The 56,162-nt window shown below is 32.3% G+C and carries 53 protein-coding genes and 4 tRNA genes (1 of these 57 running past the window's edge); 37 read left to right on the forward strand and 20 right to left on the reverse strand.

Annotation, left to right across the window (positions count from 1 at the left end; genetic code table 11):
* Nucleotides 1-552, forward strand: the 3' portion of a protein-coding gene (gene rpe, locus LW133_RS05385; protein ID WP_233077409.1) for a ribulose-phosphate 3-epimerase. Its footprint begins 87 nt before the window's first position; only the last 552 of its 639 coding nucleotides appear in the window; the start codon falls outside the window, past its left edge; the stop codon is at nucleotides 550-552.
* Complete coding sequence (locus LW133_RS05390; protein WP_233077410.1) at nucleotides 549-1,295, forward strand: 3'-5' exonuclease; 747 nt, start codon at nucleotides 549-551, stop codon at nucleotides 1,293-1,295. Before rpe ends, LW133_RS05390 begins: the two co-directional genes overlap by 4 nt.
* 82 nt (nucleotides 1,296-1,377) lie before the next feature.
* Here LW133_RS05390 and LW133_RS05395 read toward each other — a convergent pair whose 3' ends face one another.
* Entirely contained in the window at nucleotides 1,378-1,635 is a 258-nt protein-coding gene (locus tag LW133_RS05395; RefSeq protein ID WP_233077411.1) for a hypothetical protein, read from the reverse strand.
* A gap of 48 nt (nucleotides 1,636-1,683) precedes the next feature.
* Nucleotides 1,684-2,508 (reverse strand): DUF5718 family protein, encoded by an 825-nt coding sequence (locus LW133_RS05400; RefSeq protein ID WP_233077412.1) that lies wholly within the window; start codon nucleotides 2,506-2,508, stop codon nucleotides 1,684-1,686.
* A 196-nt stretch (nucleotides 2,509-2,704) separates the two neighbouring features.
* Between LW133_RS05400 and LW133_RS05405 the strand changes: the two genes are divergently transcribed.
* Nucleotides 2,705-3,628, forward strand: a complete 924-nt coding sequence (locus tag LW133_RS05405) for a bifunctional enoyl-CoA hydratase/phosphate acetyltransferase (protein ID WP_233077413.1) — start codon at nucleotides 2,705-2,707, stop codon at nucleotides 3,626-3,628.
* Nucleotides 3,629-3,643: 15 nt separating this feature from the next.
* Entirely contained in the window at nucleotides 3,644-4,819 is a 1,176-nt protein-coding gene (locus LW133_RS05410) for an acetate/propionate family kinase (protein WP_233077414.1), read from the forward strand.
* Nucleotides 4,820-4,841: 22 nt separating this feature from the next.
* Here the strand turns inward: LW133_RS05410 and LW133_RS05415 are convergent, their stop codons facing one another.
* On the reverse strand, nucleotides 4,842-6,062 hold the full coding sequence (locus tag LW133_RS05415) for a dicarboxylate/amino acid:cation symporter (protein WP_233077415.1): 1,221 nt from the start codon (nucleotides 6,060-6,062) through the stop codon (nucleotides 4,842-4,844).
* A 160-nt stretch (nucleotides 6,063-6,222) separates the two neighbouring features.
* Between LW133_RS05415 and LW133_RS05420 the strand changes: the two genes are divergently transcribed.
* Complete coding sequence (locus LW133_RS05420) at nucleotides 6,223-6,378, forward strand: hypothetical protein (RefSeq protein ID WP_233077416.1); 156 nt, start codon at nucleotides 6,223-6,225, stop codon at nucleotides 6,376-6,378.
* 191 nt (nucleotides 6,379-6,569) lie between these two features.
* Here LW133_RS05420 and LW133_RS05425 read toward each other — a convergent pair whose 3' ends face one another.
* Genes LW133_RS05425 through rsmA form a run of 3 tightly spaced genes read right to left on the reverse strand, consistent with a single transcriptional unit; the run spans nucleotide 6,570 to nucleotide 10,338 of the window.
* On the reverse strand, nucleotides 6,570-7,532 hold the full coding sequence (locus LW133_RS05425) for a KpsF/GutQ family sugar-phosphate isomerase (RefSeq protein WP_233077417.1): 963 nt from the start codon (nucleotides 7,530-7,532) through the stop codon (nucleotides 6,570-6,572).
* Nucleotides 7,533-7,540: 8 nt separating this feature from the next.
* Nucleotides 7,541-9,520 (reverse strand): ribonuclease J, encoded by a 1,980-nt coding sequence (locus tag LW133_RS05430; protein ID WP_233077418.1) that lies wholly within the window; start codon nucleotides 9,518-9,520, stop codon nucleotides 7,541-7,543.
* A gap of 2 nt (nucleotides 9,521-9,522) precedes the next feature.
* On the reverse strand, nucleotides 9,523-10,338 hold the full coding sequence (gene rsmA / locus LW133_RS05435) for a 16S rRNA (adenine(1518)-N(6)/adenine(1519)-N(6))-dimethyltransferase RsmA (protein WP_233077419.1): 816 nt from the start codon (nucleotides 10,336-10,338) through the stop codon (nucleotides 9,523-9,525).
* 62 nt (nucleotides 10,339-10,400) lie between these two features.
* Here rsmA and hisF point away from each other — a divergent pair, with 62 nt between their 5' ends.
* The 11 genes from hisF to LW133_RS05490 all read left to right on the forward strand — a co-directional run bounded on the left by hisF (nucleotide 10,401) and on the right by LW133_RS05490 (nucleotide 22,298).
* Nucleotides 10,401-11,186 (forward strand): imidazole glycerol phosphate synthase subunit HisF, encoded by a 786-nt coding sequence (gene hisF, locus LW133_RS05440; protein WP_233077420.1) that lies wholly within the window; start codon nucleotides 10,401-10,403, stop codon nucleotides 11,184-11,186.
* A gap of 17 nt (nucleotides 11,187-11,203) precedes the next feature.
* Nucleotides 11,204-11,773 carry a phosphorylase family protein gene (locus LW133_RS05445; protein ID WP_233077421.1) on the forward strand — a complete coding sequence of 190 codons (570 nt, stop codon included), beginning with the start codon at nucleotides 11,204-11,206 and terminating at the stop codon, nucleotides 11,771-11,773.
* Between the two features lie 600 nt (nucleotides 11,774-12,373).
* Nucleotides 12,374-13,450, forward strand: a complete 1,077-nt coding sequence (rlmN, locus tag LW133_RS05450; protein WP_233077422.1) for a 23S rRNA (adenine(2503)-C(2))-methyltransferase RlmN — start codon at nucleotides 12,374-12,376, stop codon at nucleotides 13,448-13,450.
* 118 nt (nucleotides 13,451-13,568) lie between these two features.
* The gene (locus LW133_RS05455; RefSeq protein ID WP_233077423.1) at nucleotides 13,569-14,702 is read left to right on the forward strand and encodes an epoxyqueuosine reductase QueH; all 1,134 of its coding nucleotides are present in this window, start codon (nucleotides 13,569-13,571) and stop codon (nucleotides 14,700-14,702) included.
* A 65-nt stretch (nucleotides 14,703-14,767) separates the two neighbouring features.
* Entirely contained in the window at nucleotides 14,768-15,220 is a 453-nt protein-coding gene (gene fabZ, locus LW133_RS05460; RefSeq protein ID WP_233037692.1) for a 3-hydroxyacyl-ACP dehydratase FabZ, read from the forward strand.
* Nucleotides 15,221-15,231: 11 nt separating this feature from the next.
* Entirely contained in the window at nucleotides 15,232-16,035 is an 804-nt protein-coding gene (lpxA, locus tag LW133_RS05465; protein WP_233077424.1) for an acyl-ACP--UDP-N-acetylglucosamine O-acyltransferase, read from the forward strand.
* On the forward strand, nucleotides 16,028-17,305 hold the full coding sequence (gene clpX / locus LW133_RS05470) for an ATP-dependent protease ATP-binding subunit ClpX (protein WP_233077425.1): 1,278 nt from the start codon (nucleotides 16,028-16,030) through the stop codon (nucleotides 17,303-17,305). Before lpxA ends, clpX begins: the two co-directional genes overlap by 8 nt.
* Nucleotides 17,292-18,329, forward strand: a complete 1,038-nt coding sequence (locus LW133_RS05475; RefSeq protein ID WP_233037690.1) for a rod shape-determining protein — start codon at nucleotides 17,292-17,294, stop codon at nucleotides 18,327-18,329. The genes clpX and LW133_RS05475 overlap by 14 nt, the downstream gene beginning before the upstream one ends.
* On the forward strand, nucleotides 18,329-19,123 hold the full coding sequence (mreC, locus tag LW133_RS05480; protein WP_233077426.1) for a rod shape-determining protein MreC: 795 nt from the start codon (nucleotides 18,329-18,331) through the stop codon (nucleotides 19,121-19,123). The genes LW133_RS05475 and mreC overlap by 1 nt, the downstream gene beginning before the upstream one ends.
* Nucleotides 19,104-21,158 carry a hypothetical protein gene (locus LW133_RS05485; protein ID WP_233077427.1) on the forward strand — a complete coding sequence of 685 codons (2,055 nt, stop codon included), beginning with the start codon at nucleotides 19,104-19,106 and terminating at the stop codon, nucleotides 21,156-21,158. The genes mreC and LW133_RS05485 overlap by 20 nt, the downstream gene beginning before the upstream one ends.
* The gene (locus tag LW133_RS05490; protein ID WP_233077428.1) at nucleotides 21,159-22,298 is read left to right on the forward strand and encodes a glycosyltransferase; all 1,140 of its coding nucleotides are present in this window, start codon (nucleotides 21,159-21,161) and stop codon (nucleotides 22,296-22,298) included.
* Between the two features lie 221 nt (nucleotides 22,299-22,519).
* Here LW133_RS05490 and LW133_RS05495 read toward each other — a convergent pair.
* The 8 genes from LW133_RS05495 to LW133_RS05530 form a co-directional block, all read right to left on the reverse strand.
* A tRNA-Arg gene (locus LW133_RS05495) sits at nucleotides 22,520-22,596 on the reverse strand.
* 27 nt (nucleotides 22,597-22,623) lie between these two features.
* Nucleotides 22,624-22,700, reverse strand: a tRNA-Arg gene (locus LW133_RS05500).
* A gap of 35 nt (nucleotides 22,701-22,735) precedes the next feature.
* A tRNA-His gene (locus tag LW133_RS05505) sits at nucleotides 22,736-22,812 on the reverse strand.
* Nucleotides 22,813-22,835: 23 nt separating this feature from the next.
* Nucleotides 22,836-22,913 (reverse strand) — tRNA-Pro (locus LW133_RS05510).
* 57 nt (nucleotides 22,914-22,970) lie between these two features.
* Nucleotides 22,971-23,519, reverse strand: a complete 549-nt coding sequence (locus LW133_RS05515) for a hypothetical protein (RefSeq protein ID WP_233077429.1) — start codon at nucleotides 23,517-23,519, stop codon at nucleotides 22,971-22,973.
* Complete coding sequence (locus LW133_RS05520) at nucleotides 23,516-24,307, reverse strand: MlaD family protein (RefSeq protein WP_233077430.1); 792 nt, start codon at nucleotides 24,305-24,307, stop codon at nucleotides 23,516-23,518. The genes LW133_RS05515 and LW133_RS05520 overlap by 4 nt, the downstream gene beginning before the upstream one ends.
* Nucleotides 24,292-25,065: an ABC transporter ATP-binding protein gene (locus LW133_RS05525; RefSeq protein WP_233077431.1), complete on the reverse strand. Its 774-nt coding sequence runs from the start codon at nucleotides 25,063-25,065 to the stop codon at nucleotides 24,292-24,294. The genes LW133_RS05520 and LW133_RS05525 overlap by 16 nt, the downstream gene beginning before the upstream one ends.
* The gene (locus LW133_RS05530; protein WP_233077432.1) at nucleotides 25,062-26,159 is read right to left on the reverse strand and encodes an MlaE family lipid ABC transporter permease subunit; all 1,098 of its coding nucleotides are present in this window, start codon (nucleotides 26,157-26,159) and stop codon (nucleotides 25,062-25,064) included. Before LW133_RS05530 ends, LW133_RS05525 begins: the two co-directional genes overlap by 4 nt.
* A gap of 59 nt (nucleotides 26,160-26,218) precedes the next feature.
* On the opposite strand from LW133_RS05530, the gene LW133_RS05535 reads away from it, so the two are divergent.
* Nucleotides 26,219-26,896 carry an outer membrane beta-barrel protein gene (locus LW133_RS05535; protein WP_233077433.1) on the forward strand — a complete coding sequence of 226 codons (678 nt, stop codon included), beginning with the start codon at nucleotides 26,219-26,221 and terminating at the stop codon, nucleotides 26,894-26,896.
* Between the two features lie 365 nt (nucleotides 26,897-27,261).
* Nucleotides 27,262-27,765, forward strand: a complete 504-nt coding sequence (locus LW133_RS05540) for a hypothetical protein (RefSeq protein ID WP_233077434.1) — start codon at nucleotides 27,262-27,264, stop codon at nucleotides 27,763-27,765.
* Here LW133_RS05540 and LW133_RS05545 read toward each other — a convergent pair.
* Nucleotides 27,762-27,911: a hypothetical protein gene (locus LW133_RS05545; protein WP_233077435.1), complete on the reverse strand. Its 150-nt coding sequence runs from the start codon at nucleotides 27,909-27,911 to the stop codon at nucleotides 27,762-27,764. The two genes, LW133_RS05540 and LW133_RS05545, sit on opposite strands and share 4 nt — an antisense overlap.
* A 412-nt stretch (nucleotides 27,912-28,323) precedes the next feature.
* Here LW133_RS05545 and uvrB point away from each other — a divergent pair, with 412 nt between their 5' ends.
* From uvrB to LW133_RS05575, 6 genes are all read left to right on the forward strand, one after another.
* On the forward strand, nucleotides 28,324-30,300 hold the full coding sequence (uvrB, locus tag LW133_RS05550; protein WP_233077436.1) for an excinuclease ABC subunit UvrB: 1,977 nt from the start codon (nucleotides 28,324-28,326) through the stop codon (nucleotides 30,298-30,300).
* Nucleotides 30,301-30,553: 253 nt separating this feature from the next.
* Complete coding sequence (locus tag LW133_RS05555) at nucleotides 30,554-30,985, forward strand: DUF1104 domain-containing protein (protein ID WP_233077437.1); 432 nt, start codon at nucleotides 30,554-30,556, stop codon at nucleotides 30,983-30,985.
* 109 nt (nucleotides 30,986-31,094) lie between these two features.
* The gene (gene thyX, locus LW133_RS05560) at nucleotides 31,095-31,718 is read left to right on the forward strand and encodes an FAD-dependent thymidylate synthase (protein ID WP_233077438.1); all 624 of its coding nucleotides are present in this window, start codon (nucleotides 31,095-31,097) and stop codon (nucleotides 31,716-31,718) included.
* Entirely contained in the window at nucleotides 31,718-34,414 is a 2,697-nt protein-coding gene (gene polA / locus LW133_RS05565; RefSeq protein ID WP_233077439.1) for a DNA polymerase I, read from the forward strand. Before thyX ends, polA begins: the two co-directional genes overlap by 1 nt.
* 54 nt (nucleotides 34,415-34,468) lie before the next feature.
* Nucleotides 34,469-38,026, forward strand: a complete 3,558-nt coding sequence (gene dnaE / locus LW133_RS05570; RefSeq protein ID WP_233077440.1) for a DNA polymerase III subunit alpha — start codon at nucleotides 34,469-34,471, stop codon at nucleotides 38,024-38,026.
* On the forward strand, nucleotides 38,026-38,865 hold the full coding sequence (locus LW133_RS05575; RefSeq protein WP_233077441.1) for a pseudouridine synthase: 840 nt from the start codon (nucleotides 38,026-38,028) through the stop codon (nucleotides 38,863-38,865). Before dnaE ends, LW133_RS05575 begins: the two co-directional genes overlap by 1 nt.
* 91 nt (nucleotides 38,866-38,956) lie before the next feature.
* Here LW133_RS05575 and LW133_RS05580 read toward each other — a convergent pair whose 3' ends face one another.
* The gene (locus LW133_RS05580; RefSeq protein WP_233037665.1) at nucleotides 38,957-39,286 is read right to left on the reverse strand and encodes a cupin domain-containing protein; all 330 of its coding nucleotides are present in this window, start codon (nucleotides 39,284-39,286) and stop codon (nucleotides 38,957-38,959) included.
* Nucleotides 39,287-39,427: 141 nt separating this feature from the next.
* Between LW133_RS05580 and thiF the strand changes: the two genes are divergently transcribed.
* The 3 genes from thiF to LW133_RS05595 all read left to right on the forward strand — a co-directional run bounded on the left by thiF (nucleotide 39,428) and on the right by LW133_RS05595 (nucleotide 43,039).
* Nucleotides 39,428-40,234 carry a thiamine biosynthesis protein ThiF gene (gene thiF, locus LW133_RS05585; protein WP_233077442.1) on the forward strand — a complete coding sequence of 269 codons (807 nt, stop codon included), beginning with the start codon at nucleotides 39,428-39,430 and terminating at the stop codon, nucleotides 40,232-40,234.
* 219 nt (nucleotides 40,235-40,453) lie between these two features.
* On the forward strand, nucleotides 40,454-41,662 hold the full coding sequence (locus tag LW133_RS05590; protein ID WP_233077462.1) for an SLC5/6 family protein: 1,209 nt from the start codon (nucleotides 40,454-40,456) through the stop codon (nucleotides 41,660-41,662).
* A gap of 9 nt (nucleotides 41,663-41,671) precedes the next feature.
* Nucleotides 41,672-43,039, forward strand: coding sequence for an L-serine ammonia-lyase (locus LW133_RS05595; protein WP_233077443.1), 1,368 nt, complete (start codon nucleotides 41,672-41,674; stop codon nucleotides 43,037-43,039).
* Between the two features lie 96 nt (nucleotides 43,040-43,135).
* Here LW133_RS05595 and LW133_RS05600 read toward each other — a convergent pair whose 3' ends face one another.
* Nucleotides 43,136-45,760 carry a valine--tRNA ligase gene (locus LW133_RS05600; protein WP_233077444.1) on the reverse strand — a complete coding sequence of 875 codons (2,625 nt, stop codon included), beginning with the start codon at nucleotides 45,758-45,760 and terminating at the stop codon, nucleotides 43,136-43,138.
* An 80-nt stretch (nucleotides 45,761-45,840) separates the two neighbouring features.
* Between LW133_RS05600 and fliW the strand changes: the two genes are divergently transcribed.
* Nucleotides 45,841-46,230 (forward strand): flagellar assembly protein FliW, encoded by a 390-nt coding sequence (fliW, locus tag LW133_RS05605; RefSeq protein WP_233077445.1) that lies wholly within the window; start codon nucleotides 45,841-45,843, stop codon nucleotides 46,228-46,230.
* 26 nt (nucleotides 46,231-46,256) lie between these two features.
* Here fliW and prfA read toward each other — a convergent pair whose 3' ends face one another.
* Together prfA and rpsT are read right to left on the reverse strand one after the other, a co-directional pair.
* Entirely contained in the window at nucleotides 46,257-47,321 is a 1,065-nt protein-coding gene (gene prfA / locus LW133_RS05610) for a peptide chain release factor 1 (protein WP_233077446.1), read from the reverse strand.
* Between the two features lie 3 nt (nucleotides 47,322-47,324).
* Nucleotides 47,325-47,597 (reverse strand): 30S ribosomal protein S20, encoded by a 273-nt coding sequence (gene rpsT / locus LW133_RS05615; RefSeq protein ID WP_233037658.1) that lies wholly within the window; start codon nucleotides 47,595-47,597, stop codon nucleotides 47,325-47,327.
* 90 nt (nucleotides 47,598-47,687) lie between these two features.
* On the opposite strand from rpsT, the gene glmM reads away from it, so the two are divergent.
* On the forward strand, nucleotides 47,688-49,025 hold the full coding sequence (glmM, locus tag LW133_RS05620; protein WP_233077447.1) for a phosphoglucosamine mutase: 1,338 nt from the start codon (nucleotides 47,688-47,690) through the stop codon (nucleotides 49,023-49,025).
* Complete coding sequence (gene lspA, locus LW133_RS05625; protein ID WP_408610462.1) at nucleotides 49,022-49,501, forward strand: signal peptidase II; 480 nt, start codon at nucleotides 49,022-49,024, stop codon at nucleotides 49,499-49,501. The genes glmM and lspA overlap by 4 nt, the downstream gene beginning before the upstream one ends.
* On the opposite strand, the gene hemW is transcribed toward lspA, so the two are convergent.
* The gene (gene hemW, locus LW133_RS05630) at nucleotides 49,462-50,496 is read right to left on the reverse strand and encodes a radical SAM family heme chaperone HemW (protein WP_233077448.1); all 1,035 of its coding nucleotides are present in this window, start codon (nucleotides 50,494-50,496) and stop codon (nucleotides 49,462-49,464) included. The two genes, lspA and hemW, sit on opposite strands and share 40 nt — an antisense overlap.
* A 91-nt stretch (nucleotides 50,497-50,587) precedes the next feature.
* Here hemW and LW133_RS05635 point away from each other — a divergent pair, with 91 nt between their 5' ends.
* From LW133_RS05635 to LW133_RS05665, 7 genes are all read left to right on the forward strand, one after another.
* The gene (locus LW133_RS05635; RefSeq protein WP_233077449.1) at nucleotides 50,588-50,896 is read left to right on the forward strand and encodes a c-type cytochrome; all 309 of its coding nucleotides are present in this window, start codon (nucleotides 50,588-50,590) and stop codon (nucleotides 50,894-50,896) included.
* An 81-nt stretch (nucleotides 50,897-50,977) separates the two neighbouring features.
* Nucleotides 50,978-51,469, forward strand: coding sequence for an RNA pyrophosphohydrolase (locus LW133_RS05640; protein WP_233077450.1), 492 nt, complete (start codon nucleotides 50,978-50,980; stop codon nucleotides 51,467-51,469).
* Nucleotides 51,469-52,674: an aspartate kinase gene (locus LW133_RS05645; RefSeq protein WP_233077451.1), complete on the forward strand. Its 1,206-nt coding sequence runs from the start codon at nucleotides 51,469-51,471 to the stop codon at nucleotides 52,672-52,674. The genes LW133_RS05640 and LW133_RS05645 overlap by 1 nt, the downstream gene beginning before the upstream one ends.
* Complete coding sequence (locus tag LW133_RS05650; RefSeq protein ID WP_233077452.1) at nucleotides 52,674-53,213, forward strand: HobA family DNA replication regulator; 540 nt, start codon at nucleotides 52,674-52,676, stop codon at nucleotides 53,211-53,213. Before LW133_RS05645 ends, LW133_RS05650 begins: the two co-directional genes overlap by 1 nt.
* Complete coding sequence (locus LW133_RS05655; RefSeq protein WP_233077453.1) at nucleotides 53,210-53,812, forward strand: DNA polymerase III subunit delta'; 603 nt, start codon at nucleotides 53,210-53,212, stop codon at nucleotides 53,810-53,812. The genes LW133_RS05650 and LW133_RS05655 overlap by 4 nt, the downstream gene beginning before the upstream one ends.
* Nucleotides 53,812-54,948, forward strand: coding sequence for a dihydropteroate synthase (folP, locus tag LW133_RS05660; RefSeq protein WP_233077464.1), 1,137 nt, complete (start codon nucleotides 53,812-53,814; stop codon nucleotides 54,946-54,948). The genes LW133_RS05655 and folP overlap by 1 nt, the downstream gene beginning before the upstream one ends.
* Nucleotides 54,941-55,945, forward strand: coding sequence for a hypothetical protein (locus LW133_RS05665; RefSeq protein WP_233077454.1), 1,005 nt, complete (start codon nucleotides 54,941-54,943; stop codon nucleotides 55,943-55,945). Before folP ends, LW133_RS05665 begins: the two co-directional genes overlap by 8 nt.
* Nucleotides 55,946-56,162: the final 217 nt, after the last annotated feature.

Genomic DNA, 56,162 nt, shown 5'->3' on the forward strand with positions numbered 1-56,162 from the left:
TTGCATATTGATGTGATGGATGGGCATTTTGTACCAAATCTTACTTTTGGTCCTGTGGTTTTGCAAGGAATCATGCATTATGCAACTAAACCATTAGATATACATTTGATGGTAGAAAATGTGGAGTTTTTTGTAGATTTATTTGCGCCACTTCAGCCAAAATATATAAGTGTGCATTTTGAAGAAGTTAAGCATCTTCATCGTGTGATTTCTCAAATTAGAAAATATGGGATTTCTCCAGCAGTTGTACTTAATCCTCATACAAGCGAAGAAGGGTTAAAATATATTTTAGAAGATATTGATATGGTTTTATTAATGAGTGTTAACCCAGGTTTTGGTGGGCAGAGTTTTATTCCTAGTGTGTGTGAAAAGGTTAAAAATCTTAAGAAACTTATTTTAGATAAAAATCCAAATTGTTTGATTGAAGTTGATGGTGGAGTGAATGATAAGACAATTGATAAGTTAAAAGATTCTGGGGTAGATATCGTAGTTGCAGGGAGCTATATTTTTCAGCAAGATAATTATAAAAAGGCCATTCTTTCTTTGCGATGAGTTACAATAAAATTTATGCAAAATTCCAAAAACCTCATTTAAAAAATGAAAAGTTTTTGCCTTTTATTCGAGATATTTTTGAGGTTGATGATTCAAATTTAGCGTTAGAATTATTGCAAGGTTGTGGATTTTGGTTGATGCAAAAAGATGAATTTTTTGAACTCGGCACACTGTATAAAGAAATTAATGATAGTGTGTTTTGTTTTGTGGATATTGAGACGATAGGTTCTAAGCCACAAGATTCTAAAATTATAGAAATTGGTGCAATAAAATATTATAAGGGCAAGATTATTGATCGTTTTGAAACATTGGTATATGCAGAATTTGTTCCTGAGCATATTGTAGAACTTACAGGAATTACTACACAAATGTTAGAAAATGCACCAATGGAACATAAAATCTTAAAGGCATTTAGGGAATTTTTGGGAGATAGTATTTTTGTTGCACATAATGTGTTATTTGATTATACTTTTATTAGTGAAAAGTTAGAAATTTATGGAGATTTTCCTCTGTTAAATCCTAGGCTTTGTACAATTGATTTGGCAAGAAAAAGTATTTTATCTTTGCGTTATTCTTTGGGATATTTAAATCATTTTTTAGGAATTAATATAAAAGAACAACATCGTGCACTTTCTGATGCACGTATGAGTTTGGAAGTTTTTAAAATCGCACTTTTATCTTTACCGCATAATGTTAAAAATATACAAGAACTTATTGAATTTTCTCGTGGTAAAAAACTTTAGTTACGAAAATATTAAAATAATACAAAGTGGAGAACTAAAAAATAGAGGAGGACTTAGCCAGAAGGCTAAGAAAATAGTAAAATTACTTTTGATTGAGTATTTCTAATACTGCAACTGCATGTGGAGTCATTGCACCGCATTTATTGCAAACTGTGTAGATTGCAGGTACATGAGGTCCATTAACATTCACACTACCATCGATTTTATTTTGTAGCATAATGCTTGTAAAACCAGGTGCAACACCAATATCTTTGCCACCGCAAGTTGGGCAAGAAAGTTTTGCACCCTTTTCTTTTAATTTTTCTAAAATTCCTTCAGGCGTAATATTGATATCTGCCATTATATGCTCCTTGTTAGATAATATAGATGGTTTATTATACAAAATTCATTATTGTTTTACTACTTTTTGTTGCAAGATTGAGAGGTTTTTTTCATCATCAGGAAGCCTCTCTTCTCTGAGTAGGGATTCCAAAGTGTTTGGATCATACTTTTTATGATTAAAAATAAGAATATTTACCTCATCTCCATTTTGCAAGAATCTTGTTTCACCTAAATGCGTGTAGCGTGTGGCACCTATAGCAATTATGCATTTTTCTGGGAAATTATTATTTTTGATAATGCGGTGCATATCTTCTAGCACAACCATATCTTCTTGATGATTGAGTTTTTGGATAAGCCATTCTAGTAGTTTGTCATAAAAAAAACTATAGCTTAATAAAGGAGAACATTCTCCATAAGCATGTATTTTGCCATCAATTTTAATAAAAGAGGCGATGGAAAAATCATCACATACTCCACCTTCTTGAAAAGAATCAATCGCTATTTTATTGCCATATCCCTTGCAGCCTGTAGAAAAATTTTTTTTCTGAGAGATTTTTTTAGCATTTTTATCATTTCTTACAGAAGCATCATTAAATGCCATAAAAAATTTTGGTACCAGCGTTTTAATGTATCCATTTTCATAGGTAATGTCACATTCAATTCCTACTTCTGGTTCTGCTTGCACGCATAAAGTAGAATCTTCTGGTAAAATAATTTTTTGATTATCAAAACAGAAGCGTTGTAATTTTTCATGATTTGGCACATAAAAAGGGAAAATACCTTTTGGTGCATTTTCTTCGCTACAAATCCCACAAAAATCACTAGCTTCGCCCGCTTGCTCCAAATGGTTAGCAAAATTTCCTACTATCCCTACGCCTAAATAGTGTTTCATTTTTATATCCTATCTTTTATTAAAGTTTTGATTATTCACAATCTGAATAGATTCAAAAACTACCTTAATTATTAAAAAAAATGTTAAACATTTTAGGCATTAAAAGAGTTTTTTGATAAAATTATTTTTTGGATAGGCTATTTTGTAACATATTAAAGAGTGTATCAATAGATATTAGAAGAAAAAAGGAGAAAAAATGAAATCAGATAATTTAGAGGCAAAAAAACAACAAGTTTTTGATGAAATTTTGGAGCGTGCAAAGCAAAAAGGAGCAATTAAAGTAGCTGTAGCACAACCTACAGATAAAAATAGTCTTGAGGGTGTGATAGATTCTTATCAGGCGGGATTAATTGATCCAATTCTTGTTGGAGATAAAGAAAAAATTATAAATTGTGCAAAAACTTTGGGTTTTGATATTAGTGCTTTTGAAATAGTTGATGTACCAACAGATAAGGAAGCAGCAACAGCGGCTGTTGAATTTGCTACAAAGGGGATTGCAAAAGCATTGATGAAGGGAAATTTGCATACCAATGATATTATGAGTGCTGTACTTAAAAAAGAGGCAGGATTAAGGACAGATAGAAGCATTTCTCATGCTTTTGTTATGGATATTCCTACTTATCATAAAGCATTAATTATTGCAGATTCTGCAATTAATATTGCTCCAAATTTTGATGTAAAATTTAGTATTCTGCAAAATAGTGTAATACTAGCAAAAAATCTCGGAATCAAGACCCCAAAAGTAGCAATTTTAAGCGCAGTAGAAATGCCTTATGAAAAAATGCCAAGTTCTGTTGAAGCATTTGACCTTGCCAAAAAAGCAAATGAAGAAATAAAAGATGTGATTTGCTACGGACCTTTAGCTTTTGATAATGCAATTTCAGAAGAGGCTGCAAAAATTAAAAAAATTAATTCTCCTGTATGTGGGGATCCGGATATTTTAATCGTACCACAAATAGAATCAGGAAATATTTTATTTAAATCGTTAGTCTATCTTGCACATGCAAAGGTTGCAGGAGTAGTGCTTGGAGCAAAGGTGCCTGTAATTTTGACTTCAAGAGCAGATAGTCCAGAAGCAAGAGTGTCTTCTTCTGCTTTAGCAGTTTTAGTAAGTGAATAAGATTAAGGAGAGAAAATGAAAGAAATTTTTTTAGTAATTAATGCAGGAAGCTCTAGTTTAAAGTTTAAAATTTTTAATTTATCAAATGAAGTGATAGCATCAGGTCAAGTAGAGGGAATTGATGTGTCACCAAGTTTTAAGGCTAAGGATGGTGAGGGCAATGTGATTGGTGAATATAAATGGGAAGAGAAAGATGCTCACAATCATGCAATGGTTTTAGAATATCTTATCCAGTGGATTCTAAAAATCTTTAAAGATTATAAACTTAGGGCTTGTGGACATCGTGTGGTACATGGAGGAACAATTTTTAAACATTCTGTGTTGATTGATGAAAAGGTGATTGCTGATATTGAGAACTTGATTCCGTTAGCACCTTTGCATCAACCTCACAATTTACGAGTAATCAAATTAATGTATCAGATGTTTCCAGATCTTCCACAGGTTGCAGTTTTTGATACGGCATTCCATCAAACAATGCAAGGCAATGCAATAATGTATGCTATCCCTTATGCACTTTATAAAGAGGGAGTACGACGCTATGGGATGCATGGAACTTCTTATGCATATATTGTCAAAAAAATGGAGCAAGATTTTCCAGAGTTTGCTAAGAAAAAAATTGTTGTTGCACATATTGGGTCAGGTGCTTCACTTTGTGCAATTGAAAATGGCAAATCTGTAATGACTACAATGGGGATGACAGCATTAGAAGGTGTGCCAATGGGAACTAGACCAGGATCTTTAGATGCAGGTATATTGCTTTATTTGATGGAAAATAAAGGTTATGGTTTGGATGAAATTAGAGACTTTTTATATTACAAATCTGGCGTAGGCGGACTTTCTGAATTTAGTTCTAATTTCTATACATTAGAAACTAATATGGACAAAAATGAAGGTGCAAAAAGAGCAATTGAATTTATTGTATTTAGAATTGCAGAAGAGATTGCTAGATTAAGTGTAAGTTTGGGTGGGATTGATGCATTGGTCTTTACGGCTGGCGTAGGCGAAAATTCTTCTTATTTTAGAAAAGCAATTTGTCAATATCTTACATATTTGGGAATCAAAATTGATGATGATAAAAATAGTAAAAAAGCCTTACAAATTAATGCAGAAGATAGTAGAGTAGGGATTTTTGCAATTCCTACCAATGAAGAATTAATGATTGTTTTAGATACCGTAGAATTGACAAAATAATTTAAAGGTGGAAACTCCACCTTTAAGCTTTACATGCATCTTGTATTTCTTTTCCACTAATTTCTTTTTCCCATAAGGCAACAATAATTGTTGCAATAGAGTTACCTAGAATATTACAAAAAGTTCGTGCCATATCCATAATGCGATCCACACTAAGAATAATGGCTATGCCTTCTGTAGGTATACCAAATGATGCAGCTGTTGCTGTAATAACCACAATAGATGCCCCAGGCACACCAGCAATACCTTTTGTAGATACCATAAGGACTAAAAGCATGACAATTTGTTGTGATAAACTAAGCTCTATTTGATACATTTGTGCAAGAAAGATGACTGCTAATGAAGTATAAAGTGTCGAGCCATCAAGATTGAAAGAATAACCTGTGGGGATTACAAAAGTAATGATAGGTTTAGGAATTTTTAGGGCATGGAGCTTTTGCATTAATAAAGGCAGAGCAGCTTCGCTAGCCGCAGTAGAATATCCTAAAAGTAAGGGTTGCCATAAGGCTTTGATTATACAAAATAAATTTGCTTTTGCAATAAAAGATGTAATGCAAAGTAAAATCAATAAAAAAATAAAAATTGCAAAATAAAGTGAAAATACAAGCTTGCCTAAAGGAATCATCATTGATAATCCAAAATTACCTACTGCATAGGCTATCATTGCAAAAACACCAATAGGAGCATAATACATAATGTATTGTGTGACTTTAAACATTGCTTCTGCGACATTTTGTGCAAGATTTACAATATTTTGCCCCTTATCGCCAAGATGGGCTAAGGCTACTCCAAAAAAGCAACAAAAAAATATAATTTGTAAAATATCTCCATTAGCACAAGCTTGCATAATATTGCTAGGCACGATATTTACCAAAAAAGCAACAATATCAAGATGTTTTTCTGCTGTATTATATATATGATTTTCGCTAGTATTAAGATTTACTCCTGTACCAGGATGTAAGAGATTTACTACAACTAGACCAATAACAAGAGCTAAAAGACTTGCAATTTCAAACCAGATAATACTTTTTCCTCCAAGTTTTCCAAGTTTTTTGAAATTTCCTGTTCCTGCAATGCCTACAATTAGTGTAGTAAAAACAAGAGGGATGATGATCATTTTGATCATGCGGATAAAAATATCTCCAAAAACTTTGAGGTGTGTGGAAAAATCAGGGAAAATATATCCTACAAAGATTCCTAAAACTAAAGCAATAAAAATTTGTTTTGTAAGTGTTAATTTCATTACCTTCCTTGATGTTTTAGACCATTATAATTTTTTTCTTCCGTAAAATATAAAAATTATTAAAAAAATAAAGGCTTTTTTACTGAATGTAGCAAAATTGTAGAAAATATCATTGTTTTTATTAAGCAAATTTGAAGTCTTGTGAAAAATAATAACCCTTTTGTCCAACATAGAAAGTCAAGTTGTTACCACAAGCATACTAGAGCAAGTAAAGAGTAGAGCAGAAGAGCTAAAGGCTATGCAAAATAATATTAGACAAATCATTGATAATAAAAATATACAAATCTATACTAATGCAGGAACAGAAGAAGTGTAAAGAGCTATTAGAAGTAATAGCTACACCTATGCGGATTTAGAAGAATAACCAATTCAAGGCGGCATACAAGGAAGCACCGCCATTATAAATATAGAAAAAGTGCAAAGCATTCTCATACAAGAGGAATTTAATATAAAAACAAAACGCTAAATAGATCAATACAAGCTTTGGTGCCGTAAAATTTTTTAATTTTATGAATTCCTAATGCCTGCAGAAATGAGAGTATGCAGATGTACCACTCCTTTGATGTTTTTTGCAGAATCTGTAATGATAAGCAGCTGAATTTTATTTTGTTCGATAAATTCTAAGGCTTGTTGGGCGAGCATATTCTCATCATCACAAAATTTTGGATTTAATGTAGCATAGGATTTTACAGGAGTTTCTAAGCTAAAATTCTTTGCCATCATTGCGCGCCTTAAATCACCATCGCTTAAAACACCATAGAGTTGATTATTTTGTGCAAGTATAGCACTACCAAGTCTTGCTTCACTCATCTTGATAATGGCATCTTTTAGAGGTATTTCTGGTGAAATAATAGGAAGATTTTCTTTTTGCATTAAATCTTTGATTTTTACAAAAAGTTTTTTTCCTAAACTACCCCCAGGATGAAAAGATGCAAAATTATGTGTAGTAAAACTTCTTGCTTTCATGAGGCATATTGCTAATGCATCTCCTAGTGCAAGAGTAAGGGTGGTAGAACTTGTGGGAGCTGTGTTGATAGGGCAAGCTTCTTTTTCAATGTTAATGGGGATAAAAAAATCTCCCCCTTTTGATAGTGAGCTACGAGAATCCTTGCTCATTGTGATAACTTTGTAGCTTAGGCGTTTTAAGTGAGGTAAAATTGCAATGAGTTCATCACTCTCTCCACTGTAGCTAATAGCAAGAATGATATCCTTTTTTTCTATCATTCCTAAATCACCGTGCATTGCTTCAGTAGGGTGAATAAAAAAGCTGGGAGTACCAGTACTAGCAAGAGTTGCGGCAATTTTTTGCCCAATTAACCCACTTTTTCCAACTCCCATGACAATAAGTTTGCCACTAGAGTTTAAAATTGTCTCTACAATATTCTGAAAATCAATTTTTGTAGTATCAACTTTTAAAAGTTCTTTTGCTTCTAGTTCTAACACTTCTTTTGCAATTTTTTGAAAATCCATTATTATCCTTATTTTGTATAAGTATGAATGACGATTGTAGGATATTTTTTTGTTTTTTTGAATAAAAATTTTCTTAGCATGTTTCTAAGATCATTTTCCAATGTTTTTGCACTTGCTAGTGTTTCAGATTTCATATTTTTAATATGCAAGGATAGAACATCTTCTAATTCTTTAATAAAGGATTTTTCATTCTTAGGATTAATGATTCCTAAGGTGGTAATTTTTGTATCTTTGAGCAATTTTTGCTCATGTTTATTAATAAATGCCACCAAAACAAGCATTCCGCAATCAGCTAGTGCTTGTCTTTCTGTGACGACAATATTGTCAATTTCTGTACAAGCTTGATTGTCAATAAATATTTTTCCACTCTTTATGGACTTAACTTTACGAATATAGCTAGGATTAACCTCGATTTGATCACCATCTTCCATGAGATAAATATTTTTTTCTAAAACACCACATTTAATAGCAGTTTCTTTGTGTTTAGCAACGTGGTTGTATTCTCCATGTACAGGTAAGAAGAATTTTGGTTTAATGAGGCGTAGCATGAGCTTTTGTTCTTCTTGTGCAGCATGCCCACTTACATGAATCTCACTAAAGTCTTGATAAGCGACTTTTGCACCAGATTTCATAAGAAAATTTAATACAGTAGAAACCGCGCTTTCATTTCCAGGAATTGCTTTTGCAGAGATAATTACCATGTCTGTGGGTTTGATTTTTATATGACGATGCTCATCTGTTGCCATACGATAAAGCGCACTCATAGTTTCCCCTTGTGAGCCGGTAGTAACAATCAATACTTCTTCATCAGGATAATTATTTACTTCATGTGCTTCGATAAAGATATCGCTAGGAATATTGATGTAGCCTAACTCTCGTGCTATATCAATATTTTTTTCCATAGATCTACCGATGACAGCAACTTTTCTATTATGTTGGATTCCATAGCTAATTGCTTGATATACGCGGTGGATATTAGAGGAGAATGTACTCATAATTACTCTTCCTTCTGCAGCTTTGAAAAGTGCATCAAAAGTTGGCCCAACGCTTGCTTCTGATGCTGTGCTACCACTTTTATGAGAGTTTGTAGAATCGCTTAATAAAAGCATAACACCTTGCTCACCATAGTATGCAAGACGATGTAAGTCTGTAGGGAGATTATCAATAGGAGTGTGATCGATTTTAAAATCTCCAGTATGAACAATGATTCCTGCTTCTGTTTTGATGGCAAGTGCTGATGCATCAATAATAGAGTGTGTGATATGAATCCATTCAATTTCAAAATCCCCAATCGCAATAGGTTTGCGTTTTTCTACAATTCTAAAACAGGAGCGGAATTTTTTTAACCCATGTTCATCAAATTTATTTCCAATCATTCCTAGGGCAAGGGGTGTGCCATACAAAGGAAATTGTAATTGTTTGTATAAATAGGGCACCGCGCCAATATGATCTTCGTGTGCATGAGTAATCACTACACCAGCAATTTTATCTTTAATTGCATGAATATAGTTAAAGTCAGGAATTAAAATATCTACACCATGCATATTTTCTTCAGGGAAGCTCATTCCCACATCAATAATAATCGCAGAATTTTCTGTTTCCATTACCATCATATTTCCACCAATTTCACCAAGCCCACCAAGTGGAGTGATTCTTACTTTTGCTTTGGTGTTAAGGTTAAGTTTGTAATGAGGATTAAGAGAACTTTTTTGAATGCGATTATTAATTTCTACGCCTTTTTTGAGGTCTTTATGGAATCCAAGATTGCCACGCTCATTAACATTTTGAATTTCCCTAACCCCAGTATTTGTATGTTCATTTTTAGTATCTTTTTTAGAATTCCAGCGTTTTTTTTCTTTACGCGCATTTTTTGGAGATTCTTGATCATCGCTATGCGCCCTAGTTTTTGCAGAATTTGTTCGAACAAATGGCTTTCTTTTTTCATCTTCTGTTTTTATGTTTTCGTTATTTTCCACATTGTTTTCCATAATTATTCCTTTATTAATTCAAAAATTTGGTGATACAAATGAGTTTCTAGCTGATGAGCTCTAATATCCTTATCAATTTCTAATTGTTCAAAAGCTTTATGCAGTTTTTCTTTATCATGTCGTGCGGCTAGATTTTTGAATAATTTTTTACGCGGTGCGCTAAAGGCAATTTTTAACATATTTTCAAAATTTTCTTTTAGCATGTTCTGATTTTTTTTGACCATAAAAACCGCAGATGTTACCTTAGGTATTGGATCAAAAGCAGTATTTGGAACATCAAATAAATATTGTGCTATTCCAAGTGTTTGGGTTAAAACACTTAAAGCACAAAATGCAGATTCTCCGCATGTTGCACTAAATTTTTGTGCCACTTCTTTTTGCGTCATGACGATAAATCCTTTGCATAAAGGATCTTTTAACGCTTTTAATATAATATGCGTGGCTACATAATAAGGTAGATTTGATACTAAGATGTAGGGAGTATTATGTAACCAACCCTGCGAATTTTTCAGTTCTAGCACATCTTGATTAATCAATTCAAATCTTTTAGAATCTAGCATGCTGCCATATTTTTTTCTAAGTAAAGAACACAAATCACTATCAATTTCATAAGCTTTTATAGGATATAGTTTGAGCAGCTCATCGCTCAAATCACCCAAGCCAACCCCAATTTCTATGATTTTTTCATCGCTATATATATTGGGAATGGATTGGACAATTTTATAAACAAAACTTTTGTCTTTTAAGAAGTTTTGCCCAAACTTTTTTTTTGCCTGATAATGCAAAATATCTCCAAATTTTTGAGAATATTCTAGCAAAATTTTTGTGTTTTTTAAATACTTAGTAGTGTATCATTATAAATAAAATAAAGGAGCAATTTATGCAGGATTTTGCAAAAAGAATTATACCTTGTCTAGATATCAAAGAGGGTAGGGTAGTAAAAGGTGTGAATTTTGAGGGATTAAGAGAGATGGGAGATCCTGTAGCTTTAGCAAAAAAATATAGTGATATGGGTGCTGATGAGTTAGTGCTGCTTGATATTAGTGCTTCTCTTGAAAAAAGATCTATTATGCTAGATGTAGTAAAAAAAGTGTCCAGGGAAGTTTTTATTCCTTTAAGTGTAGGAGGGGGGATTAGTAGTCTGGAAGATATAAATTGTTTATTAGATTCTGGTGTAGATAAAGTAAGTCTAAATAGCTTTGCTATTAAAAATCCAGAATTTATTACACAAAGTGCAAAAAAATTTGGTAGTCAATGTATTATTATAGCTATTGATGTAAAAAAAACGATGCAAACAAAAAGTGGATGGAGTGTTTTTGTTAAAGGGGGTAGTGAGGACACACATAAGGATTTGGGAGAATGGATTAGTGAAGTTTGCAATCGGGGCGCAGGAGAGATTTTGTTGACCAGTATGGATTGTGATGGAGTGAAACAAGGTTTTGATATAGAATGTTTAGAGTTTGTTAAAAAGCTTGCTAGTGTTCCTGTGATCGCTAGTGGCGGTGCAGGAAAAATGAAAGATTTTTTAGAGATTTTTCAAGAAGATCCTAAGGGAGAGTGTCTTGCTGATGCGGGACTTGCTGCGAGTATTTTTCATCAAGATATTATTAAGATTCCTGATTTAAAAGCTTATTTGCAATCTCAAAAAATACCAGTAAGAATTTAAAAAATAAAGGTGCGATAATGTTTGTTTGTGCAGGCAATGGAGAAAGTTTTGATCTTGCTATAAATATTGGTGTAGGGCTTATTGAGAGTGCTATCAACTTAACTCAAATTTGTATCAAAAATAAGCCTAATTTTTTGTGTTTTGTTGGGAGTGCAGGAAGCTATGATTTAAATCTACCATTACTTGAGATTTGTGTTAGTCAAGAATCTACTCAAATTGAAACCAGTTTTTTTGAAGATAAAAGTTATGCTCCAATTCAATTACATCAAAAAAGTATCGATGATGTTTCATGTGAAACGATTAATAAAATCAAAACCTTAGAACTAAGATCTGTGATTGTAAATTCTAGCAATTACATTACCACTGATATGCAGATAGCCAAAAAGTTTTTAAAACAAGGAATTTTGTTAGAAAATATGGAGTTTTATTCTGTGCTTTCTGTGGCAAAAAAAATTCAGATTCCTTGTATGGGGATTTTTTGTGTAAGTAACTATTGCAATACCCAAGCTCATCAAGATTTTATGAAAAATCATCACATAATAATAAAAAAAATAGAAGAGGTTATAAAAAAAGTAGTTAGTAAGTAATACTTGATAAAAAAAGGTATTATTGTAAATCTTGTCTTAGTGTGCAAAGAAGAAAGCAGAATACTCCTAAAATTATAAGCACACCCCACCAAAAACCTACCAAACAAAATAAGGCAGTTAAAATTACCCCACAAAGACCTAAAAAAGGATACTTGATAATTGTTTTTATAAATATAAAAAGAATGAGTAAGGCCGCAAAAAACAATAAAATCATTATTTCCATTTAAAACCTTCCTAATATAGTAAGTTAGCCTCTCCTCCCCTATTTGTTTTTAAACTTAAATAAAGTTTATTTGAAAACTGAAGCACATTTTTATTATACATAATTTTCAATGAAGCTTATATTAAGAGTTGTTAAGCAAAGGCTTAATTTTATAACTTCTAGTTTATCTTTTTAAATTATTAAAAGAATTAAAATTAGGATTTTTGTGTAAGTAACTATTGCAATAATTTATCAAGATTGTTTGAAAAATTATCTCAGCTACTAGAAATTAGAAAATTTTATAGGAGGAGCAAGAAGCTATTTTATAGTTTTAGTTAAAAAGATAGAGGGGTAATGTTTTGCTATAATTTTAAATTAAATTAGAGTAGAGATGAGTGATGCAAAATATTTATAATTTTACTTTAAAAGAATTGGAAGAAAAAATGCAACCGGCATTTCGTGCCAAGCAGATTTATCATTGGTTGTATGTTAAATACACGCAAGATTTTGATTCTATGCAGAATCTACCAAAAGATTTGAAAGAGACACTTAAAAAAGATTATAAAATTCAACATTTGGAGATAATTAAAGTAGAGATTTCAAAAGATGGGACAAAAAAATATCTTTTTAAGACATTAGATGGGTTTAGCTTTGAGAGTGTTTTTATCAAAATGCGAGATAAAAAGCTTGATGAAAATGGAAATGTTTTAGAAGGGGAGCGATATACTTTTTGTCTTTCCAGTCAGATTGGTTGTAAGGTAGGTTGCGCTTTTTGTTTTACTGCAAAAGGTGGTTTTGTGAGAGATTTAAGTGCAGGAGAGATTGTTGAACAGGTAGTGCGATTGAAAAAGGATAATGATTTATTACCAGAAAAGCGTGTAAATATTGTCTTTATGGGAATGGGAGAACCACTAAATAATTTAGATAATGTAGCTCAGGCTATAAAAGTGATTAGTCAGCTTGATGGTTTATCTATTTCTCCAAGACGACAAACAATTTCTACAAGTGGTATTGCCCCTAGAATCAAAAAACTTGGAGAGTTGAATTTAGGGGTACAGTTAGCAATTTCACTACATGCAGTGGATAATGCATTGCGTACTAAGCTTATTCCTATGAATAAGGCTTATAATATAGAAAGTATTATTGAAGCTGTTCGAGAATTTCCTGTAGATACACGAAAAAAAATTATGTTTGAATATCTTGTGATCAAGGATGTAAATGATGATATTAAAAGTGCTAAGACGCTTTTAAAATTACTCAATGGCTTGCAGGCTAAAGTAAATTTGATTTTATTTAATCCTCATGAAGGTTCAGAATTTAAGCGTCCAGAGATGAAAAAAGTTAAAGAATTTGCAGATTTTTTGGTAAAAAGAGGATTGCTTGCAACAATTAGAGAATCAAAAGGAATAGATATTTCTGCAGCATGTGGACAGTTAAGAGAAAAAGAGTTGAAAGTTTCACATGAAACATTATAAAATACCACAGGAATAAAATATGGAACTTGTCGATTTATTATTGTTAATTTTTATTATTGTTGTTTTGTGTATTGGTGTGGGATATTATATTTTTATGGTTTTAAAAAAGGAAGATTAGATGTTAGTACATATTTGTTGCTCAGTAGATAGTCATTATTTTTTAAGCGAACTGCAAAAAGCCTATCCTGATGAAAAATTGATAGGATTTTTTTACAATCCCAATATTCATCCCAAAAGTGAACACGACTTACGACTTGCTGATGTGCAAAGAAGTTGTGATATGTTAGGGATTGAATTATTATGCGGCGAATGGGACATGGATTCTTGGCTCGATGGAGTAAAAGGGCTTGAAGAAGAGCCAGAAAAAGGAGAACGTTGTGTGAAGTGCTTTGATATTAGGCTTGCACGTAGCGCTGCTGAAAGTAAAAAAATAGGTGAAAAAAGATTTACTACAACCCTGCTTTCTTCACCGATGAAAGAACAAGAGAGATTGTTTATTGAAGGTGATAATATTGCAAGTGCTTATGATTTGGATTTTGTAAAAATAAATGTGCGCGCTAATGGTGGTGTACAAAAACAAAATGAGTTGGCAAAAAAGGATAACTTATATCGTCAGAATTATTGTGGTTGTAAATTTGCATTAGCTAAACAGCGTGAAAAGCAAAATAAAACAAGTTTAGAAATGTTAAGCGACCTGTTTAACCCTAAGCCACTGGGTAGTATTGAGGAGAGGCAAGAGGTTTTTGCAAAAAGAGATAATTTGGAAAAAACACATTCTCCTTATTTATTAATACAGCGAAAATATCAAGTTTTTAGAATTCTTTCTTCAAGTCTTATGGATTTTACAGATTGTGCCCTACCGCATTATGTGTTAGCAAACTCACAAAGTAAAAAAAAGACAAAGATACCAAAAATTTTATGGGTTAAACCAAAAATAAGTTTGCCAGAGCATTTGCAAAAAAAATATCAAAGTGGGGATTATCAAATTGGTTATTCGAGCAAAGATGATAGCATGTTTGTTCCTTTGGAATTTGTTAATTTTATGTTTGCCACACAATTTCAAAATATTTTAGATTTAAAATCAAATTCATGGAATCTAGAAAAAGAAATGGAACTTAGGATAGCTCTATGTGGATACCAAAGTCTTAATGCGATATTTGTTGTTTCTAAAAAGATTGATGAAAATCTTAGCGTGGAAGTGCAAAGTATTTTTCAAGAAGAGAATATTTTTAGAGTTGTTGAATTTCTATAAAATTTAAGTTTATTTTTGATAAAATTCAGGCTATAAAAAACTAAAAAAATCTTTAGGATAATGAAATGCTAGATATTAATAAGATTAAGAAAATTTTGCCACATCGTTACCCAATGTTGCTTGTAGACAGGGTGATTGAAATCAATAAAGGGCAAGATATTCTTGCTTATAAAAACGTCACTACAAATGAAGAAATTTTTGAAGGGCATTTTCCTGGACAGCCAATTTATCCGGGTGTAATGATTGTTGAGGGCATGGCACAAGCAGGTGGCATATTAGCATTTGTTAGCACCTGGGGTGAGGATTATGAAGCGGCTAAGGGTAAAATTGTTTATTTTATGACAATTGATAGGGTAAAGTTTAGAATCCCTGTGATTCCTGGAGATCGATTGATTTATAAATTGAGTGTGATTAAAAACAAAGGGGCTGTGTGGCAACTTGATGCGAAAGCTTATGTCGATGATGAGCTTGTCGCAGAAGCTGAGTTAAAAGCAATGATAGCTGATAAAAAAGATTAAAAGGAGCTAGAGTGGAAGAAGTATGCAATACAATTGCTAAAACTGCTGTAATTTCCCCCAAAGCAGAGATTGGAAAAAATGTTAGTATTGGTGATTTTTGTGTAATTGGTGATGGAGTAAAAATTGGTGATGGCACAAAACTATATAATGGAGTAACAGTTATTGGGAACACAACAATTGGTAAAAATAATACCATTTTTCCTTACGCAGTTTTAGGCACAATACCTCAAGATTTAAAATATCATGGCGAAGAGGTTTTTTTGGAGATCGGAGATAATAATATTATTCGTGAACATTGCATGTTTAATCCTGGGACTGAGGGGGGCGGCAAGAAAACTATCATTGGCAATAATAATCTTTTTATGGCATTTGTACACATTGCACATGATTGTATTATCGGTAATCATTGTATCTTAGCAAATAATGCTACATTAGGTGGACATGTTGAAGTTGGAGATTATGTAAATTTAGGAGGGCTTAGCGCAGTGCATCAATTTGTAAAAATTGGTGATGCGGTAATGGTAGGAGGAGGGTCTATGCTTACACAAGATGCACCTCCTTATTGTATTTTAGAAGGAAATCGTGCGGTAATTCGTGGATTAAATCGTCATCGTTTGCGTTTATTATTTTCTCATGAAGATGTAGATTATATTAATGCGTTATATAAGCGTCTTTTTTCAAAAGAGGGCTTGCTTAGTGATTTAACAAAGCAAGAATTGCAAAAAGATCCTGAAAATATTTTTGTAAAAAAAATTTGTAATTTTATTATGAACTCTCAAAGAGGAATACCTGTTAAAAGGGGTGATAATGAGTGATAAAATTATGCAATGTAGTTTTTGTGGCAGAGAAGGTTCTCAAAGAGAGCAATTTATTAGTGGTAACAAAGGGAGTGATTCTAAAGAAGTTTATATTTGTAAATTTTGTATTGCTTATTTGTGTCAAACTTATCAAAGTCTCCCAGAAAATGAAGACTTTTTTAATCAACAAGAGGAAGTGGTGCTAGATTCTATACCTACACCAAAAGAATTAAAACAAAAACTTGATGATTATGTAATTGGACAAGAGAGGGCGAAAAAAGTTTTTTCTGTGGCAATTTATAATCACTACAAGAGAATTTTAAGTAAACAAGAGATAGATGATGATGTAGAGATTGCTAAATCCAATATTTTATTTATTGGACCTACAGGCAGCGGAAAAACCTTATTAGCACAAACTATTGCTAAAGCGTTGGATATTCCTATTGCAATTTGCGATGCTACAAGTCTTACAGAAGCAGGTTATGTGGGAGAAGATGTAGAAAATATTTTAACAAGACTTTTGCAAGCAGCAGATGGTGATGTAGCGCGTGCACAAAGAGGGATTGTTTTTATTGATGAGATTGATAAAATTTCTCGTCTTTCTGAAAATCGTTCTATTACAAGAGATGTAAGTGGCGAGGGCGTGCAGCAAGCATTGTTAAAAATTATTGAGGGAAGTGTGGTAAATATCCCGCCAAAAGGTGGTAGAAAACATCCTAATCAAGATTTTATCCAGATAGATACAAGTGATATTTTGTTTATTTGCGGGGGAGCTTTTGATGGCTTGACAGATATTATTAAAAGACGAATGGGTAAAAGCGTTCTAGGCTTTGGGACTGATAAAAAAGAAGTTTTGAGCGATGAGAATATCTTACATCTTGTAGAATCAGATGACTTAATTTCTTATGGAATGATTCCAGAGTTTATTGGAAGATTGCATGTGGTAGCAACGCTAGAGATGATTACTAAAGAAGCGATGATTAATATTATGACAAAGCCTAAAAATTCTATCATTAAGCAGTATCAAAAACTTTTTGAACTTGATGAGACAAAGTTGATTTTTGAAACTGAGGCTTTGGAAAAAATTGCAGATTTGGCTATTATTCGCAAGACTGGTGCAAGAGGGCTGCGTACAATAGTAGAAGAAGTATGTACAGATGTAATGTTTGATCTTCCGGAAATGAAGGGGTATGAAATTGTGATTACAGCAGATGCAGTTGAAGGTAAGGCTAAACCGTTGTTAATTAAAAAACATCAAAAGTTAAAGGATAAAAATGCTGTTGGATAAACTTATAGGACTTTTTTCTTATGATATTGCCATAGATTTGGGGACGGCTAATACCGTAGTTTCTGTAAAAGGACAGGGGATTATTATTAATGAGCCTTCTATTGTTGCTGTAAAAACAGATCGTTTTGATGGTTATGGGGATGTTTTGGCAGTGGGGAAAGAGGCTAAGGAAATGATTGGAAAAACCCCGGGTAGTATTCGGGCAATTCGTCCAATGAAAGATGGCGTAATTGCAGATTTTGATATTACAGAAAAAATGATTCGATACTTTATTGAAAAGGCACATAAAAGAAAAACACTAATTCGCCCTCGTGTAATGGTTTGTGTGCCTTATGGATTAACAGGTGTTGAGAGAAAAGCGGTTAAAGAGTCTGCAATGAGCGCAGGTGCTAGAGATGTTTCTTTGATTGAAGAACCCATGGCAGCGGCAATTGGTGCAGGACTTCCTATTAGAGAGCCACAGGGGAGTTTGATTGTAGATATTGGTGGCGGAACTACAGAAATTGGCGTAATTTCTCTTGGTGGTCTTGTAATTAGTAAGTCTATTCGTGTTGCTGGTGATAAGATTGATTATGCAATTGTGGATTATATCCGTAAAAAATATAATCTCGTGATTGGTGAGAGAACAGGCGAGGATATTAAAATTGCAATAGGTTGTGCATATCCTCAAGATCCGCCTTTGACACTTCGCGTAAAAGGAAAGGATCAAGTAAGTGGGTTATTAAATTCCATTGAATTGAGTAGCGAAGATGTAAGAGAGGCAATCAAACATCAACTTCAAGAAATTGGCAATACCTTAAAAAATATTTTGGAGGAGATTCCACCAGATTTAGCAGGTGATATTGTAGAAAATGGTGTTGTGCTTACAGGTGGTGGAGCATTAATTAGAGGATTAGACCGTTATCTTTCTGATGTTGTAAAATTGCCTGTGGTAGTGGGCAATGAGCCTCTTCTTGCTGTAGCAAAAGGAACAAGCGAGGCATTGGAGAATATGGATTTATTGCAGAATCTAAAGTATGATTGATGCGTTATAAATTTTTGGTTTTTTTGTTAGTTTGCCTGAGTGTTTTTGCTATTTTTTTTGAATCAAATACGAAGGCAAGAAAAGCCATTTTTTTGTTAACTGATAATATTAAGAGTAGTTATCATCATTTGCTATCTTTGTCAAAAGATAGTTATGATAAGTTTTTTGCCCAAGCTAAAACGATTGGGATTTATAAAGAAAAATATCAAGAATACCAAAAGCTTGCTTTAGAATTGCAAGATACAAAAGATAAGCTTGATAGAGTATTGAAATTTTACCCTCAGTTAAACCTTTTTGATAAGCATATTTTTTCTCCCGTAATGGCGATGTCTTATGTCGAACTTTCACAGTATAATAGAGTTTGGTTAAATAGTAATTTTAAAAAATATTCTTCAGATTCTATTTTTGGTTTGGTTCGAGATGGATATGCATTAGGGATTGCAGTCGTGGAAAACGAAAGATTATTGGGGCTTTTTAATGGTGATGAAAAATGTAGCTATAGTGTGTATATTGGAGAAAATAAAACTCCTGCACTTATTCATTTTGACCCTGATGATAAGGATAGGTTGTTGGCTGATTTTATCCCGCAGTACTATCAAATTGCAGTGGGTGATGAGGTTGTAACAAGTGGTCTTGATGGAATTTTTATAGAAAATATTCCTGTGGGCAAGGTGGAAAAAATTATAGATAGTAGTGGCTATGTTACGGCAAAAATTGTGCCTTATGCAAAAAAAAAGGCACCAACATATCTTTGGATTATTGATAGGACGCAAGATGAAGATACTACAAAATGATTATCAAAAAATTTTAGAATTATTAAAAAATGCACAAAATAAATATGATATAGATTTGGTTATACACCAGATTCTAGAAATTATACAAAGAATGGGTAGTCAAAGTTTTAATATGGTGCCTGATGAGATTTTACAACTCTTTCGAGAAAAAATTTTTGATTTTATTTTTGCTAAGGGGGATATTGCTGATAAATCTTATCTTTGTTTGTATGTTTTATTTTTAAATGCAAACAAAATTGATCAGTTTACAAAACTTGAGAGCATTGCTATAGAGAGTTTATTTGCAAATGGTGTAAGTGATAATGAAAATGTTATGCTACTAGAATTGGCATTTTTGGCAAAGATTTTAAATGGTAAAGCAAAGGAGGGATTAGAGTTTTACTTGCAAAATATTGTGCGCATTGATATTCATTGTTTGGAAGCACAAAAAAGCATTAATTTAATGTTGCAATTTTTTGAAACAATAAAAATACCTTTTGAGATTTTTTCACAGAATTTAAAAAAGGTTTTACAAGAAAATTTTTTTAGTTTTAGCTATAAGGAAAAACGCTCGGTTTTTAATTGGCAATTGCATTTTTTTTGGAATCTTAAACATTTTTTTAATCATCGCGGATGGTTGGAGTTTTATGAAATCTGGAAGGAAATTTTTTATAAAGAATTAGATTTTTACGATGCAAAAAAAATAGATTTTGCACTTTATTTGCAATTTTTTATCTATCACATATGTGGTAATAATTTTTCTTCTCAAGAAGACTGGAAAAAATTTAATCAAGAAATTAGTCTTTATGCTGCAGAAAAATATCAACAATTTGCTAAACAATTTGTATTGCCAGAATGTGGGTATCAAGAAAGTGGTGTTATTGGGATTTTGAGGGATAGATTGGTAGAAAATTCACCCTATAAGGTGGAGTATAGCTTTTTGAAAGTATTGCTAGATAATGAAGAATTTAAGAAAAAATATAAAGTCAAACTTTATTTGATGAGTCTATTAGAAAAAAGTGATAATGATGCAGGAATTTTAAAAAGTTATACAGATTTAGGCATTGAGGTTGTAGATATTTTGGGAGAACAAAATAAGGCAGTGTATTACAATTCTCATTTGGAAAAAGCCTTAGTATTGCGTGAAAAAATTATAAAAGATGGTGTAGAAATTTTGATTAGCCCAAATAATGGCTATGGGATTAGCGATTTTTTATTAGCAACACGCGCGGCAAAAAAACAAATTTTTTGGAGTCATGGAAATTTTGTCTATGATATTCCTTGTATTGATAAAAAAATTACACATATTTGTGGAAATCAAGAAAAAATCATGCATGAAGGTTATGAATTTATCGGGATTCCTGTAAAAATGGATGATTGTTTTTATAATCCTTATGTACCAGAAGAACAAATTGCACATATCCGTGCACAATATCCTAAAGACTGTGTGGTTTTGGGAAATATAGGTCGACTGGTAAAAATTGATCATCAAGAATTTTTGCAAACAATTATTTCTATTATGCAACAAAATCCAAAAACTATTTTTCTTGCTTGTGGCGGTGGCAATAAAGATGAAATCTGCCAAAAGATTAAGGCAATTGATTCAACAATATTATCACGATTTTATTTTACGGGATTTGTTGATAGTGCTTTATATGGGCATGTAATTGATATTTGGCTAGATAGTTTTCCAATGGCTCAAGGTGAAAGCAGGATTGAATTTAGTGCTAAAGGAAAGCCTTCATTGATTTTATCTACAGAAAATAAAGAGAGTCGCACAGAAAGATTAGAAAGGTTTTTTGATTTACATCGTGAGGTTTTTGCACAAAAAAGTAGTGCTAGAAAAATCGATCTTGAAGAAATGCACATGTTTGTATGTCAAGAAGAAAGTTTTGTCGCTTTTGATATAGAGGATTATATCAAAAAAGCTAATGCATTGATTTTGATGCCAAAAGAGGTTTTATCTCACAAAATGTTGTTGCAAATATTGCTCAAAGAAGTTAATGATACACTAAGGGAAAATAAAGGTAAAAAGGCATTTTTGGATATGCTATAAATGAAAATTTTAGTTCTGTGTGCGGCCAATGTTGCTATCAATCCTAGACCATCAAGAATGGTAGGATTTTTAAAAGATATGCATGAAGTGAGTGCAATGGGGATTGCTTGTGATGAGATTCCAGGCGTTGCTACTTATAGTTATAGCGCATATAAAAAGCGCAATTTTTTGCAAGAAATTGGTTTATATTTTAATGTATTTTTACGGCGTTGGAATTGTTTGATTTATACACACAATCGTTTGGAAATTGTGGAATTTTTGCAAAAAAAATCTTTTGATTTAATTATTTGTCATGATTTAGTATTGCTACCTATTGTTTTGCGATATAAAAAAAATGCAAAAGTTTTATTTGATGCAAGAGAGTTTTATCCCAAGCAATGTACAAATAATCTTAGGTGGAGAATATTGTTTGCAAAATTTAATGATTATTTATGCAAAAGATATCTTAAGGATGCTGATAGGGTAATTACAGTGGCTTTGGGATTAAGTGCAGCATATCAAAAGAGTTATGGTATAAAAAGTGAAGTTTTTTATTCTTTGAGTAAATATTATGATCTTATGCCAAGCCCAGTTGATAAGAATAATATCAAAATGATTTATCATGGCTTTGCAAATCCTTTGCGAGAGATTGAAAAAACTATTGAAATTATAGATTATTGTGATGAATCTTTTAGTTTGGACTTGATGTTAGTATGTCATGATTCTAAATATTTGCAAAAATTACAGGATATGGTGGCTTTACGTCAAAAAAATGGAAAAAAAATACGTATTATTCCACCTGTTCATTTTGAAGAGATTGTTCCATTTTCTCAAAAATACGATATTGGAATTTATGCATTGCCAAAATCAAATTTTAATCTTGAATACACAATGCCTAATAAGTTTTTTGAATATATGCAGTCACGTTTAGCAATCGTGGCAATTCCACATCGTGAAATGCATGAGATATTACAAAAATACCAAAATGGCATTACTGCAAAGAGTTATAACCCTAAAGATATCGCAGAAACTCTCAATAATTTAAAAATACAAGATATAGAAAAAATGAAAAATTGCTCTCATCTTGCGGCCAAAATTTTAAGTAGTGAGACAAATAAAAATAAGATTTTAAAAATTATCGAGGAAATGTTTGTATTTTAATTTTTTAACTAGATTTTGGTATTTTTTGATTTAAGATTTAAATCAAGCAAATTAAGTTGAAAAGCTAGGCTAGTAATAGCTCTTTTAGATATATCTATTTAACAATGTCTTTTTAGAGATTTTATAAATTATTGTATGTAGAGAGATGTGTTTTGGCTAAATAGTTCAAATAGTATAGAAATTTTTAAATCTGTTGAAATATTTGTGAAATTTTGGAGAGGTGGTACGCCCGGCAGGATTCGAACCTGCGACCTACGGCTTAGAAGGCTGTTGCTCTATCCAGCTGAGCTACGAGCGCGTATAAATAATAAAAAAATGAGTTAGGTGGTACGCCCGAAGGGAGTCGAACCCCTAACCCCCAGATCCGAAGTCTGGTGCTCTATCCAATTGAGCTACGAACGCAAGTTATTATTGTATAAATTTATATCGATTATTCATGGGGTGGATGATGGGGCTCGAACCCACGACCCTCAGAGCCACAACCTGATGCTCTAACCAACTGAGCTACATCCACCACAAACAATAACAACAAGACAATGGTCGGGGCGAAAGGATTCGAACCTTCGACCCCTTGGTCCCAAACCAAGTGCGCTAACCAGACTGCGCTACGCCCCGATAAGTCTTAAGCCATGATTATACACTAAGTTTGCTATTTTTGTCAAGATTTTAAAACTAATCTTTGCTTGCAAGATCAAGCAATGTTTCTAGCGCTTGTTGTGTAATCTCTTGCAATGCAGCAACATCTTTTTGCTCCTTGCTTTTATGGATTATACCTGCTTTTTGGGTATTAAATTTTTCATCCCTGATGCTATAACCTAGTTCAATAGATGCGCTATTATCCATAAAACCTAAAAATAGAAGATTGATTGTTATAGATTTTTTATATTTAGTAACACTGCGTCCTAAGATTATACATTTTTTATAAGCCTTTTTGTAAAGAATATTTTTAATCATTTCTTTAGGATTGTCGAGCCATTGAATATTTTCTATAGTGATAATAGTACCATCGGATTTTTTCTGAAAAATATTTTTATTATCCAAAAAAGAATAGCTTGAGATTCCATCAATTTGAATAGTAGAAAATTCTTTGCACACAGTAGTTTCTAGTTTTTGTGTATCTAAATCATAGTAAGTTTTTTTAGGTAATTCTGTTTTAATTTTGATATTAAGACAGCCTGCAAACATTAAAGTGGTTAGAATGATATAAAAGTATCTTTTCATCTTTTCTGCTCCCCAAAAAGAGTATTGTAAGGATCTTTTTCAAATTTATTCAAAACATCGCTACCAAGTTTAAAAAATTGATCAATATAATTTAGCGAATGATCAATTCTTAAAATCAATGGACTTAGAATTTCGCGAGCATTGTAATCTCCATTTGAAAGTTGATGATTGAGTGTGTCTGTAAGTGTATTGAGATTTTGTGCAAGTTTGTCAATGTGATCTTGTGTTTGATTGAGATTTTGACTGAGATTTTGCACGCTGTCAATGATATGCGAGATTCTAGAAATATTATTTTGACTTAAAAGGGTTTTGAAACTTTTGAGAAGAATTAATACTTCCTTGCTAGCCTCATCAGCCTTTAGGGTGAGTTTTCCAAAAATATTGGGCTCAAAATTCAAGATCGCATCTTTTTTATTTTTTATAACCTCTTCTTGATTGCTTTGTTTAAGGGATAGGAAATTTAATCCAGCTAATCCTTGAGAATCTACACTGAGTGTAGAGCCCTTTTTGACAGGAATATGTTTTTTGATTTTTACGATAATTTTTACCATACCAATTTGTTTGTCATCAAAGCCAATGTGGCTAATGCTACCAATATTAATCCCCTTGTATCTCACAGGAGTGTTAATACTTAGACCAGTAATGTCATGATCTGTGTAGATATTGTAAAAAAAGTAATCCTTATCATCAAAGTTGTATCTACCTAATGTAATAATAAAAACCACTAATGCGGTTAAAATAGAAAAGAAAATAATCCCAATTAGAGTAAAATTTATACGTCTTTCCAAAATTTCTCTCCTCGTGTGCTATTAAATAAATTATCTTTATCCAGTTTGTTTGTTCGTGCAAAATAGCTAAACTCTTGCAGATTTCCTTCAAAACTAATTTTACCTTCTTTTAATAAAATGAAACGATCAGTAATATTTTTAATTGTATCTAGATCATGTGTAATTATGACAACACTAAAAGGATTGCTATCTTTAAGTTCAGTGATAAGGTTATCAAATCTCTCTGCACTCAAAGGATCTAGACCGCTAGTAGGTTCATCTAAAAATAAAATTTCAGGGTTTAAAACCATAGCTCTTGCAAGCCCTACGCGTTTTTTCATACCGCCACTAAGCTCATAGGGGTAGAGATTGTAAGTTTTTGGTCCTAGTCCTACGCGATCTAACCACATTTTTGAAATTTCTGTGATAATTTTTGGTGGATAGTTGCTATATTCTTCAAGCATTACTCCTACATTTTCCAAGACACTTAACGAACTAAAAAGTGCACCAAATTGAAAAAGCACACCACAGCGTTGGATTAGTCGCGTGCGTTCTAGTAAATTCATTTGGTGGATATTTTGATCAAAAATTTTGATTTCACCACTTTTGGGTTGATTGAGCATGATGAGTGCAGAAAGTAGTGTGCTTTTGCCGCTCCCACTCCCACCAAGAATAGCAAAAGTCTCATACTCATAGATTTTGAAACTGATATTATTATGGATAATCGTGTCACCATAAGCAGTTGTAAGATTATTGACTTCAATGACTGCTTTTTTCATAAATCTAACCTTGTAAAAACGATAGAAAAAATTGCATTGATAAAGATAATCCAAAACAATGCATTCACAACACTAATTGTCGTGGCTTTGCCTACTTGTTCAGTATCTCCATAAACTTGCAATCCTCTAAAAGTTCCTACCAATGCTACAGCAGCACCAAAAAATGGTGCTTTGATAATTCCTACTAAAAAATTATTCCATCCTACTGTTTCATAAAATCTTTCAATATATTGTAAAAAACTAATTCCCAAGTGTGCTTTAATTGCAAGCATACCAGCAAAAATACTTGCAATATCGGCTAAAAATACCATAAGGGGCATGACAACAACCAGTGCTAAGAATCTAGGAATAACTAAAAAATCAATAAGATTAAGATTCATTACACGCATAGCATTGCTTTCTTCTGTGATATTCATTACCCCAATTTGTGCAGTATAGCTTGAAGCACTTCTTCCTGCGATAACAAGTGCTAAGACAAAAGGTCCCATTTCTCGCAAAGAGAGTTTTGCAGTGGTGTCAATGCTTAGAAGCGGTGCCCCCATGCTTTGGAGTTGGATGGCTCCTTGTAGTGTAATTGCGCCTCCCACGATAAATGAAGTAAGCAGGGAGACAGGCAGTGCTTTAAATCCAGATTCGTTTAAGTGGTAGCAAAAAGATTGAAATCGGAATCTTTTAGGGTTTAAGATACAAAGATAGATATGAAAAAGCATAAGGCCAAAAAAATTCGTAAATTCGTTGATATCACGAAGAAAATTACAAATTCTTTTTCCAAAAATCGCAAAAATTCCATAAGGTTTTGGGATAGGTTGATGTGTAGAATCATAAAAATTATTAAGAGCTTTAATGTGGGATTCAATGCTTTTATTCGCATTTTGATATGAGAGAATATTGGCATTTAGGAAAATAAAAGTTGTGGCATTAAAATCCATTTTTGTAGTTTGAGAAAAATCAAGCACAATTTTTGGATATTTTTGTGCCATATTTTTAAAGTCCTGCAATAGGGAGTTTGGTAGGGTAAAATCCCATATTCCTTTGATAAAAACAATTGTTGCATCTTTTTGATGCGTGACTTCAAAACTAGCTTGTAATCCCATAAATCTTCTTAAGTTTTTAGGTAGAATTATATCAAAAGTTGAAAAATGCTAGGATTTTTATGAGATTAAAAAGAAAAATTTTATGCGTAATAATGTTTTTTTGCGGAATACATGCAGAAAGTTTTTCTGATGATGTGGAAAAGATTCTCAAAGAACAAGAATTAATTAGGCAAAAAAGCGGACAATATTTTTCTATAGGTCTTGGGAGTTCAATTTTAAGATTACAACAAATTTCTCATGGAAAAATGGCTTACGCTCCTATCATGTTGTCTTTAAAGGCTGGGAATCAAACATTTTTTACAAAAAATGTGGGAATTAGAGGTTTTTTTAGCCTTGATACGTATAGTGATAATATCAATTATACTTTTCAAAAACCTTCATATAATTCGCTTTTTATGTTTTTTTCTTTGGGTATTGACTTGATCACAGAATTTGCACTAACAAAAAATAACAAGCATTTCTTGGGGACATTTTTTGGTTTAGGTGGTGGGGCAGTTATTTATACTGATAATCAAAGTTATACTTTTTTTAAAGATGCATTTTTAAGTGCAGGATTTATTGTGGAGGCAGGGATAGATTTTACAATCAATATTAAACATAGAATTAGCCTTGGGGTAAAGATTACGCCTATACAAAAAAAATGGTCTCCTTCTATTGTCAAACAGACAGATTTTTTACCTTTTATTAATTATCAATATAAATTTGGCAGGGATATTTTTAGCGGAAAAAAAGATTAGAAAATATTATTATAGTTGTAAATTAATATTTTAGGGCATGTGGCTTATAAACAAGCATTTTATCACAATTAGAGCATATATAGCTTGGTGTGCAAATCTAAGTAAGTAATTTGTTTGTAAATGAGATGGTTAGAGAAAGTGGTTTTATTTGTATCTTATATTTTTTACAAATAATGCTGTTTTTAATCTTATAATCTTTTTAGTTACTGCTAAAAATAGCATTACTATATTATTGGAATATTGACAAATTCTATCCCCAGTAAAAATTTTTAATATTTCCATGTGTTTCTTTGATAGCAAAATTTCTTGATTTTATTTTGTCTTTGTGCTATATTCCACATAAAGGATAGATAAAAGGTAGGGCAATGGCTAGAGCTTTAAGGTATGATCATAACAAAGCAATAAATGGCAATCAAAAAATAGATGGGGTTAGTGAGTATGAAGAATTAAGAAGAATTCTTTTTAATGATGAAATAAAAGGGTTGCAATCAAAACCACAAAGCAAAAAAAATGTGTCTTTTATTAAAGCTCTAGCTATCAAAATTGCAGATTATCTTATAATATACCCTATTGGCACTTGCTATGCTATTGGTTTTTTTATTTTTTGTGCTCTTTCATTTGCTCTTGCATTTCCTCTTGTTTTAGTGCTTTTACCACTTCTTTTATTATGGCAGTTTTCTAGCCCTGTGCTCATGCCTATTTTATTGCCTATTTGGGAATTTTTAAAGGGGGCAGGCAAGATTGTTGGAGGGCTTATTCTTGCTTTAATAACAATACCACTGATTTGCCTGTATATTATTGCAGCACCTCTATATGCCATAATATGCTTATTTGGCATTATTGGATTGTTTTTTTCTATACTCTCTTAATCCTCTAAATCTGCATAAGTGTAGCTATTGTTTTCAATAGCTCTTTGCACTTCTTGTGCTCCTGCATTAGTATAGATTTGTATTGTTTTATTATCTATGATTTGTTTTTGTGTATGATGGTAAACTTCTTGTAAAGCTTTTTCCAAACCCAGTATAATTTGGGATATATTCTGATAGTTTTAATATTACGCAATTTTCATAAGTAATCATTCTAATCAAAGGATTTAAACTTAAATTAATGAGATAATTCTAATTTGATCTATTTTTTGTCAACTTAATCTCTTTATAAATTCGAATAATTTCAGAAAAAATTTGATTTTCATATTTTTGATTATTTTTTAAGAAATGTGAGTAGATAAAATTTTATCCAGATTTTGTAGCACTGCTAAAAGCATTGTTTTTTTGTTGAGTGATTGTTGAGATTTTTTATTGTATTTGTATTATTTTTTTGTTTTCATGAGGAAAATGTATAAAAATTTTTTTGAACTTGTTTTTATTTTTTTGTTTTTAAAATAGGAATTTGTATAATTAAACATTAGTTTGTAATTAGGGAAGAAAATGTCAAAATTTATGCTTTATTCTGCTTATGCTCCTGCTGGAGATCAGGCACAAGCGATTGAAAAATTAACAGATTCTATACAAAAGGGTAATCGGTATCAAACCTTAATTGGTGTTACAGGTAGTGGTAAGACTTTTAGTATGGCAAACATTATTGCAAAGCTCAATATGCCTACTTTGATTATGAGTCATAATAAAACTCTTTGTGCACAACTTTATAGTGAATTTAAGGGGTTTTTTCCAAAAAATCATGTAGAGTATTTTATTTCACATTTTGATTATTATCAGCCTGAAGCTTATATTCCACGTAGGGATTTGTTTATCGAAAAAGATTCTAGTATTAATGAAGATTTAGAGCGTTTGAGATTGAGTGCTACAACTTCGCTTTTAGCATATGATGATGTGATTGTAGTGGCGAGTGTATCTGCAAATTATGGTCTTGGAAATCCTGCAGAATATCTTACTATGATTGAAAAAATTGAAGTGGGAGAAAGGCGTAATTATAAAGAATTTTTACTCAAACTTGTAGATATGGGGTATAGTAGAAATGATAGTTTTTTTGAAAGGGGAAATTTTCGTGTAAATGGGGAGTGTGTGGATATTTTTCCTGCATATAATGAAATAGAATTTGTGCGTATAGAGTTTTTTGGCGATGAGGTTGAGAGGATTGCATTGTTTGATAGTATTGAGCGTCAGGAAATAAAAAAAATAGATTCTTATGTGGTGTATGCAGCAAATCAATTTATTGTGGGTTATGAGCGTCAAAAAATTGCTTTGAAAAATATTGAAGAGGAGTTGCATCAAAGGCTTGCTTTTTATGAAAAAGAAGGTAGAATGATTGAACATTCTAGGCTAAAGGGGCGTACAGAGTTTGATTTGGAAATGATGCAGGCAAGTGGAATTTGCAAGGGGATTGAGAATTATGCAAGACATCTTACAGGAAAAAAAGAGGGGGAGACCCCTTTTTCTTTATTGGACTATTTTGAGCAAAAGAAAAAGCCTTATTTGGTAATTGTAGATGAATCTCATGTTTCTTTACCACAATTTGGTGGAATGTATGCGGGTGATAGGAGTAGAAAAGAAGTATTGGTAGAATATGGTTTTAGATTGCCTAGTGCACTAGATAATCGTCCTTTAAAATTTGAAGAATTTATCAATAAAGCGCCACATTTTTTATTTGTTTCAGCTACCCCAGCACAAAAAGAATTAGAATTGAGTAATGAAAATATTGCAGAGCAAATTATCCGTCCAACAGGGCTTTTGGATCCTGTATATGAGGTAAGGGATAGTGATAATCAAGTGTTAGATTTATTTGATGAAATCAAAAAAGTTGTGGCAAAGAAGGAGAGGGTGTTGATTACAACATTGACTAAAAAAATGGCAGAAGAATTGAGTAAGTATTATGCGGAGCTGGGACTAAAAATTGAATATATGCATAGTGAGATTGATGCTATTGAGCGCAATCATTTGATACGAGCATTGCGGCTTGGGGAGTTTGATATTTTGGTGGGGATTAATCTTTTAAGAGAGGGGTTAGATTTACCAGAAGTGAGCTTGATTGCGATTATGGATGCAGATAAAGAAGGTTTTTTGCGTAGTGAGACAAGCCTTATTCAAACCATGGGAAGGGCAGCAAGAAATGTTAATGGCAAGGTGATTTTTTATGCTAAAAAAATTACACAAAGTATGCAAAAGGCAATGGATATTACAGACTATCGTCGCAAAAAACAACAAGAACATAATAAAAAATACAATATTATTCCAAAATCTGTTGCAAGGAATCTTGAAGAGGAGCTAAAGTTAGAATCTAGTGCAAATCTTTATGTAAAACTAGATAAGAAAAATAAGATTCCAAAGGCTGAGCGTGATAATATTATTAAAGAATTGAATAAAAAAATGTTGGAAGCAGCAAAAAAACTTGATTTTGAAGAAGCAGCAAGATTGCGTGATGAGATTGCAAGAATTAGAAGCATGTAGTAAGATATTTATTATAAATATAAAAAGATAGATAGATTTAAGTAGATTGACTAGAGGTTTTGTAATATTTGTGTAGAGTGATATAAAAAGGGCTGAATTGCTATGTTTATAAAAGATAGTATAAGCTAGAGAGTGAAAAATATATTGTGGTATTTGTCATAGAATTATTGTATTTTGATTAGTTTTTTAACTATATAATTGTAATAACCATTTTTATTATGGTGATAATTTTAATATTTTTTGGAGGTTTCCATTGATAAAAATAATTAGTGTATTGGCGATTTGCGGATTTCTTTTTGGCGCAGATTTTTCTAAAGTCAGCAATGACGATATGGCAAAAATGGCAGGAAAAGTCAATGCCAAAGATTATGTGGATTATTTTTTAGAATTACAAAAAAGATTTGAAAAAATGACAAAAGATGAGTTGAAGAATTTTCGTAAAGCAATCCATGATTTTAAAGAAAAAAATCAAGAAAATATGACACTAAAAGAATTGAAAGAAAAAAGAGCAGAGATATTGAAAAATGTTGAAGAAAAAGTAAAAAGTATTAGCAAGGAAGAATGCAAAAAAACCAGACTTTGTGATTTATATAAACATTTGCGATCTGACAAGCATGAATGCTTAGTGAAAGAAGAAAAAAAGCATCATAAAAAACATAAAAAAGAAACAAAACAAGAGCAATAATTCCTCTTCCTAATTCTTTGAGATTGTGAATCTTACTATATAATTTATACATGGATTTGTTGTTATTTATGACTAAGATGATCGATCTCTAAGTATTTAAAGGAAAAATATGAAAATCACATTAAGACATTATACTCCTCTAGAAGTGTGTTCATTGGCAATTAGGACTTGTTGGCAAAGCTTTGATAAGAGTGATAATGGCGGTGAAAAAGATTTAGCCTTAATTGATAGGGTGGGCAATAAGAATAAGCATTCTAGCACTTTAGAGCATTTGTACTACAATTTTTATATTCAAGGAATTTCTAGGGCTTGTTTGCAAGAATTGGCAAGACATAGAATAAGTAGTTTTAGTGTGAAATCTAGTAGATACACGCTTAAAGAACTTAGAGAATGTCAAAGTTTTTTACCTATAAATGATGAAAGCAAGAAAAGAGCAAGTAGATTTTTAGTTTTTACAGGTAATGAAATAGTGGATAAAGAAAGTATAAAAGCATTAGAAAATCTAAGACTAATTTTATTGGAAGGTACTTCAAATGATATTGCAAAATACGCAATGCCAGAAAGTTATAAAACAGAATTAGCTTGGAGTATTAATGCTAGAAGCTTGCAAAACTTTTTAGAGCTTAGAAGTAGCAAAGCAGCTTTATGGGAAATTAGAAATCTTGCTCATGCAATTTATGAAGCCTTGCCACAAGATCACAGATTTATTTTTGAAGAAAAGATTGCAAAATAATGTATAAAGTTATTTTAGTCGATACATTTGGTTTTTTGTTTAGAAGTTTTTTTGCACTTCCACCTTTGAAAAATAAAGAAGGTTTTCCTACAGGTCTTTTAATGGGATTTGCAAATTTATTGATGAAAATGCAAAAAGATGGGGTTTTGCAACAAGCAATTTTTGCATTAGAAGGTGGGGATAATTTTAGAAAAAAAATTTATCCAGAATACAAAGCTACGCGTCAAGAAGTTCCACAGGATTTAAAATTACAACTTCCTATTGCAATGGAATGGATTGAAAAAATGGGATTAAAATCTGTAAGTGTTGCAGGATATGAGGCTGATGATGTGATTGCTTCACTAAGTACTTTAGCAGTAAAAAATGGTTATCAAGTTGAGATTTTTAGTCATGATAAAGATTTATATCAATTAATTAGTGAAAATATTGCATTGTATAATCCTCTTAAAAAAGTTACTATTAAAAAAGAAGAATGTTTTTTAAAATATGGGTTATATCCAGAGAATTTGATAGATTTTCAGAGTCTATTAGGGGATAAAATAGATAATGTCCCAGGTGTCCCTTCTATTGGAGAAAAAACAGCAAAAAAATTACTTGAGCATTTTGGTTCTTTAGATGCAATTTATGAAAATATTGATACTTTAGAATCTGTGGTTTCTAAAAAGGCTGCAACAAGTCTTAGAGAACATAAAGATTTGGCGTATTTAAGTAGAGAGCTTGTAACTCTTCGTAAAGATGTGTTTGAGGATTTTGATTTTTTACAACAAGAAGATGATAAAAATCCATTTTTTGCTATTGAAGAAGATTTGGAGCGTTATGAATTCCATCAAATTTTACAAAGAGTGAGAAAAAAAAATAGTAAAAATAATTTTCGTGCAAAAGGTATAGGTAGTGTTGGAAATTCTGTAATTTCTCAAGATGGATTTATGTGCAATGCGCATTTAATTACTAATGAAAAAGAATTATTTGCAATTTTAGATTCTATCCCTAAGAATTGCCTGATTGCCTATGACTGTGAGACAAATTCTTTAGATGCCTTGCATGCACAAATGGTAGGTTTTAGTTTTTGTTTTGATGGAGTGAATGGATATTATGTGCCTATCATGCATAATTATTTAGGTGTGGGCGAACAATTAAATCCTCAGAGTGCAAAAAAAGCGATAGAAAAAATTTTTTCATATCCTGTTGTTGGACATAATATCAAATTTGACCTTATGGTTGCACAATCAAATTTCTCTCTTTTTCCTACAAATCTTATTAAAGATACGATGATTTTGGCATGGCTTTTAGATAGCGCTAGTCTTGTGGGACTTGATGCCTTGATTGAGAGATTCTTTGCAAAAAAAATGATTGCATATAGCAGTATTGTGCCAAAAGGTAAAACATTTGCAGAGATAGATTTAAAATGTGCAAGTGAGTATGCAGCAGAAGATGCGGTAGCAACATATTGTCTTTATCAAAGATTGCTTCAAGAATTTCAAGCCAAAAATTTACAACATTTATTAACTCTTGCACAAGATTTAGAATTTCCATTTATAAAAGTTTTGCAAAGCATGGAAATGCAGGGCATAAAAATTGATGTAGAGTGGTTTGAGGAATTGCAAGGGATTTTGGCAGCTAAACTTGTGCAAAAAGAATCTGAAATTTTTATGCATGCAAAGCAACAATTTAATATTAATTCTCCCAAAAAATTGTCTGAAATTTTGTTTAATCATTTGCAACTTCGTGCAATAAGACAAGTTAAAGGTGGATATAGTACAGATGAGCAAACGTTAGAAGAAATCAAAGATTCTCATCCTATTGTGCCTTGTGTAATGGAATACAGAGAACTTTTTAAGCTGAAAAATACTTATGTTGAGCCTATGTTAAAACTAAGAACTAAAGAAAATAAAATCCACACATCTTTTTTGCAAACAGGTACAACAACAGGAAGGCTAAGTTCACATTCTCCAAATTTACAAAATATTCCTGTGCGGACAGAAATGGGAAAACAAATTCGCAGAGGGTTTGTAGCAGATGATAATAAAAAGCTTTTAAGTGTGGATTATTCGCAAATTGAGTTACGCTTTTTGGCACATTTTTCACAGGATAAAGAACTTATTGAGGCATTTCAAAATAATTTAGATGTGCATCTGAAAACTGCACAAATGATTTTTGGTGATGAAGCAAAAGAAAAGCGTCATATTGCAAAAACAATTAATTTTGGTTTAATTTATGGAATGGGTGTGCGAAAACTCGCAAAAACTCTAAAAATTAAAAATAGTGAGGCTAAAGAATATATTGAGCGTTATTTTGATTCTTTCCCAACAGTAAAAAATTTTTTGAAACAAGAAGAACAAAAAATTTTAGAAAATGGCTATGCACAAACACTTTTGGGGCATAGGCGTTATTTTGATTTTGTTAATGCTACAGAATTTATGAAGAGTAATTATTTACGTGAAGGGATTAATGCTATTTTCCAAGGTAGTGTGGCAGATCTTATTAAATTATCGATGATTAGAATTCATGAGGCCTTTAAGAATAGCGCGGTAAAAATGCTTTTACAAGTACATGATGAGTTGATTTTTGAGGTAAATGAGACAGAAGCACAGAGTGTTGCTAAGCAAATTGAAATTATTATGAATAATATTTATACTCTAAATGTGCCCTTGAAATGCAGTATTAGTATCGGGGATAGTTGGGAAGCATTGAAATAATCTTGTGATTTTTATAAAATTTTTGAAAAAACCAAATAAATTTAAGGAAATAAAATGAGCTATACACATTTACATTTGCATACAGAATATTCTTTATTAGATGGGGCAAATAAGATTAAAAAACTTGCTGCAAGAATCAAAGAATTAGGTATGAATAGTGTAAGCATGACAGATCATGGCAATATGTTTGGTGCGATTGATTTTTATAAGACGATGATGGAAGAGGGGATTAAGCCTATTATAGGAATTGAGACTTATTTGCATAATAATGATGATCTTAGCTCCAAGGAAAGTAGGCAGAGATTCCATCTTTGTTTGTATGCAAAAAATGAAGAAGGCTATAAAAATTTAATGTATCTTAGCTCGATGGCATTTATTGAAGGCTTTTATTATTATCCTAGAATCAATAAAAAAATTTTACGCGAGCATAGTGCGGGATTGTTGGCATCATCAGCGTGTTTGCAAGGTGAGGTAAGCTGGCATTTAAATCTTAATAGTGATAGGAATAGAAAATTTGGTGCCAAGGGCTATGATATGGCAAAAGAGGTGGCATTGGAATATCAAGATATTTTTGGGGGCGATTTTTATCTTGAGATTATGCGTCATGGAATCCAAGATCAAAGATATATTGATGAACAATTAATTCGTCTAAGCAGAGAAACTGGTATTAAACTTATTGCGACAAATGACACACACTATACCAAAAAAGAAGATGCAAAAATTCAAGAAGTGGCAATGTGTGTTGCAATGGGAAAAGTGCTTGATGACAAAGATAGATTAAGACATAGCGTGCAAGAATTTTATGTTAAATCCCCAGAAGAAATGCAGAGACTTTTTGCTGATATTCCTGAAGCATTGAGCAATACGCAAGAGATCGCAGAAAAATGTAATTTAATTATTGATTTGAAAGATGAAAAAACTAATCCTCCCACACCTCCTACATTTGTTTTTACTAAAGAATATGCAATAAAAGAAGGTCAGGATATTGATAATGATGCGGATTATTTTGCTTATAAAGCAAGAGAGGGGTTAAAAAAGCGTTTAGAGATTGTTCCGGAAGAAAAACATCAACTTTATAAAGATCGTCTTGAAGAAGAAATTAATATTATCAATCAAATGAAATTTCCAGGATATATGCTTATTGTTTGGGATTTTATTAATTTTGCAAAAAAAAATGGTATTCCTGTGGGGCCGGGTAGAGGGAGTGCAGCGGGAAGTTTAGTGGCATTTTGTTTAAATATTACAAATATTGATCCTATGAAATATGATTTGCTTTTTGAGAGATTTCTAAATCCTGAGCGTGTGTCAATGCCTGATATTGATACAGATTTTTGTCAAAGACGCAGGGGTGAAGTAATTGAATATATGATTGAAAAATATGGAAAATATAATGTAGCACAAGTAATTACATTTGGCAAAATGCTTGCAAAGGGTGTAATTAGAGATGTGGCAAGGGTGTTAAATATGCCATTAAAAGATGCTGATGCATTTGCCAAACTTATTCCTAATCAACTTGGAATAAAACTTGAAGATGCAATTACTTTGGAGCCAAAAATACAAGAATTTATTGATAAGACTCCTTTGGCAAAAGAAGTATGGGAATATGCATTGCAGTTGGAAGGTTTTAATCGTAATGCTGGAAAACATGCTGCTGCTATCGTAATGGATAGTGAAAAAGAGCTTTGGCATAAAACTCCATTGTATAGTAGTGATAAGACAGGTGGTGCAATTGTTACACAATATTCTATGAAATATCTTGAACCTGTGGATTTGATTAAATTTGACTTTTTGGGGTTAAAAACTTTGACTGTTGTGCATGATGCCCTAGAGCTTATTAAAAAACGATATAAGAAAGAGATTGATTTCTTAAGTATTGATGTAGATGATAAAAAAGTCTATGAGACAATTCAAAGTGGCGATACTTTGGGGATATTTCAGATAGAATCTTCAATGTTTCAAGGATTAAATAAGAGAATAAAACCCAATAGTTTTGAAGATATTATTGCAATTATTGCTTTGGGACGACCAGGACCTATGGAATCTGGAATGGTGGATGATTTTATTAATCGTAAGCATGGTTTAGAGCCTATTGTATATATGTTTGATGCCCTAGAACCAATTTTAAAGCCTACTTATGGGACGATTGTTTATCAAGAACAAGTTATGCAAATTGTGCAAACAATTGGAGGATTTTCTCTTGGTGGTGCAGATTTGGTAAGACGGGCAATGGGGAAGAAAATCAAAGAGGAAATGGATCGCTTAAAAAGTACTTTTGCAGAAGGGGCGCAAAAAAATGGTTTTGATAAAACAAAGGCTGAAGAGCTGTGGGAATTGATTGTAAAATTTGCAGGATATGGGTTTAATAAATCTCATTCAGCGGCATATGCGATGATTACTTTTCAAACTGCATATCTTAAAACTTATTATAAACATGAATTTATGGCTGCACTTTTGAGTTCTGAGGCAGATAAAATAGAATCGGTTGCAAAATATATTGAGGAAGTAAGACAAATGGGGATAGAAATTATTCCACCGCATGTAAATATTTCTGATATAAATTTTGGTGTAGGGGATTTTGAGGAGAATAATCAAAAAATTAAAAAAATTATTTTTGGATTATCTGCGATTAAAGGTGTTGGTGAGGAGCCTATACAAAATATTATTAGTACGAGGGAAAAGGGCGGAAAGTTTAAAAACTTAGAAGATTTTATTTCAAGGGTGGATTTTTCTAAAATTACTAAGAGGGTTTTAGAACCTTTAATCAAATCAGGTAGTCTTGATGGCTTAGGGTATAGTAGAGCGTGTATGCTAGAGCATCTTGAAGATATTTGCGCAGAAGGAAGAAGAAAAGATAAGGCAAAAGAAGGGATGTGTGCGGGTATTTTTGCAGAGCTTGGTGATGAAATACAAGAATCAGCAAAACTTGATTTTCAAGACAGCCCTGAGAGTGAAATGCGTATTTTGTTAGATTTAGAATATGAGTGCTTGGGGATTTATGTTTCAGGTAGTCCATTAGAAGAGTATAGAGAGCGTATAGAAAAAATTAAAGGCTTTGTTCCTAGTGTAAAATTATCTGAAGTGGAGGATGATTCTTATTGTATGATTGTAGGAAAGGTGCTAGATATTGATCGTAAGATGAGTAAACAAAATAAACCTTATGCTTATGTAGATATTTTAGATTTGTATGGAAAAATTAAAATTATGTTTTTTGAAAAATATCTTAATGAATTAGAAACCTTTAATCTTGAGCAGCCCATTGTATTGAAGTGTAAGATTGAACAAGGAGATGAGGGTTATCAAATCCGATTGATAGAACTTTTGAATTTTGAAGATGCACAAAAAGAAAAAATCGAGGTTTCTTATAAAGAAAAAAAAGAAAAATCAGGAGATTTTGAGGAGTTTGGTTGTCCTATGATATTGCAACTTCCCACAAATATCGAAAAGCAAATTTTTGATACATTAGCTCAGGCTATTGAACGCAATCAAGGAAAAAGAGAGTTTAGAATCTTGATTAAAGATAAAAATGAATCTTATATGTTTTTTAGCGATAAAAAAGTAAGCCCTTCTATTAAAGATGAGTTTAAAGAATTAGAATGGGTGGAGTGGGAGTAATGCGCTTAAATAAATATATTTCTCATTATGCAAAATATTCAAGACGCGAGGCAGATTCTTTGATTGCTAGTGGCCGTGTAAATGTTGAAAAGCAAAAGGCGGTATTGGGGCAGGAGTTGCAAGAGGGACAAAGAGTTTTTATTGATGGAAAAATGATTAAGCCTAAAAAAGAAGCCCCTGCAACTGTGATTGTGTATCATAAGCCAAAAGGAGAGCTTGTGACTAAAAAAGATGACAGGGATCGCAAAAGTATTTTTGAGAGCCTCGGAAAAAAATATGCACATTTTACTCCTGTCGGCAGGCTTGATTTTGCAAGTGAAGGTTTGTTACTACTTAGTGATGATAAAAATATTGCGCGAATATTGATGGAAAGTGATTTGGAGCGAGAGTATATTTTAAAAATTGCAGGAAGGATTACTGAAAAAATGATTTTGGCAATGGAAGAGGGGATGATTCTTGAGGATGCAAGGGCTGGAGGGCATGAAAAAAGTAAAATTATTGCAATGAATTTTAAGCCATTTGTGAGTTATTTTATTTATAAAAATGATAGAAATTTTTCCAAACTTAAGGTAAAAATTATCGAAGGACACAACAGAGAATTGAGAAGATTTTTTGCACATTTTAAAGCAGAAGTGCTTGATTTGCGGCGAGTGTCTTATGGCTTTGTGGAGCTAAATGCCCTGCCTGTTGGAAAAGTGAGATATTTAAATAGAGATGAATATAAAAAATTACATAGTTTTGTAAAGGAAAAACAAGGGGATAGCAAGAAAAAAGAAACAGCAAATTTATACAAAAAAGATTTCAAAAAAAATAATAAGTCTTTTTATAAATCTTTATAAAAATAGCTTTAAAAACTACATTCTATGATTTTAGAATATCGAGATTCCCTCTTTGACTTAAAAGTCAAGGGGATGCAAGAGGGGTAGGAAATTATTTTAAAATATTGTTTAAGCGCACAGCAGTGTCGTTTTTTGATAGACTAAGGCGCACGATACTATCTTCATATGCTCCTAAAGAATGCACGATCTTGGCGTCTAGAGTGACCATATCAAGAGCATTAAGCACAACTTCTTCTTGATCAATTTTAAACCAAATTTTTCCTTTTAATACTTGTACGCTAATATCAAATGGCGCAGAATGTTCTTTCATAACACAATCTTTTGGCATAGTGATTTGGATTTCTTTGGCACTTTGATTTTCATGTAGGATTTTTGTACCAAATTTTTCAAAGTTATCATGATTCCAGTGAATAATTTGCATATTTTTCCTTTGAATTTTTTGGGTAGTATAGCATTTAAAATTAGATAAAAAGTTATATTTTAAGTTGAAAAAAAATTAAAAATTGGGCTATTTTATTCTGGCTTTGATTTTTATTGTAATTTTTCATTTCAAGGAGAGAGTGTGAAAATAAAATTTAATGGACAGATTGTAGATACTTCATTTGAAAGCAGTTTGGAGTTTTTTATCCATCATAGTAAAGATGAAAATGATGTGTGGATTGTTAATGGTTTTGCAACGAAGATGAACGAAAAATTGAAAGAAAATGATGAGTTATTTTGTATTCCTAGAAATACTTTGCCACCAAAAGAAGCATTAGATTCTATGATGAGGGCGCGTCATACTCCCAGGCTTCATGAGAAATTAAAAAAGGGAAGTGTTGCGGTGTGTGGGCTTGGTGGATTGGGTTCTCATATTGCAATTATGCTTGCAAGAAGTGGGGTGGGGCGATTGCGTTTGATTGATTTTGATGTTGTTGAACCTAGTAATTTAAATCGTCAATCTTACATGGTGGAAGATTTGGGAAAATTTAAAACCGAGGCATTAAAAAGTCAAATTGAAAAAATTAATCCTTTTATTGAGGTGTGTATTCATACATTAAAAATTGATGAAGAAAATATTAAAGATTTGTTTGTTGGTGATGCCATAGTGTGTGAAGCATTTGATAGTGCTATTGCAAAGGCAATTTTGATAAAAAATCTTCATAAGTTTTTTAAGGATACAATTTTAATTTGTGGCTCTGGATTGGCAGGATACGGGGATTCTAATAGCATACAAACTAGAAAAATTGCAAATAATTTTTATATGTGTGGGGATTTGAAAAGTGAGGCAAAAGTAGGTAGAGGGTTGATGGCACCGCGTGTAAATATTTGTGCAGGACATCAAGCAAATTTGGTATTAGAGCTTTTGGCCGAGGCTTATGAAAAATAATAGAAATTGAAATTGTAAAAATAAAAATCATTTTTTTGGATAATCCTTACTTTTGAGGACAAAATTTTTTTATAAAGATACAAAATGTAACAATTTAATATTAAAAGTTCTAAAAAGTTACATCAATCCTGTCTTTTGCTAAAAAACTTGTTTATCATTGTGAATAGACTATAGAAAGATAAGGAGTAGATATTGAGCAAGTGGAATAAGACAGATATTATGTGGATTTTGAGTCTTTATGGCACAGCAATTGGTGCAGGCGTGCTATTTTTACCCATTAATGCGGGAATGGGGGGATTGATCCCATTGCTTGCAATGCTGGTTTTAGCATTTCCATTGACATATCTTACACATAGAGCTTTATGTAGATTTGTTTTGGAAGGGTCAGAAAAAAGTGATGATATTACAGTTGTGGGGGAAAAGTATTTTGGTAAATTTGGCGGAGGGGTTTTAACACTGCTTTATTTTTTTGCAATTTTTCCTATTTTATTAGTTTATAGTGTGGGAATCACAAATAATATTTCAAGTTTCATGATACATCAACTAGGAATGGGAGAACCAGATCGCTTGCTTCTTTCTTTTTGTGTTGTAGCAGTTTTGATGGCGGTAGTGAGTTTTGGGGAAGAAATTATTGTAAAAACAATGTCAGTAATTGTATTTCCGTTTATCGCGGTACTTGTGATTAGTGCATTGTGGTTGATTCCAAAATGGAATGGTGCATTGTTTGAAAATATTAGCTTTAGTGGTATAGATGGACAAAATCTTTGGGTGGTAATGTTGTTGATTTTACCAACAATGGTATTTGCCTTTAATCACTCTCCAATTATTTCTTCACTAGCCGTGCATTGTAAAGAGCAGTATGGAAAAGATGCGGATAAGAAGGCTTCAAGCATTATTGCAGGAAGTAATATTTTAATGTTAATTACAGTAATGTTTTTTGTTTTTTCTTGTGCAATGTGTTTGAGCCCAGAAGAGTTTCAAGAAGCAAAGGCAGAAAATCTTCCTATTTTGTCGTATTTAGCTAATCATTTTAATGATATGACAGTTTTTGCATTTTTAGCACCAATTGTGGCTTTTGTGGCAATGAGCAAGTCATTTTTTGGGCATTATTTAGGTGCAAGAGAGGGGCTTAATAGAATTTTATTCCATATAACAGGTGATAAAATTTCCTTGGGAATGGCCAATAAGATTACAGGTATTATTACTTTTATTGTTGCTTGGTTAGTGGCTTATAAAGATCCAAATGTTCTGGGAATTATTGAGAGTATTGGTGGTCCTATTTTGGCAATTATTCTTTATCTCATGCCTTTGTATGCAATTTATAAATTCCCTCAATTGCATAAATATAAAAATTTTGCACAAAATATATTTATTTTTATCTTTGGATTGATTACAATTTCAACGGTAATTTATAAAATGTTTTTTTAGGATTATAGAATGAATAGTATTTTAGATATTTATAAAGTAGGTGTTGGGCCATCGAGTTCTCATACAATGGGACCCATGAAAATCGCAAAGCATTTTGTCGATTTGTTGATTAATCAAAATCTTGTTGAAAAAACTACGCGTATTCTTGTGGATGTTTATGGCTCTTTGTCTCTTACAGGAAAGGGACATCAAACAGATTTGGCAATTTTTTTAGGGTTAGCAGGAAATGCGGCTGATACTGTAGATATTGATCTTATTCCTACTTTTTTAAAGAATCTAAAAGAGCAAAAATATTTAAGGGTTTATGGGGGGAAATATCAAATCCCTTTTGATGATGAAAAAGATATTATTTTTCATAAAGAATTTTTAAAGTTACATGAAAATGGTTTAAGAATCACTGCATTTAGCGGAGATGATGTGATATTGTGCAAGACTTATTATTCTGTAGGTGGAGGTAGGATTGTCGAAGAAGAGAAATTTGGACAAGAGAATCTTAGCAGTCATCAAGTGCCTTATCCTTTTTCTTCAGCTAAAGAGTTGTTGGACTATTGCAATGAAAATTCTTTGTCGATTTCTTCAATTGTGATAGAAAATGAGCTCGTATCTCACAGCATGGAAGAGATTAAAGCCTATTTTGATACGATTTATTTTACTATGAAAGCTTGTATGTTGCGTGGTTTTAATAAAGAGGGGCTTTTGCCTGGATGTTTAAAGGTAGCAAGAAGGGCACCTTTGTTATATCGTGAGTTGATTGCAAATAAAGCAAATCAAGAGGATCCAATGAGGGTTTTTGATTGGGTAAATCTTTTTGCTTTGGCTATTTCTGAGGAAAATGCATCTGGAGGGAGAATTGTTACTGCCCCTACAAATGGTGCATGTGGGATTGTTCCTGCGGTATTGTTTTATTATGATCATTTTGTTCAAAAACTTGATCAAGATATGTATATGCGTTATTTTGCTACAAGCGCTGCTATTGGTTTGCTTTATGAGACAAATGCCTCAATTAGTGGGGCAGAAGTAGGGTGTCAGGGTGAAGTAGGCGTAGCTTGTTCAATGGCGGCAGCAGGTCTTGCAGAGTTGCTTGGTGGAAATGCAAAACAAGTGTGCATGGCTGCAGAAATTGGTATGGAGCATAATTTGGGGCTTACTTGCGATCCAGTAGCAGGGTTGGTGCAAATTCCTTGTATTGAGAGAAATGCAATTGCGTCTATTAAGGCAATTAATGCGGCAAGAATGGCACTTTCTCGTAGGAGTGATGCAAAAGTAAGTCTTGATGATGTGATTGCTACAATGTATCAAACCGGTAGAGATATGCATGCAAAGTATAAGGAAACTTCGCAAGGTGGTTTGGCATTAACACTTAATCATTGTGGATAATTTGATAAAAAAGATCTTTTATCACTGCTAAGAATCTTGGTTTAAAATAAAAGATATCGGGCTAAGGCTAGTTAGCCAAAGTCCAATAGGATAATATTACAAAGAGAGTTTTTGTATTTCTTGATTTACTTTTTCTAACTTATCTTTCGCGTTTTTTAACCCTTCTTGATTTGTGGCTAAAACTGCCGCTGGCGCATTTTTGACGAAATTTTCATTACTTAACAGATTGCTTAATTTTTCAATTTCTTTTGTGAATTTATCTCTTTGTGAGTAGAGGCGTTTTTTGATAGCACTCAAATCAATATCTTTGAGATTTAGGAAGCTCTCACAATAGTTTCCAACATCTGCAATGGCATTTTCTAGTTTTTGTTTTAAAATCTCGACATTTTTTATTTTTGCACATTTGCCAACAAATTTTTGTAACATTTCCTTATCGACAGGTTTGTGTACTAAAAGCATTAAATGCTCGATGGTTTTTTCATTAAGATCTAGCAAAATTTTAATGCGTCTTGCAGAAGTGATACAATCTTTGATTACCATAAATTCTTCTTGTATTTTTTCATCAAGAGAAAAATCTTCGGGATAGGGGCTAATCATAATAGATTCTGTATCTTGTAGATTACTATGATTTAGACGATGCCAAAGTTTTTCAGTGATAAAAGGCATAAAAGGATGTAAAAGTTTTAGCGCATCTTTAAAAATACTTCCTAATTCAAAAACTGCATTTTTTTCAACTTTGGAAAGTTCAATTCCCCAATCACAAAATTCAAGCCATAAAAAGCTATAAATACTCATTGCTGCGTCATTGAAACGATAGGCATCTAATTCTTCTTGAACTTTTTTGTTTGTTGCATTAAATTGTGATTTGATATAGCGCCCTAAAGGTGTTCGGTAGTCTTGAAGATTTGGTCTATCTATAAAATTTTTAAAGTTTTCATCTTGTTGTTTTGCATAAAGTTCCAAAAATTTGATGGCATTTTCAAGCTTGATTAAAAATGCTTGTGTATCTTCAAATCTTTTAGTGGAAAGTTTAATATCCCTACCTTGTGCGCAAAGCATTGCAAGAGAAAAGCGTAAATTATCTGCACCATAGGTTTTGATCATATCTAAAGGATCAATGACATTACCTTTGCTTTTACTCATTTTTTGACCAAATTCATCGCGTACTAATGCATGAAGATAAACATCTTTAAAGGGGAGTTGATGAAGCAGATTTTCTCCGCTAAATACCATACGCGCTACCCAGAAAAATAAAATATCAAAGCCAGTGATAAGCAAGGAGTTGGGATAAAATTCTTGTAGATCGTTTGTTTGATATTTGGAGGATTCTGCATTATTGTTACCCCAGCCAAGAGTGCTAAATGCCCATAATCCGGAGCTAAACCAAGTATCTAATACATCAGGGTCTTGATAAATATTTGTGCTTTGGCAATGTTTGCAAGAATCTTCATGTGCATTTTTACTTGCAAATTGTTGATTGCAATCTTTGCAATACCAAACAGGGATTCTATGCCCCCACCAAAGTTGTCTGCTAATACACCAATCTTTGAGATCTCGCATCCACGCATTGTAGTTATTTTTCCATTCTTTGGGATAAAAATTCATAAGATTTTGCTGAATTTTTTTGATTGATTCTTGTGCAATTTGTTTTTTTACAAACCATTGTTTAGAAATGTAGGGTTCAACAACATTGCCACAGCGATAGCATTTACCAATTTGATTGGTGTAGTCTTCTATTTTTTCTATAAAATTTAAATCACTAAGTTTTCTTACAATTTTTTCTCGTGCTTCTAGGCGTTCTAATCCCTCAAACTCCCCAGCTTCTTTATTTAAAATACCCTTAGAATCAAAGGTTATGATAAAAGCAAGATTATGTCTTTTGCCTACTTCATAGTCATTAATATCATGCGCAGGGGTTACTTTTACACAACCTGTCCCAAAATCCATATCAACATGAGAATCCGCAATGATAGGAATTTCGCGATTGATGATCGGTAAAATAACATTTTTTCCAATCAAATGTTGATAGCGTTTATCTTCTGGATGTACCATTACAGCGGTATCGCCAAAAAATGTTTCAGGTCTTGTGGTGGCTACAATGATGCAATCCTTAGAATCTTTGATGGGATATTTGAGATGATAGAGTTTAGAATGGTTTTCTTCATATTCTACCTCAATATCAGAGAGTGCGCCATCATGGGTGCACCAATTTACCATATAATCACCCTGTGTAATAAGACCTTTTTCATACCAAGTTACAAAAGCTTCTCTTACCGCATTTGCTAAGCCTTCATCCATGGTAAAACGCGCTCTAGACCAAGCAGGAGTGATGCCTAAATGGTGCATTTGTTCCAAGATTTTCCCTCCACTTTCTTCTTTCCACTGCCATACTTTTTGGATAAATTTTTCTCTCCCAAGGTTTTCTTTAGTGATATTTTGTGCAAGAAGTTGTTTTTCTACGATATTTTGTGTCGCAATTCCTGCATGATCTAATCCAGGTTGATAGAGAGTTTTATACCCTTGCATTCTCTTGTAGCGCACCATAATATCTTGCAAGCTAAAGGTGAGTGCATGACCAATATGAAGCACACCTGTTACATTTGGTGGAGGCATCATAATACTAAAAACCTTATCTTTTTTTTGAATCTTGAGATTACCTTGTGTTTCAAAATAGCCTCTTTTTAGACAAGTTTGATAGATTTCTTGATCAGAAATACTCATGGGATATCCTTAAATTTTATTAATGTGGCATAAGTTTTGCTTATAGTTGATTATATCAAAATAATGCTTAAGGAGTTTAAATGCGTTATGATCTAAAATCTCCTATTTTGGGATTTGAACACATTACAGAAGTGGAATTTGAAAAAATTGATGATCTTTTTGCAAAAATTTCTAATAAAAAAGAACAATTTGAGATTTTTTTGGTTAATCCGTATATGTTGCGAGAATATTCTTTTGAGATACCAAATTATATTTCTTTGCTTTTAGAGTTAAATGCACAATCTGGTGTTGAGGTGTATTGCGCAATGGTTTTACAGAAAAATAGAGAAGATTCTATGGTGAATTTTTTGGCACCTATAGTGTTTAATACACAAAATGCAAAAGCAGGGCAGGTGGTGCTTTCAATGTTGGATTATCCAGATTTTAATTTGAGCGCACCACTATCACTTTTTGTTAGTAAAAGTGCTTAACAGATTCTAGTGTTGGGATTAAAGAATTATTCAGATCCCATTGCTTGGCTTTGTGCATTTGCAATAAGTGGATCAATAATAGCATCAAGATTGCCAGAGAGCATAATTTCTTCTAGGCTATAGAGAGTAAGATTAATGCGATGATCTGTTAAGCGGTTTTGAGGGAAGTTATAAGTACGAATCCTTTCGCTTCTATCTCCACTACCAACTTGATTTTTTCTTGCTTCTGCATTTTGATTTTGTTGAGCTTCTAATTGGGCTTCATAGATTCTTGATCGTAAGATTTTCATCGCTTTATCTTTATTTTTGTGTTGAGATTTTTCATCTTGAATAGACACGGTAATTCCTGTAGGAATATGTGTGATTCTTACTGCCGAATCTGTTGTATTTACGCACTGTCCACCGTGACCTCCTGCACGAAAAACCTCAATACGCAAGTCACTGGGATTGATTATCACTTCAACATCATCTACTTCAGGCATTAGCGCAACTGTAATGGCTGAAGTGTGGATTCTACCTTGGGATTCTGTGGCAGGGACTCTTTGCACACGATGCGTGCCCCCTTCAAATTTTAGTTTAGAATATGCGCCATCACCTTTAATTAGTGCAATGATTTCTTTATATCCACCGACATTGTTTTCACTAGAACTTATAATCTCAACCTTCCAGTTTTTTAGATCAGCATAGCGACAATATGCTTTAAACAAATCACCGACAAAAATTCCTGCCTCATCTCCACCTGTGCCTGCACGCAGTTCTAGATAAATATTTTTTTTATCATTAGGATCTTTTGGAATAAGTAAAAATTTGATTGTTTCTTCTAATTCTTCTTTTTTGTCCTCTAGGATTTTTAGTTCTTCTTTTGCAAGATCACCTAATTCTTTATCAAGAAGCATCATTTCCTTGAGTTCAGTAATGGTATCTAGTGCTTTGATATATTCTTTAGCATTTTGTGTGATTTCTTCAATTTCGCTTTGTTCTTTGCTAAGTGCGGTGAGTTGCTTGATGTCAGATATGATTTGAGAATCTGCTAGAAGCGCAGAAATTTCATCATATCTTTTTATAATAGGCAAGAGCTTTGTAACAAGCATAAATTAAGCAGGGATAGCGATCTTTTTTACAGCAGCGTTAAGACGACTCACTCTTCTTGAGGCAGTGTTTTTCTTAATAATCCCCTTGCTAACAAATTTATGAAGCTCTTTGTTTGCGATTTTTAAAGCTTCTTGTGCTTTTGGTACATCATTTGCAGCTACACTCTCTCTTACTGCTTTGATGATATTTTTAATTCTTGTTCTATAATAGCGGTTACGCTCTGTTCTTTTGAGAGTCTGGCGTACTCTTTTTTCTGCTGATTTATGATTAGCCATAGCATTTCATCCTTTTTTCTATTTTAAGGTAAAATTATGCCAAAATTTTATTTAAAATGAGTTTAAAAACTACTTTTTAGGGAGAAAGTAATGAGAATCTTTGGAACTGATGGTGTTAGAGGTAAAGCAGGGAGTGATATTACCCCATTTTTGGTATTAAAGCTTGGAATTAGTGCAGGATTGTATTTTAGGAAGCAGGGAGTAACAAATAGAATTTTGGTAGGTAAGGATACAAGACGCAGTGGTTATATGATAGAAAATGCATTAGTTTCAGGGCTTACTTCGGTAGGATATGATGTAATACAAGTAGGACCTATGCCAACGCCAGCGGTTGCATTTTTGACTGAAGATATGCGTTGCGATGGTGGGATCATGATTAGTGCCAGTCATAATCCTTATGAAGATAATGGAATTAAATTTTTTGATCGTTTGGGTTTTAAACTAGATGAGAAAGCAGAAAGAGAGATTGAAGAAATTTTTAATCATGAAGAGTTTTTATTAAATAGTTTTAAAACTCATACAGGCATTGGTAGTTCTAAGCGCATTGATGATGTGATAGGGCGTTATATTGTACAAATTAAAAATTCATTTCCCAAAAATTATACCATGCAAGGAATCCGTGTGGTTTTAGACACGGCAAATGGTGCGGCTTATAAAGTTGCCCCAACGATATTTTCGGAATTGGGTGCAGATGTTGTAGTGATTAATAATCAACCAAATGGCTACAATATTAATGAACAATGTGGGGCAATTAGTCCGCATGCTTTGAGTGAGGCAGTAAAAAAATATCGCGCAGATGTTGGCTTTGGGTTTGATGGTGATGCAGATAGATTGGTAGTTGTAGATGATGAAGGTAATATTGTACATGGCGATAAGCTAATTGGGGCATTAGCACGTTATCAGCATCAAAATTCTGTATTAAAAAATCAAAAAATTGTTGCTACCGTGATGAGTAATTTTGCGTTAGAAGAGTTTTTGCAAACTTTTGGAGTAAGGCTTTTGCGTTGTGATGTGGGGGATAAATATGTTAGTGATTTGATGAAAAAAGAAGACTTAAATTTTGGTGGTGAACAAAGTGGCCATATTATTTTTAGTGATTATGCAAAAACAGGCGATGGCTTAGTAAGTGCGTTGCAGGTGATTGCACTTTTAAAACAAAGCAAGGAAAAAAGTTCCAAAGCACTCAATATTTTTGAACTTTATCCACAAAAACTAATAAATTTAAATATTACACAAAAAAAACCATTGGAAGAAATTGTTGGCTATCAAGAATGGTTAAAAAAAATAGAATCTAAAAAAATGCGTCATTTAGTGCGTTATTCAGGCACAGAAAATAAATTGCGTATTTTGTTGGAAGGCAAGGATAAAAATATTTTAGAAAGCACTATGGAAGAATTTAGTCAATTTTTGGCAAAGGCTTTGCAGTGAGAATTTTTTTTGGCATTTTTGTTGGTATTTTTTTTCTTGATCAAATGATTAAGATTCTTATAACACAGACTTGTGATTTTACTGAAGGGTGCAAGATCTTAGATCTAAAAGCAATTTCTTTAATGCTTGTTTTTAATAAAGGTGTAGCATTTTCATTTTTTAGTTTTTTGGGCGATGGATTAAAGTATGTGCAAATATTTATGCTTATAGTGGTTATTTTTCTTCTATATAAGCAAAAAGATTTTTTTCTACAAAATCAGCTAGCATTTGGCTTAATTTTTGCAGGAGGGTGTTCTAATATTTTAGATCGTTTTACTTATAGTGGGGTGGTGGATTATGTGTATTGGCACTATCTTTTTGAGTTCGCAATTTTTAATTTTGCAGATGTAATGATTGATGTGGGTGTTGTATTTTTGTTGTGGGCATTTTATAGAGATTATAAAAGCCAAAGAGCAATTTCATCAGCCAAAAAATAATCTAATGCAAAAAATCTATCATTTCTTATATAGCCTTTGTGATTTTGTGTGAGGATAGCGAGTTTTTTAGGATTTAGTAGTTTTATATCTACACCAATTTTACTACGCAATCCTAAAAAAATTTTTTCAAGCAAAATGTCTTTTTTTTCTAGATTTTCAATTTTTCTAAAAGTGGGATTTTTGATATAGCTTTCTAGATGATTATGGGTATAGAATCTTTGATAATTTTTTTTTCCTACTCCCCCGCATCCACATCCTATGTAGTCTTGGTAGTCCCAATATGCGAGATTATGTTTTACTTCATAACCGCGAGAATAATTAGAGACTTCATATTGTAAAAAATTATATAGTGAAAGTTTTTCTCTCAAAAATTCAGAAAAGCTTTGTGAAATTTCTTTAATTCCTTGTTTTTGAAGTTTAGATTCTTTTTCGATAGTAAGACTATAGGCAGAGAGGTGATTAATGGGGAGTTTGGCTGCAAGAGTGATTTCTTCTATCAGGCGTTTTTTACTATCCAGCAAAGTGTCATAAATAAGGTCAATACTAAGATTTTCAAATCCTGCATTACAGGCAACTTCTAAGGCATAATAAATATCTTTTTTGCTATGCTCTCTTTGTAAAAAATTTAGTTTATCTTCAAAAAAACTTTGCACGCCAAAGCTAAGGCGTGTTGCACCGAGGTTTTTTAGTGTATTGCACCAAGAAGAGGTTATAAGATTTGGATTAGATTCAAGGGTGATTTCACAATCTTTATGAATTGAAAAATGTTCAAAAATACAAGTAAATATTTTTTCATAATGCAATTCTTGAAGTGTGTTTGGTGTTCCTCCACCAAAATAAATTGAAGAAATTAAAGAGTGGTTATCTTGTGTTTTTAGATCTGCAAGAAGTGCGGATACATAGGCATCTTGTAGATAATCTTTATTTTCAAAAGAATTAAAAGTGCAATATCCACAACGACTTGTACAAAAGGGAATATGAATATAGAGAATCAAGTTTTTCCTTGAGTATTTACTAAAAAATTTGGATTGTTTTATTTTTTGTAGCATAATTCTAACTCAATATTAAAAAATAAGGAAGAGTGTCATGAAAAAAATTTTAGGTATTTTCGCATTTGGCTTAGTGGCTTTGTATGCAAATCCTGCAACAATTATTAAAACAAAATGTGCAAGTTGTCATGGTCAAAGTATGGAAAAGGTTGCGTTAGGAAAAAGTGCTGTAGTAAATACTTTGAGTGCAAATGAGATTGAAGAATCATTAAAAGGTTATAAAGCAAAAACATTAAATAAACATGGTCTTGGTGGAACAATGTGGGGTCAAGCAGGTGCATTATCAGATGGAGATATTGCTGAGCTTGCTAAATATATTTCAACAGATCTTAAGGGTAAAAAATAATTTTTTCTTGCTGGCATTTGCCAGCCTTCATGCTTCTTAACATTTTAAAATAAATTTTATATTAAACTTATTTTTATTATAATGACCACAAAAAATAGGTGGAAAATATTGCAAAAAAAATATCGTCCTAATGTGGCTGCTATTATTGTATCATCGCGTTATCCAAATGCATGTGAGTTTTTTGTTGCACAGCGCGCTGATATCAAGGGAGTTTGGCAGTTTCCTCAAGGTGGTATTGATGCAAATGAAACTCCCAAAGAAGCATTGCTTAGGGAATTAAAAGAAGAGATTGGCACGGATTTTGTAGAGATTATTGCAGAATGTCCAAAATGGATTTCTTATGATTTTCCTAATATTGCAACAAAAAAAATGTATCAATATGATGGGCAGATTCAAAAATATTTTTTAGTGCGTATTAAAAAAGAATCAGATATTAATTTAGATACTGCACATCCGGAATTTATTTCGTATCAATTTGTGAAATATGATGCATTATTAGAATTAGTAAATCATTTTAAAAAAAATGTCTATAAAGAAGTGTTAGATTATTTTAAGAAAGAAGGTTATTTGTAATGCTGGTGGTTCAAAAATATGGTGGGACAAGTATGGGGGATTGTGAGAGAATCCAAAATGTAGCAAATCGTATTGCAATGAGAAAAAAAGAAAATCATAATCTCGTAGTTGTGGTTTCTGCAATGAGTGGGGTTACAGATGTTTTGGTGGGATATACTAAATATTTTACACAACTGCCAAATCCACGAGAAGTAGATATGGTGCTTTCATCTGGAGAGAGAATTACGAGTGCATTACTTGCTATTGCGTTGGAAAATATGGGATTTAAGGCAATTTCTCTAAGTGGAAGAAAAGCAGGGATTTTGACAGATTCTATCCATACAAAAGCAAGGATTGAGGATATTGATACAACTTATCTTAAATCTTTGTTAGAACAGGACTATATTGTAGTGGTAGCAGGTTTTCAGGGAGTGGATAAAAATGGCGAAGTTACAACTTTGGGAAGAGGGGGGAGCGATCTTTCTGCAGTAGCAATTGCAGGAGCATTGCAAGCGGATTTGTGCGAGATTTATACAGATGTAGATGGGGTTTATACCACTGATCCTAGAATCGAAAAAAATGCAAAAAAGATTCATAAAATTAGTTATGATGAGATGTTGGAGCTTGCGTCTATGGGGGCAAAAGTTTTGTTAAATCGATCTGTAGAATTAGCAAAAAAATGGAATATTCCTTTAGTAACAAGAAGCTCTTTTACTTATGATGAGGGGACAATGATTACACACGAGGAGAATATAATGGAACAAGCAGTAGTAAGTGGTGTGGCGCTAGATAAAAATCAAGTGCGTGTAAGTATGGTAGGGGTGAGTGATCGCCCAGGAATTGCAGCAGAGATTTTTACAGCATTGGCAAATGCAAATATTAATATCGATATGATTGTGCAAACTATTGGCAGAGATGGAAAAACAGATTTAGATTTTACACTACCACAAAGTGAAATTGAAGAAGCAAAAATTACTTTGAAAGATTTTGAAAAAGATGTAGAGAATATCGAGGTAGATTGTAATATTGCAAAAGTTTCCATTGTGGGTGTGGGGATGAAGTCACACTCTGGCGTGGCAAGTCGTGCATTTAGTGCTCTCGCAAAAGAAAATATTAATATTATGATGATTGGTACGAGTGAGATTAAGGTTTCTATGGTGATTGATAATAAATATGCAGAATTAGCTGTACGCTCTTTACATAGTGCTTATAATTTGGATAAATAATGGAACTATCAGATTGGGTTTTAAAGACAATTCGTGAGGAAAATAACAAAATTGCACTCAATAGTGATTGGCTAGAGATTGATCGCTTTGTCTTTACGACTTTATTATCACATACAATTACTTATGTAATTAATGGCGGGACTTTGCTTTTTTGTTCTGATGAGCATTTTGAGTGGTTTGGAAGATATGTAACACAATCTATTAATCGTTTTGGTGCTTCTCGACCTCTTGTTCCAATTTATTTACTGGAGGATTTTTTACCAAAAATAAAAAATCGTGATAATGATTTAGTGCATAATGTTTTGTCTTTAAGTTTTAATGATTATGCATTTTGGTATGTTGGTAAAATGCAATCTGATTTAAGTAAACTTGCGTTTAGTAGAGATAATGGATTTTTGTGGGTGCTTGATGATTCTATGCAAAAGGCATTAAATTTAGATTCTAAAGACAGGATGATTGAATACAAACTTATTCAGCTTTATAAGATTTTTGAACAAGCATTGTTTGGTGCAATGTTTGGAGATATTACTATTACATGAATAAAATTATTTTAACGCATGATATTTTTGAAGAAGCTCAAGGACTAAAAGAAGAACTTGATTCTGAATTTAGTAGGTTTTATATCAAAGAAGAATTTAAAATTGATGATGCAAATGAGGTGATTGCCGAGGCTTATTTGAGTTCTTATAGAGAAAAAACGCTAGTTTTAGCGGCAAATTTATATAATCTTTTTGCGCAAAATGCTTTATTAAAAATTCTTGAAGAATCACCAAAAAACATTACTTTTATTTTAATTGGAAAAAATAAAAATAGTTTTTTACCCACTGTGCGTTCACGCTTAATTTTAGAAGATAAGAGAGAAAAAGAGGAAAAAATACCTTTTTCAATTAATCTTTTAGAATTGGATTTACAAAAAATTTATACATTTTTAAATCAAGATCATGAAAGTGGTTTTGAGTATGCTAAACAACAAATCCAGGCTTTGCTTGATGGTGTTTTTGCAAGTGGGATTAAGCTTACACAAGAAGATTTAAAAAGTTTTGATGAGGCGATTTTAGCAAGTTTAAACTATCAAAGATTTCAATATGTGATACTCCCATTATTATTGATGATTTTGGAGAGAAAAAATAAAAAATGATGGAAGTAAAATTTTTAAATCAAGATTTTATTGTCAAAGAAATAATACAAATTGGTAGCGATATAGCAGGAACAAAAATTATGGAGAAAAAAGCAAAGATTATTGCTTTTAAAATTACAAATCTTCCTACTCCTGCGGTGATGGTTTTAAAGCAAGAGGCATTGAGTGTTGGGGGGGATTTTGCTACACCAAAAGAATGTATACTTGTAGAAAAATCCCATTATGATGGAATTTTATTTGGTACGATCGGACAATTGCAACGTGTGATTGCTAAGCTTTCTGTTCAACCTTTTGGGCTTAAAGAACTTGGAGGTATTTTAAAAAAACATATCAATTGCAGGGAATTTTCACAAAAAATTATGGCGGTTGTTAATGTTACGCCAGATAGTTTTTTTAAATCTTCAAGAAATAGTGTGCAGAGTGCGATTGCACAAATTGAAACATTGATTGCCCAAAAACAAGCAGAGATTATTGATATTGGGGGGGCGAGTTCAAGACCGGGAAGTGCACTTATAGATCCACAAGAAGAGTTGGAGCGATTGCAAGAAATTTTCAAGCATGTTGCAAAGAATCAACTTTTTAAACATGCACAATTTTCTATTGATTCTTACAATACTTTGGTAGCACAAAATGCTTTAGATAGTGGATTTTCCATCTTAAATGATGTGAGTGGATTGAGAGATATAAAAATGATTCAGCTTGCAGCAGAATATCAGGCACAGGTGGTTTTGATGCATACTCAAGGTACTCCACAAGAAATGCAAAAACTCACAAATTATAAAAATTTATTTTTAGAAATAGATGAATTTTTTGTCCAAAAAATTGCAACATTACAAGCATATGGGGTTTGCGATATAATTTTAGATATTGGTTTTGGTTTTGCAAAAAATATGGAGCAAAATATGGAGCTTATTAAAAATCTTGCACATTTTCAAAAGTTTGGTTACCCACTTTTAGTGGGAGCTAGTCGTAAAACTACTATTCAAAAAATTTTAAATAAAGAAGCAGAAGACACCCTTAGTGGAACTTTGGCATTACATTTTTTGGCATTGCAAAATGGTGCAAATATTTTGCGTGTACATGATGTGGTTGAGCATAGAGATATTATTAAAATTTTTAAGGCATATTATGCATAAACCTTCTGTAAGTTCAATGCAGACTTTTTTGATTGCAAATGGTTATAATGCTAGCGAAGTAGAAAAAATGTCAGATGAGGAATTGCTAAATAATTATAGCAAGCAGGTAATGCAAGAAATTCAAGATTTTCAAAAAGGTGCATTAGAGGATTCTAATATTGGTATTTTTGTGCAAATACAACACAATAAAGAAATACAGCAAAAATTGCAAGAAATCAAAGAAAGAATTAAAAAAGTCCACCAAGATCTCAGAAAAATTTATCAAATTGTTGATGATTTTATTGAAGATTTTAGTATTGATGAATTGCGATATTTTCTTTTTAATGGTGTGCAAAAAATTCCTTCAAATCTCATTGAAAAGGCTTTACAAGTTAAGTTTTTTCAATACAAAATTGTATGGCTTGATCAGATTGAAAAAAACTTTAGTCAACTGCCAGAAGAGGAGCGGAGGACGCTTATGGAGCAATATTATTCTATCCATGATAGTAAAAAACTCTATAAAATTTATCAAAATAGCTATGATCAAAAAGAAGTAACAAAAATGGCAGAGGTGGCAAAAAACAAATTGTTATTGCTAAAAAATTTTGCTCCTGAGGATTTGGAAAAAAATTATGAGCGTTTTTATAATGAAAGTGAAGAAAAAATAGAAATGATCAAAGAAATTATGAGACTTACAGGTTCTTATTCTCGTAATGTTTTGCGTAGTATGAATATGGAGCAACTAAGCAATCTTATTGCATCAATACGTCAACAAATCCAAAAAACCAATGAAGAAAAACAAATTGTGATGAAGTATGTAAGAATACTTGAAAATAGTATGCGTTCTGTAGATGATTATGATTTTCAAGAGGTATGTATTGATGCGATCAATCATCTTAGTAATGAGCAATTGCAAAAAGTTATTAGTACACTAAGTTCACAAAATAAATTTTTTGCTGGTAAATTTGAAAGTGTCGCAAGACAATTGCGAAGCAAGGTTAAGGCTAAAATTTTTTAATTGACTACAAAGCTGGGAAAGAAAAAATCGATTTTTTACCTATTGGAATATGCAAAACAATAAAATTAAAGTTTTTTATTCCTAAGAATCCATAGAACTTACTTTTATTTAAAATAAAAATAAATATTTATAAGAATAAATTTATTCTTATCTAAGGAATCTTTTTTCACCATTAAATATAGATTCTAATAAATCCTAAAACTTAAAAATAAAATAG

Origin of the sequence: Helicobacter anatolicus (genome assembly GCF_021300615.1) — a bacterium.
Taxonomy (GTDB): domain Bacteria; phylum Campylobacterota; class Campylobacteria; order Campylobacterales; family Helicobacteraceae; genus Helicobacter_H; species Helicobacter_H anatolicus.

Excerpts from the sequence above, each read along its gene's own strand:
- LW133_RS05595 (WP_233077443.1), top strand. The coding sequence starts at position 41,672 with ATGAATAGTATTTTAGATATTTATAAAGTAGGTGTTGGGCCATCGAGT.
- LW133_RS05390 (WP_233077410.1), top strand. The coding sequence starts at position 549 with ATGAGTTACAATAAAATTTATGCAAAATTCCAAAAACCTCATTTAAAA.
- fliW (WP_233077445.1), top strand. The coding sequence starts at position 45,841 with ATGCGTTATGATCTAAAATCTCCTATTTTGGGATTTGAACACATTACA.
- fabZ (WP_233037692.1), top strand. The coding sequence starts at position 14,768 with ATGCTAGATATTAATAAGATTAAGAAAATTTTGCCACATCGTTACCCA.
- LW133_RS05485 (WP_233077427.1), top strand. The coding sequence starts at position 19,104 with ATGAAGATACTACAAAATGATTATCAAAAAATTTTAGAATTATTAAAA.
- LW133_RS05525 (WP_233077431.1), bottom strand. The coding sequence starts at position 25,065 with ATGAAAAAAGCAGTCATTGAAGTCAATAATCTTACAACTGCTTATGGT.
- LW133_RS05575 (WP_233077441.1), top strand. The coding sequence starts at position 38,026 with ATGCGCTTAAATAAATATATTTCTCATTATGCAAAATATTCAAGACGC.
- mreC (WP_233077426.1), top strand. The coding sequence starts at position 18,329 with ATGCGTTATAAATTTTTGGTTTTTTTGTTAGTTTGCCTGAGTGTTTTT.
- hisF (WP_233077420.1), top strand. The coding sequence starts at position 10,401 with ATGCAGGATTTTGCAAAAAGAATTATACCTTGTCTAGATATCAAAGAG.
- LW133_RS05635 (WP_233077449.1), top strand. The coding sequence starts at position 50,588 with ATGAAAAAAATTTTAGGTATTTTCGCATTTGGCTTAGTGGCTTTGTAT.
- LW133_RS05425 (WP_233077417.1), bottom strand. The coding sequence starts at position 7,532 with ATGGATTTTCAAAAAATTGCAAAAGAAGTGTTAGAACTAGAAGCAAAA.
- LW133_RS05665 (WP_233077454.1), top strand. The coding sequence starts at position 54,941 with ATGCATAAACCTTCTGTAAGTTCAATGCAGACTTTTTTGATTGCAAAT.
- LW133_RS05400 (WP_233077412.1), bottom strand. The coding sequence starts at position 2,508 with ATGAAACACTATTTAGGCGTAGGGATAGTAGGAAATTTTGCTAACCAT.
- clpX (WP_233077425.1), top strand. The coding sequence starts at position 16,028 with ATGAGTGATAAAATTATGCAATGTAGTTTTTGTGGCAGAGAAGGTTCT.
- LW133_RS05645 (WP_233077451.1), top strand. The coding sequence starts at position 51,469 with ATGCTGGTGGTTCAAAAATATGGTGGGACAAGTATGGGGGATTGTGAG.
- LW133_RS05655 (WP_233077453.1), top strand. The coding sequence starts at position 53,210 with ATGAATAAAATTATTTTAACGCATGATATTTTTGAAGAAGCTCAAGGA.
- LW133_RS05535 (WP_233077433.1), top strand. The coding sequence starts at position 26,219 with ATGAGATTAAAAAGAAAAATTTTATGCGTAATAATGTTTTTTTGCGGA.
- LW133_RS05640 (WP_233077450.1), top strand. The coding sequence starts at position 50,978 with ATGACCACAAAAAATAGGTGGAAAATATTGCAAAAAAAATATCGTCCT.
- LW133_RS05405 (WP_233077413.1), top strand. The coding sequence starts at position 2,705 with ATGAAATCAGATAATTTAGAGGCAAAAAAACAACAAGTTTTTGATGAA.
- LW133_RS05490 (WP_233077428.1), top strand. The coding sequence starts at position 21,159 with ATGAAAATTTTAGTTCTGTGTGCGGCCAATGTTGCTATCAATCCTAGA.
- dnaE (WP_233077440.1), top strand. The coding sequence starts at position 34,469 with ATGAGCTATACACATTTACATTTGCATACAGAATATTCTTTATTAGAT.
- LW133_RS05590 (WP_233077462.1), top strand. The coding sequence starts at position 40,454 with ATGTGGATTTTGAGTCTTTATGGCACAGCAATTGGTGCAGGCGTGCTA.
- LW133_RS05600 (WP_233077444.1), bottom strand. The coding sequence starts at position 45,760 with ATGAGTATTTCTGATCAAGAAATCTATCAAACTTGTCTAAAAAGAGGC.
- polA (WP_233077439.1), top strand. The coding sequence starts at position 31,718 with ATGTATAAAGTTATTTTAGTCGATACATTTGGTTTTTTGTTTAGAAGT.
- LW133_RS05410 (WP_233077414.1), top strand. The coding sequence starts at position 3,644 with ATGAAAGAAATTTTTTTAGTAATTAATGCAGGAAGCTCTAGTTTAAAG.
- folP (WP_233077464.1), top strand. The coding sequence starts at position 53,812 with ATGGAAGTAAAATTTTTAAATCAAGATTTTATTGTCAAAGAAATAATA.
- LW133_RS05540 (WP_233077434.1), top strand. The coding sequence starts at position 27,262 with ATGGCTAGAGCTTTAAGGTATGATCATAACAAAGCAATAAATGGCAAT.
- uvrB (WP_233077436.1), top strand. The coding sequence starts at position 28,324 with ATGTCAAAATTTATGCTTTATTCTGCTTATGCTCCTGCTGGAGATCAG.
- LW133_RS05455 (WP_233077423.1), top strand. The coding sequence starts at position 13,569 with ATGTTAGTACATATTTGTTGCTCAGTAGATAGTCATTATTTTTTAAGC.
- rlmN (WP_233077422.1), top strand. The coding sequence starts at position 12,374 with ATGCAAAATATTTATAATTTTACTTTAAAAGAATTGGAAGAAAAAATG.
- LW133_RS05580 (WP_233037665.1), bottom strand. The coding sequence starts at position 39,286 with ATGCAAATTATTCACTGGAATCATGATAACTTTGAAAAATTTGGTACA.
- prfA (WP_233077446.1), bottom strand. The coding sequence starts at position 47,321 with ATGCTTGTTACAAAGCTCTTGCCTATTATAAAAAGATATGATGAAATT.
- LW133_RS05395 (WP_233077411.1), bottom strand. The coding sequence starts at position 1,635 with ATGGCAGATATCAATATTACGCCTGAAGGAATTTTAGAAAAATTAAAA.
- LW133_RS05515 (WP_233077429.1), bottom strand. The coding sequence starts at position 23,519 with ATGAAAAGATACTTTTATATCATTCTAACCACTTTAATGTTTGCAGGC.
- LW133_RS05530 (WP_233077432.1), bottom strand. The coding sequence starts at position 26,159 with ATGGGATTACAAGCTAGTTTTGAAGTCACGCATCAAAAAGATGCAACA.
- rpsT (WP_233037658.1), bottom strand. The coding sequence starts at position 47,597 with ATGGCTAATCATAAATCAGCAGAAAAAAGAGTACGCCAGACTCTCAAA.
- LW133_RS05650 (WP_233077452.1), top strand. The coding sequence starts at position 52,674 with ATGGAACTATCAGATTGGGTTTTAAAGACAATTCGTGAGGAAAATAAC.
- thyX (WP_233077438.1), top strand. The coding sequence starts at position 31,095 with ATGAAAATCACATTAAGACATTATACTCCTCTAGAAGTGTGTTCATTG.
- LW133_RS05445 (WP_233077421.1), top strand. The coding sequence starts at position 11,204 with ATGTTTGTTTGTGCAGGCAATGGAGAAAGTTTTGATCTTGCTATAAAT.
- LW133_RS05430 (WP_233077418.1), bottom strand. The coding sequence starts at position 9,520 with ATGGAAAACAATGTGGAAAATAACGAAAACATAAAAACAGAAGATGAA.
- LW133_RS05475 (WP_233037690.1), top strand. The coding sequence starts at position 17,292 with ATGCTGTTGGATAAACTTATAGGACTTTTTTCTTATGATATTGCCATA.
- LW133_RS05415 (WP_233077415.1), bottom strand. The coding sequence starts at position 6,062 with ATGAAATTAACACTTACAAAACAAATTTTTATTGCTTTAGTTTTAGGA.
- glmM (WP_233077447.1), top strand. The coding sequence starts at position 47,688 with ATGAGAATCTTTGGAACTGATGGTGTTAGAGGTAAAGCAGGGAGTGAT.